Here is a 56,471-nt window from a genome sequence, read left to right on the forward strand (position 1 = left end):
CTGAACTATTAGCGCGCGCAATTCAGCACGAAACAGATCACCTAGATGGAATAGTTTTTATCGATCGACTAGATGAAGAAACAAGAAAAATTGCCATGAAAGAGATACGTGAATCTGAATGGTTTGGGCAAGCATCGAGCACGGGTATTACTCCAACAATCAAGGTATCTCCTCATAACACTCTTGGAAAAGGGTTGTAGTGATTGTTGCGGTTGCAGCTACGGCAGATGTAGCAATCCCAACTCTAGAGTGGTTAACAAAATCTAAGCATCAACTTCTTCGTGTCATAACAACACCGGATTCAAAGACTGGTCGAGGCAAAGTGATGACTCCTTCACCTGTTTCGGCATGGGCGAATGCACGAAATTTAGAAGTTGTGAAGCCAGATTCGCCAGAAGATATGATGAATGCTTTCAAAGGCGCGGATATTGTTTTAGCAATCGCTTATGGACGTATTTTGACGAATGAAGTTCTCGACATTTCGAAGCATGGTTTTCTCAATTTACATTTTTCACTTCTGCCTGCCTATAGGGGAGCAGCCCCAGTTCAAAGATCAATTCTCAATGGTGATGTAACCACAGGAATTTCTATCTTCAAAATTGATGAAAATCTGGACACAGGGCCCATTTACATACAAAAAGAATTCAAGATTCCTGAAAACTATACGAGTCAAGAGGTTTTGTTTGATCTATCAAATCTCGGTGCATCTTCATTCGAAGCGGTCTTTGAGATGATTGAACAAGGAATTAGTCCAACTGTGCAGAGCACGGAAGGAGTTAGTTTTGCACCGAAAATTACTAAGGAAGAAGCGAAAATAAATTGGATATTACCTGCCAAGAGAATTATTGATTCAGTCAGGGCGTTCACACCAAACCCCGGTGCTTGGACATCACATAAGGGATTGATTTTGAAAATTGCTGAAGTGATTCAAAATAGTACTGATCAGAAACTGCAGCCAGGTACGCTAGCTGTTGTAGACAAGAAGTTATTTGTCGGAACGGCAACAGAATCTATTGAGATTCGCAGAATTGTTCCTGCAGGTAAGAAGGAAATGAGCGCATCAGATTGGATTAATGGGGCACGTTTAGTTGAGGGTGAAGTTTTTGGATAAACCAGCTCGCAAGGGTTTTAGTGCTCCCAAGCCGGACGCATCTCGCTTGCTGGCCTATGACGTTTTACATGAAGTAAACCGAAATGGTGGTTACTCCAACTTATTGTTGCTTAAAATACTTTCAAAATCTCAGATGGATGAACGAGATAAAGGTTTTGCAACGGAGTTGGTTTACGGGACTCTACGTATGCAAGGAAGACATGATTGGATTCTTGCCCAAGCAAGTGATCGACCGTGGCAAGAGGTGGACCCTGCCCTAGTTGATGTCGCACGATTGGGTGCACATCAACTCTTTGAGATGCGCGTTCCAACCCATGCTGCTGTGTCTGCGACAGTTGAATTAGGTAGAAAAGTATTGGGTGAGTCTAAAGCGTCGTTTTTAAATGCGATTTTAAGAAAGGTGAGCCAAAAGAGTCTTGATGAGTATGTTTCTGAAATCGAGCTGATCAAAGATGATTTCAAAAGGTTATCAATACTGTATTCGCATCCTGAATGGATCATTAGTGCATATTTAGATCAACTTGGAAACTTAGATGAAGTTCGAGAACTTCTGATTGCTAATAATATTGCGCCAAGACCTACTCTTGTATCGTGGCCAGGTCTTAGTACCCAAAATGATTTAGTTGAAGTTGGTGCAACTGTGACGCCTTTTTCACCGTATGGCGCAATCTTTGATGGCTCACCTGCTTCCTTGGATTTGATAGTACAAAGAAAAGCTGGTGTTCAAGATGAAGGATCTCAACTAGTTGCTGATATTTTTTCACAAGTAGCGGCAGATCAAGGACCATGGCTTGATTTATGCGCAGGTCCAGGGGGCAAGGCAGCTTTGTTGTCATCGATTGCCAAATCTAAGAATCTTGAATTTAGTGCCAATGAAATATCTGAAGTGCGCGCAAACTTAGTCCGTCAGGTTGTGCAAGGCGCCGAGGTAAGCACAATAGATGCCCGTGAATTAGCAACGCTTGGAAAACAATATGGCGCAATCCTGGCCGATGTCCCATGCACGGGATTAGGCGCGCTACGTCGCCGGCCAGAAGTTCGATGGCGCAGAACTGTTGCAGATTTAAAGTCATTAGTTATCTTGCAGGCAGAAATTATTGATTCGGCAATCTCCTGCCTAACACCTGGTGGACTATTGGGATATGCAACGTGTAGCCCGCATCTATCAGAAACTCGTATCGGTATTTCAGAGGCTTTAAACCGCCATCCGGATATGGAGCTAGTAGACCTCACCGCTTTCATCCATCCCGAATTGCGCACGAGCGCAGTGGATCGAGGGGCACTAACTTTGTGGACTCACCGGCACAACACGGATGCCATGTTTCTAAGCGTTTTACGAAAGAAGAAATAGTATTGCGCCATGAATAAGTCAGTCCGAATACACCCGAGTATCTTAAATGCTGATCATTCAAACATATTGTCAGAAATCGAACGTGTTTCGAAAGTTTCAGATTTATTGCACTTAGATATTCTCGATGGAAAATTCGCACCAAATACATCTTTTTCGTGGGAACAGGCGCAATATATTATTTCGGGTTCAGCGATTCCTGTTGATGCCCATTTGATGGTTATTGATAGCGATGAACAAGGTCCACGCTATGCAGAAGCTGGATGCCAGAGTGTGACGATTCATGTGGAAAGCACAAGAAATATTCGCAAAGCAATTAAAGATATTAAATCCCATGGCACTCGCGCAAGCTTGGCTCTCAAACCTTCGACGCAGATTGAGGACTATAAAGAGTTCTTGGATGAAGTTGATATGTTTTTAATTATGACTGTAGAACCTGGCTTCGGTGGTCAATCTTTTATGTCTGAAATGATGCAGAAGGTTTCACGAACACGAGAGCTAATCGGGGATAGACCGATTTGGTTGCAGGTTGACGGTGGCATATCAAAGGAAACCATCGAAATCGCTAGCGCCGCTGGCGCCGATACTTTTGTTGCAGGAAGCGCTGTTTATAAGGCGCAAGATCCAGCGGCCATGGTTTCTCTATTGCGTGATTTAGCAGCAAACGCGAAATAGATCTCTCTAGTAAACTAAAGGCATGAAAACCTTTGAATCTCTGTGGAGCGAGTTGGAGAGCATTTCTGTTACTCGTCCTGAAGGTTCAGGCACGGTCAAAGCACTCGATGCGGGGCTTCACGCAATAGGAAAGAAAATTATTGAAGAAGCCGGTGAAGTGTGGATGGCTGCAGAACATGAAGATAACGAAGCACTTGCTATTGAGATCAGTCAGTTGATTTACCACCTGCAAACCTTGATGTTGGCCCGAGGTTTAACCCTTCAAGACATTTACAAGAATCTTTAGGAGATAGAAATGTTAAGAGTTGCCATCCCTAACAAGGGTTCACTCGCAGAAGATTCAATTGCCGTCCTCAAAGAGGCTGGCTATAGACAGCGAACCGATAGTCGAGATTTGGTTTTAATTGACGTTGATAATCAAGTTGAATTTTATTATCTACGCCCTCGAGATATTGCCCTCTACGTTGGTTCTGGTGAATTAGAAGCAGGAATTACCGGTCGTGATTTACTTATTGACTCCGAAGCGGCAGCAATTGAAACTCTTGCTATGGGTTTTGGTGGATCTACTTTTAGATTTGCTGCACCAACTGGAAAGAATTGGAAAATTTCAGATATTTCCGGAAAGCGAATCGCCAGTGCTTACCCAGGACTAGTCAATGCCCACCTGAAATCCTTAGGATTATCGGCAACGGTCGTTCGATTAGATGGAGCAGTAGAGAGCAGCGTGCGCTTAGGAGTTGCGGATTTGATTGCAGATGTCGTTAGTACCGGTAATACATTGCGACAAGCTGGTTTAGAGATATTTGGTGATCCAATTTTGGTCAGTGAAGCAATATTGATTACGCGCGAAAGTGAAAAAAGCAATCCATCGTTGCAGATCTTGCTACGTCGACTTCAAGGTGTTGTTACCGCACGTCAATATGTCTTAGTTGATTATGACGTTCCTAAGAGTAAATCTGAAGCGGCTTGTGCGATCACACCAGGATTAGAATCTCCAACTATCTCTCCATTGCAGAATCAAGATTGGGTGGCAGTTCGTGCCATGGTTCTTCGCAAGGACACTAATCGCGTCATGGATGAGTTGTGGGAAGTTGGGGCGCGAGGAATTTTGGTTACAGATATTCACGCTTGTCGACTTTAATTTTCTCTTTCTGATTCTTCGATATCTTCTCGGTTTATTCCTAGAATAAACAGTACGGAATCCAAGTAGGGTGCATTTAAGGCACTCTGCGCAGCATCTTGAACCGTTTGCTTCGCGTTGAAAGCAATGCCCAACCCAGCAGATGCAATCATGTCAAGATCGTTAGCGCCATCACCAATGGCTACTGTGTTTGCGGGTGAGACATTTTCCAAATTCGCAAACTCTTTTAACGCCTGAGCTTTTCCAGCACGATCAATTATTGGACCCAATAACTCTCCAGTTATTTTTCCATCGATAATTTCTAGTGTGTTTGAGCGAACATGAGTAACGCCAAGATCTTTGGCTAGTGGATTGATTACTTGAGAGAAACCACCGGAAACCAGACCTACACCGTGTCCAAGTTTTTTCAATGTGCGAATGAGTGTTCTGGCACCTGGTGTGAGAGTAATGTCTCTGCTCACCTGAGCAATAATTGTTTCTGGTTGCCCCTTAAGCAGGCTTACGCGTTTGCGTAAAGATGCTTCAAAATCTAATTCACCTCGCATTGCTGATTCCGTAATTAAGCGCACTTCTTGACCCACACCGCTAACTTCTGCGAGCAAATCGATAACTTCTTGTTGGATGAGTGTTGAATCAACATCCATGACAACTAATTTCCGAGCGAAACGATTTAAACCAGAGATTTGAACTGCGATATCAACGCCAAACTTCTTTGCAGTGGGTCCAAGAGCCTTTCGCAGGGACTCTAGGTGTGAATCTGAAACTAAGAATTCAATGGCGGTTAGAGGGAAAGAAGCACTTCTATGAATTCTTTCTATATTTCCGCCAGTGGCTGCGATGTCCGAAGCTAAGTTTGCTATTGCTCCAGGTGTTATTTTCTCTGCCAGGGCGATTACGTGAATTAAACCCGTTTTTTGCGCTATGGATTCCGTAGTTTCGCTTGAGAAGGAGGTTGCGATATCCACATTGAGTTTTATTGCGCATTCATTTAAATCTGCCTCCACAGCGGCAGCATGCGCCGGATCTAAATCAATTAAAACTGTGAGTATTAAGCGAGATCTAATAACCACTTGCTCAATATCTAAAACAGTGATGGAAAATGGCTCCAAGGTAGTAAAGAGAGCTGAAGAAATTCCAGGGGCATCAATGCCAGAGAGCAGGATCAGACCTGTGTAACGATTGGCAACTCTGTCATTTCTATCCATGGGATATAGATTATCGTCAATTACACATGCGAAATTGCATGCGGTTGACCCAATTAGGCCCCGTGAAGCACTATCTTTTTGTTCTATGGCTTCGCAATTAGTTCTCTCACTCGATGGTGTTTGTGTTGTGAGAGACGGTAAACAAATTTTGGGACCAATTTCTTTCCGCATTGCCGCAGGGGAGCGATGGGTAATTCTGGGGCCAAATGGTGCCGGAAAATCAACACTTCTGGGAGTACTTGCAGCTCGAATTTTTCCAAGTAAGGGACAGGCTCTTTTATTGGATCAACAGGTAGGCCGAGTTGATCTTTCAGAGTTACGTACACGAATAGGTTTGGCATCTCCATCGTTAGAAGCGATGGTTGAATCTAATGAAGTGGTTAGAGATGTTGTTTTAACAGCTGCATATGCCATCATCGGTCGGTGGAATGAAAATTATGATTTATGGGATGAATCTCGCGCGGTTGCATTATTGACAACCTTTGGTGTTCGAGAACTCGGTGATAGAAAGTTTTCAACTCTAAGTTCTGGTGAAAAAAAGCGAGTGCTAATTTCTCGAGCCCTGATGGCCGATCCTGAATTACTGTTACTTGATGAACCAGCGGCTGGACTAGATGTTGGTGGACGAGAAGATCTATTGCGGCGATTCACTCAATTTTCAAATGATCCAACTGCTCCAGCGAGTGTTTTAGTAACGCATCACATCGAAGAAATACCGGTTGGCACTACTCATGCGATTTTACTTAAAGATGGCAAGATCGCAGTTAGCGGTCCAGTTGCTTCGGTAATAACTAGTGAACACGTGAGTGCTGTCTTTGGTTTACCTATCGAAGTCAAACATGAAAGTGATCGATTCTTCGCCCGTGCTTAGAGATTTACTGGATGCACGTTGGCATACATTGTTGGAACCTGCTCTACATCTTCTTGATAAATTGGACCAAGATTTGGATTTCAAAACCAGCGTTCCAGCCAAGGAAGAGATATTCCGAGCTTTTGAATGTGAACCCTCATCAATCAAGGTTGTGATCATCGGACAGGATCCGTACCCAAATAAGAATCATGCAATGGGACTCTCCTTTAGCATTCCCTCCAATGTCGAGAGTATTCCAGCATCATTGAGAAATATTTACACCGAGATGCTAAGTGATGTGGGAGGCATTGCGCCAAGTAATGGCGATCTTAGATATTTGACCGAGCAGGGTGTGATGTTACTCAATCGAGGGTTAACCATTTCTTTGCCGGATAAGAAAGTGAATTCTCTTTGGTATGGATTCACAGATTTAGTCGCGCAGGTACTAGCGAATCAGGGTGTAATCGGAATTTTTTGGGGGAATCAAGCACAAAAGCTGGCGAAATATTTCCCAACAGATAAGCAGATACTTAGTGTTCACCCAAGTCCATTATCTGCATATCGGGGATTCTTTGGTAGTAAACCTTTTTCTGCGGTGAATAGAATTTTAGAGTTAGAAAAAAAGCCAATCATTAAATGGACAAAACAATAGCGCGGAACCGATAAAGGCTCCGCGCTATTGTTTTATTTCAAATTATCCAATCCAGGATTTAATTGGAGAAGATAGGAAGTAAACCATAAAGAGAACAGCGACGAGAATAAGAAGTGGATGTACTTCTTTACGACGTCCTTGTACTAAACGGATTACCACGTGTGAGACAAAACCGGCGCCGATACCTACTGAGATGTTGTAGGTAAATGGCATAAGAATGATTGTAAGGAAAGCAGGTATTCCAATACCCAAATCATCCCAAGCTATGTCTTTAACTTGTGACATCATCAAGAAACCGACGATGATCAAAGCAGGTGTAGCAGCTTCGTAAGGAATAACTGCTACTAGCGGTGATAGGAAAGTTGTTAGTAAAAAGAGTAGGCCTGTAACGATGGAAGCTAGGCCTGTTCGTGCTCCTTCGCCAACTCCGGAAGCTGATTCGATATAACTTGTATTCGAAGAAATACCGGCTGCGCCACCAGTTGCTGCAGCAATTGAATCAACAATAAGAATCTTATTGGCTCCTTCTACATTGCCCTTGGAATCAGTTAAACCAGCTTGATTACCAATTGCAGTCATGGTTCCCATTGTGTCGAAGAAATCGGCAAGCAATAAAGTGAACACAAGTAACAGAGCGGCCAAGAAGCCAGTTTTAGGATTAGTAAATGCTCCAAAAATATCTTCGAAACCTAAACCTAGAGAATCAAAGCGTGGAGTATCGGTGAAGTTCAATGTTCCATCTGCATTTTTTGGCAAGGCAGGTGTGTTTAAACCCCATCCGCGTGAATTAGATTCAGTTGGACTAATAAAGCTATTTCCAACCTTGAATTGGCTTTCAACGATGATTGCCAAGATTGTTGAAGTGATGATACCGATGAGGATAGATCCTTTGATCTTTCTCACCATCAACACGATAGTGAGCAAAAGACCCACTGTGAACACAACGATTGGCCAACCAACTAGTTGTCCACCATCTCCTAGTTCTAATGGAACTGCAGAAGGTTTCGAATTATTGCTTCCCCACACAACGTTTGGGGTGCGGCGAACAAAACCGCTATCGACTAGTCCGATCAGTGCAATGAAAAGTCCAATACCAACTGAAATTGCTACCTTAAGTGGTGTTGGAATGGCCTTGAACACAGCAATACGAAATCCTGTAAAGACTAAGACCAGGATGATTAGACCTTCTAGTACTACCAGTCCCATTGCTTGCGCCCATGTTGCATTCTTAGCTATAGATACAGCAACGAATGTGTTTAATCCAAGTCCTGTTGCAAGAGCGAGAGGGAAGTTTGCAACTGCACCCATAAGTATTGTCAGCAATCCAGCAACAAGGGCTGTACCTGCTGCAACGATAATGATTGCATTCGTTCTATCACCACCGCCTATAAAAGCTCCGGTGCTATCTGTTGTTGCCAAGATAAGGGGATTAAGTGCAACGATGTAAGCCATTGTGAAAAACGTGACAATTCCACCGCGAACTTCGCGGGCAACTGTTGATCCACGTTGTGTGATTTTGAAGTACGTATCTAACATGATCGACCTTCCTGATTTTGGTATCGGGGGTGTTTGCGACCCCGTGCGAAATCACGGCTCGCAGGCCGGAGGAAGATGATGTAACGCTATCTATTACTGTGAGGTAAAACGGGATACAACACCCAATGAGATGGCAATAGATTGGCCAATAAAGAGGGCAAATAAGGCGGTTCCGAGCCCAACAGTGCCACCAAGTATGGCTCCCAAGATTAAGACCGTAGCTTCGATTCCCAAGCGCACTCGACCCACGCGAATACCGCTTCGATGGTGAAGGGCAGTCATTAATCCATCACGAGGACCAGGTCCGAGAGCGCACGTTATATATAAAGCAGAACCAAGGCCAACCATTGCGATACCTAAAAAGTCCATCGCAACTCCAACTAAGTAATTCTGCGCTAAAGGAAAAATATTTACACCTAATTGGATGGCACTTGCGATAATCAAAATATTTGCGAGTGTTCCAAATCCTGGTTTTTCGCGTAAAGGAATCCACAGAAGAAGTACCAATGTACTTATAGCAAATGTTGAAACTCCTAATGAAATATCCAATCTTTTTGAAACTCCTTGGGCAAGGACTGTCCACGGTGCATTTCCAGTACCGCTTTGAACCAGTAGAGAATCACCTAATCCAAAGATGAATAAGCCAAAGCCCAGGATGAACAATCTCTGAAAAGAAAGGTCCCATCGATGACGAGCCGCCCAAGAAGTGTGAGGAATTGTTCTGTGTGGGCGAAGGAATTCAAGAAAAACATTCTTGGAAGCATCTGTGCTCATTCGTGAAGTGTAAGGGATAGAATGAAGCAATGAGGTTGATATCGTGATTGCAGGTTTAGGTACTCTGATCAATGTTGTTGCAATCATTGCAGGTTCTGCAATAGGAGTTGTAGCAGGCTCTCGGTTAGCGCTTAAAACTCGGGATCTAATTACTGATGTTCTGGGCTTAATAACCATTTTGGCTGCCGCTAGCGCAATCATTCCAATGTTTAGTAAAGAGTTCAGTTCGGCATTGCCAAAAGGCTGGACTCTACTGAGCATTCTTGCTTCCCTTTTAATTGGTGGCCTAATTGGTTCCGCGCTTAAATTAGAAGATCGCTTAGAACACCTCGGACAAAATTTAAGGCGCAGATTTGGTGCCCATCATGAAGGCACTTTTGTTGAGGGATTTGTCTCTTCTTCACTCCTCTTTGTTATTGGTCCTCTTGCAATTCTGGGAAGCATTAGCGATGGAATGGGTACGGGAATTGATCAGCTTTCATTAAAGTCGATACTGGACTTTTTTGCGGCAATCGCTTTTGCTGCTTCCCTTGGTTGGGGTGTTGCTGCCTCTGCAATTCCTGTCGGCATTTATCAAGGTATATGGACTTTGATTGGTTTCTTGCTCGGAAACGTGTTGGCTCAGTATCAAATAGATGCCATGACGATAGTAGGCGGTCTTTTGCTCTTATCCATCGGTCTGCGTCTACTTAAAATCAAAGAAGTAGCAGTTGGAAATTTGCTTCCGGCGCTAGCAGTTGCGCCAATATTTGTTTACGTTCTCCATGCATTTATTGGTTAGAAAGTGCTCGCGTCGATAACAAATCGATATTTTACATCGCTTGCAACAGTGCGATCGTAGGCAGTATTTGCACAGTCAGCATTAATAACCTCAACATCGCTAACAATGTCTTTTTCGCCACAGAAGTTGATCATCTCCTGAAGTTCAGAAACCCCACCAATCATTGATCCTGTAATTGATCGTCGGCCATCTAGCATCACGCCTGCATGGAGTGCAAAAGGCTTACCAGGAAGACCAATAATTACGAGAGTTCCATCAAGTTTTAGACATTGTAAGTATTCATTGATATCAATCTCGGCACTAACAGTATTTAAAATGATGTCAAATGATTTTTTCAATGGTGCGAACGCACCTGGTTCTTTTGTGTTTACGAAGTGGTGGGCACCCATTTTCTTCGCATCACCCTCTTTCGAAGCAGAGTGAGATAAAACTGTAACGTCTGCCCCCATCGCAACAGCGAATTTAACTCCCATATGACCCAATCCACCTAGTCCCATAACGGCAACTTTAGAATTTGGTCCTACCTTGAAATGTTTAATTGGAGAGTACAGAGTTATTCCTGCGCAAAGCAAAGGAGCTACGCCTTCTAGAGCCAAGTTCGCAGGAATGTGCACGGCGTAATCTTCATTAATTACGAAGTTGTTTGAGTAGCCGCCTCTAGTTTCATTCTTACCGTTTCGTTCAATGCTGTTGTATGTGCCAGTCATACCTTCCAGGCAATACTGCTGTAAACCTTTTTGACAGTTTGCACACGTGCGACAAGAATCAACGAAGACTCCTACGCCGATCAGATCGCCCACCTTGAATTTCGTAACAGCTGTTCCGATTGAAGTAACAACACCTGCAATTTCATGTCCTGGAACTAATGGATAGTAGACAGATCCCCATTCACCACGGGCTGTATGAATATCAGAGTGACAAATTCCTGTGTATTTAATATCTAAGCCAACATCATGAGATCCAATTTCACGGCGGTCAAATTCGAAAGTTTTCAAAGGCGATGTCGCGTTTTCTACTGCTAAGCCTCGTGATTTCATGTCAATCCTTTGTTATTTAGGTAAATGGAAGTGGATCTGTGGAAATGTGTGCTGCTTTTGATGAACGAGCTGTTACTTCTCTCATGTGGTGTCTGCGGCACAAAACTTCGTAGGCCACTTCTTGTCCTGGAGCCACATCGCCTACAACTACTTGTTCTCCTTGAGTAACCATTGTTCCGTCTACGGTGCGTGCATTATGTGTTGCCCTAGATCCACACCAACAGAGTGCTTCAACTTGTAATGTGTTAACGCGATCAGCCAATTCTACTAAACGCGCAGATCCTGGGAAAAGTTTTGTTCTAAAATCGGAGAGAATTCCGAAGGCAAATACATCAATGCCGAGTCCATCAACGATTTTTGCTAACTGTTCTATTTGGACAGGATTATAGAATTGGGCTTCATCACAAATTATGTAATCTATTCGTGATCCTTGTGATAATTTATCAACTACATATTTATGCAGATCCATTTCTATACTTACTTCGATAGCTGGACTTTGAAGACCTAGCCGGGAAGAAATAACACCAGAACCCGCACGATCTTGAGATGTGAAAATTAAACCTGTGCGACCTCTGCTTTGATGATTATGAGCGGTCTGCAATGCCAAAGTGGATTTACCACTATCCATTGTTCCGCAGTAATAAATTAGTTCAGCCACGGGTGCATCTTGCCACTGCGTTGGCTTTTGCGCAGGTCTAAGCCGAAACTTTACCTACAGATTTACTCCTTGATTACGCAAAGCTTGCGTTAAACGAGGGATGAGGGCTATCGCTGTATCAACTGATATGTGAGAGGCATCTCTATATGCGACCACCCCGTCTTTAACGGCCGGGCATGTTCGTGAGCAAAGCCACGCATTTGGATCAATGACATCAAAGCCTGAAATCGAGAGATTCTCGCTTCGCTCTGTTGTATTGCACTTTGAAATTGAGTTATTCGCTAAACAAGCTGGAATGTCTCTAGCAGGATGTGGTGTATCGGTTAGATAGATCAAATGCGGTGATGCGTTTTTAACCGAATTGAGCAATTTACGCTGACCATCTGTCCACCATTGATTACGATCTTGAAACTGTCGTGGTTGAGCGAAATATTGAAAACTACTCATGACCAATACATCAGGTTTTATCTTCGAAATTCTTAGAAGTGAATCCTCACGCCATTTCTCACAACGCGACATTTTAAATGCGCCCTGGTCTGAGCGAACAACATCAACGGATGGACAAGCTGACTTTGTAAGAGAAACTAACTTGTAACCAGAGCGAGATGCTATTTCAACCAATGCTGGAAACCATTGCGCAGCGTGAGAATCACCGTATAAGACGATGGTTTTTTGAGAATCTTTATCTGCATACTCGCAAGCATCTGATTTAGTCTCTGCATAGTTTGCATGACAACCATCTTCATACACTAAGGGGCGCGCTTTAATCTGAGCTAAGGAGATGGCTCCGTCAATACCGGTTACATTTATTCTGTCGCTACTGGTGAAAAAAACTGTGGTGCCTATCAACACAGAAACTAAAGTGATGACAGCAGATTGCTTGAAGACTAATGTCGACAGGATCTTCTTTTTTCTGAAGGGTTCTTCTATAAATCTGTGGGTTAGGTCAGCTAAAACGATTGTTGCAATGATTGCAAGAATTCGCTCGTAAACTTCTAATGGACGTGAGAAATAGGTGCTTGGAAGAACGAGTAAAGGCCAATGCCATAGATAGAGCGGATATGAGATTTCACCGAGCCATTGGGAGATTTTGCTATTTGCTACGTCATTGAGAAATGGGGGCCATGAGTTGATTGTTGAAATCAACATGACCGTACCAAGGACGGGAAGTACTGCATTTAGTCCTGGAAACGCGGTTGTTTCATTGAAGATAAAAGCACTAGCAATTATGAATATGAATCCCACAAGTCCAACTAATTTCTTGGTCTTAACCGGTGGAAGTAAGACCAGGAGTGCGCCGAGTCCTAATTCCCATGCTCTAGTTGGCAATGAATAGAAAGCCCATATCGGAGAAGTTTCGGTTTGATAAACCGAGAAAAGAAAAGAAAGTAAAGTAACAGCGGCGACTAATATTGTTAGCGCAATTTTTTTCTTGAGTTTTGTAGCCACCATGAAAAAGAGCAAAATGAGTAAAGGCCACAAAAGATAGAACTGTTCCTCCACGGCAAGTGACCAGTAATGAATTACGGGGGAGGGAGTGGCGTCCAAATTTTGATAGTCGGCTTGCCACCAAGCAAAGAGATAATTTGAAACATACAAACTCGCCGCGATAATGTCGCGGCCTAGTGATGAACGCATTGTCGCTGGAATGAGCAGCCACGAAAACACCGCGGTTACTGCAAGGACGAAGAAGGAAGTTGGGAGTAGTCGTTTAAAGCGACGTGCGTAGAACTCTTTAAAATTGATACTTCCGGTACGTTCTATTTCACGGATCAATAAACCAGTTATTAGAAATCCACTTATTACGTAGAAGATGTCTACGCCTATAAATCCTCCACTTACCCATTTCGCATGAAATAGGGTCACCAACAAAGCGGCAAGGGCGCGAAGACCTTGTATCTGAGTGATTTTTGGTGTTGACGATTTCATTTATTGGATTTTCTTCAGGGATTCAATATCCATATGTGGAAATTGTTGAAGAATTTTCCCGCGTCCTTTCAGCTCCTCTAACTCAAGTAGGAAAACCAATTTTTGAACTGTTGCGCCAGTTTTTTCGATTAAGCGAATAGCGGCACACGCTGTTCCACCCGTTGCAAGTACGTCATCTACTATCAATACTTGAGAGGGAGCGGCACAAGCATCTTTATGGATTTCAAGTGTGTCCGCTCCATATTCAAGGTTATAAGTTTCTGAGTGCGTTTCGGCTGGTAGTTTGCCTGATTTACGGATCGGAATGAAACCACGATTAGATTGATTTGCAATCGATGCTGCGAAAATAAATCCACGTGCTTCCATTCCAGCAACGTAATCGAATTCTGAGGAAGAATTTGCCATATGGGAGATAACTACATTGAAGGCTTGAGCATTTGAAAGCAAGGGAGTTATGTCCTGAAACAAAATTCCATTTTTTGGAAAATCAGGTATTTCGCGAATTAAGCCCATCGCATCGTTTAGTTTCACGATGCTGATAGTTCCATATTTTTGTGTCCGAGAGGGGACTTGAACCCCTAAGCCCTTGCGGGCACTAACACCTCAAGCTAGCGCGTCTGCCAATTCCGCCACCCGGACGAGTGCGTGAGCAACGATAGCAATGCCTGTAAAGGTAAGCAAAAGTGAAGTTCTTAGGGGAGGATATGCGCATGAGTCCATTGCAATTAAGTGATGCTGATCGAGAAGAGTTGCAGTTAGAAGCAATCTCCATTTGCCAAACTCTCATAAGAATTCCCAGCGTTAATTATGGTGATGGTAAAGGCGATGAATCTGCTGTAGCCAAAAAAGTTGTGGAGTTACTTAATGAATCAGGAATCGACGCAAAAATCTATGAGTCAGCACCTGGAAGATGCAATGTTATTGCTTTCATAGAAGGCGAAGATCAAAGTCGAGCAGGGTTAGTAGTTCATGGACATTTGGATGTGGTTCCCGCCAACGCAGAAGATTGGAGCGTAGATCCATTTTCAGCTCTCATTAAAGATGGAATGATCTGGGGTCGCGGGGCAGTGGATATGAAAAATATGGATGCAATGATTATTGCTATTTTCCGTATGTGGGCAAAAAAAGGAATTAAGCCTCCTCGCAATATAGTTCTGGCATTTTTCGCAGATGAAGAAGCAGGTTCACTCTTTGGTTCCCGCTGGATGGTTGCACACCATCCTGAAGTTTTTAAAGGATGTTCGGAAGCAGTCTCAGAAGTTGGTGGTTTCTCGGTAACGGTTTCGGATAACAAACGTCTTTATTTCATTGAAGCAGCGCAAAAAGGTATTCATTGGATGCGAATTAGCGCAGAAGGTCGCGCGGGCCATGGGTCAATGATGAATCCTGAGAATGCACTTACACGTTTGAGTGAAGCCGTTGCAGCCATTGGAAACTATGAATGGCCCCAGAGATATACAAAGACTGTAAAGATTTTATTTAGGAAGATCGCAGAAGTTACAGGCAAGAAATATGATGAGAAAGATTTACGTCCATTACTTGCCGAGATTGGCCCAATGGCAAGAATGATCGGTGCTACTTTGCAAAATACTGCCAATCCAACAATGCTTGAAGCGGGCTATAAAGCCAATGTCATTCCACAGAGAGCAACTGCAGTGATAGATGGTCGATTCCTGCCGGGAATGGAAGATGAATTAAATGCCACAATACGCGAGATTGTTGGAGCAGATATTTCAATTCAAACTATTACCCATGACATCGCATTGGAAGTAGATTTTGAAGGTGATCTAGTTGATGCAATGACAAGATCTATTTTGGAATTCGATCCGGAAGGTATTCCTGTTCCTTATCTCATGAGCGGTGGAACCGATAACAAAGCGTTAAGCGAGTTAGGCATCATTGGGTATGGGTTTTCGCCATTGAAATTACCTGCAAATTTAGATTTTATGGCGCTTTTTCATGGCGTGGATGAGAGAGTTCCTGTTGAAGGTTTGAAATTTGGAGTAAATGTTTTGGAAAATTTCCTACGAAATTCTTGATATTTCATTTAGAGCGCTGCGCACTACTTCAGGCAAGGTAACTTCTTCACTAGATAGTGCACCACGAAGCTGCGCTCCTGTGCGGGCTCCAAGAATCACGCTAGTGACAGCGGGTGCATCTCTGACCCAAGCTAGAGCAACTTCCAATGGGGAAAAGCCCAATCCTTCGGCAGCAACGCAGACTGCTTCAACAATCTGAGATTGTTTATCAGATAAGTAAGGCTCCACGAAGGATGCAAAGTGCGGTGTTGCAGCTCGTGAATCACTCGGTACACCTTTTCTGTATTTTCCGGTGAGCACACCACGACCAAGGGGAGACCAAGCAAGCAATCCAACGTTAAGAGTATCCACGGCATCGACAAGATCTTCTTCAATTTTGCGATTGAGCAGTGAGTACTCATTTTGAATTGTTGTTATGGGTGCTTTGTTGGCAATGATTTCTTGTCTTGTAATGGCGTGCGCACTTTGCCAACTTGAAAAATTAGAGATACCGACATACCTTGCTTTCCCACTTGCATAGGCGTAATCAAGTGCGGACAAAGTGTCATCGAGCGGTGTTTGTGAATCCCACGTATGTATTTGCCATAAATCTAAATAATCGGTGTTAAGTCGTAGCAAAGAAGCGTCTAGTTGGGCGATCAGAGATGAACGGGAATTATCAACTTTGCGAAGACCGTCGGGGAAACTGATTCCCGCCTTCGATGCGATAACCACATCATTTCTTTCAAAGAGTGTGCCAATGAGTCCACCAATAACGCGTTCACTATCGCCATCGCCATAAACAGCAGCGGTATCTAAAAAGTTTCCACCAGCATCTAGGAACGCCCGACATTGATCAGCGGCTTCATGCTCGTCTGTGTCACGGCCCCAAGTCATTGTTCCTAGGCCAATTCGCGAAAGCATGAGGCCACTTTTGCCCGCACGTCGTAATTGCATAGCGAGACCTTAGCAAGTGTGCTTTGCCAAATCCCGATAACCTTGCTCTGTGACCACAGTAATTTTGCTCCGCCATGCGCATTCGATAGCCAATGAAAAAGGGATTTTGGCAGGTCGTGCCTCTGGTGTGAATTTAAGTGCAAAAGGCACTGAACAGGCGTCGCTTCTTTCCAGTCGATTAGGCAACGCCAAGTTTAGAGATATTCGTATTAGTCCGCTCGAGCGATGTTTGGCGACATTAGAACCGTGGTTGCGATCTCAAGCTTCATCGGTTCGCAAGAAGATTGTTTTCGATCCAAATGTTTCCGAAGTTGATTATGGAGATTGGACTGGAAAGAAATTATTGGCTTTATCACTTCGAAAAGAGTGGCGAATAGTTCAAAAGTCACCAAGTCAAATGGTTTTCCCAAGGGGAGAAGGATTACTGCAGGTGCAACAAAGGGCAGAGAAAGCGCTGCACCAAAGCATTAAAAAGGCAGGAAGTGGGGTTAGTTTAATCGTCAGCCACGGCGATGTTATTAAAAGCTTGATTGCTACAGCTTTAGACCTGGAGTTAGATAAATTCCAGAAGATTGTGATTGATCCTGCTTCGATATCTGTGCTGGATTTCAATAAGGGAACCTTTCGGTTGCTGCATCTCAATGATTCAACAACAAATTTTGAATACTTGTCTCAGACCAAGCGTTCGAACAAAACTCTTGTTGGTGGAGGGTCAGGAAGTAAATGACTCCGATAATTTATGAATTTAACCCTGTTGAAAGGTTCGTCGCTGGAACTGTCGGGGCACCTGGTGAGCGCACATTTTTTATTCAAGCCCGCACGGGTGCAAGAGTTGTTTCAGTAGTGGTTGAAAAGTCCCAAGTTGTTGCCTTAGGGGAGCGGACCAAAATCATGCTTCGCGAAATTAAGAAATCAGATCCAACAATCGTTATTAAGAGCAACGATATAGATGATGCGCCTTTAGAGCAGCCAATTTTTGAGGAGTTTCGAGCTGGCGTGATTGCTATGGCATGGGATGCCCAAAATTCAATGATTGTTTATGAGTTACGTGAAACCACAGGCAATGATGATGACACCGATGATGAAGTGGTCTTTGATGAAAAAGATTTGTCTGTCGACCTTCTGCGTGTTCATTTATCTCCCACGCAAGCGGCATCATTTGCAAAACGATGCTTATCTCTAGCAAATGCTGGACGCCTTCCTTGTCCCTTCTGTGCAATTCCTATTGATCCCAACGGGCATTTATGTCCGCGATCTAATGGTTATCGAAGATGAGCAATGTAAATAAAATTCTGTCAGAGGGTGAGTTAATCGTAACTGGTCGCTTAATTGATGCTTCTAATGCGACTTTGTTAGCGCAATGCACTTTGGGCCAAGAAACAATAAAGTGCATTTACAAACCTGTCGCGGGAGAACGCCCTTTGTGGGATTTTCCGGATGGAAATTTGGCTCAACGTGAGTTTGCTGCGTACTTGGTAAGCGAATTTCTCAAGGTGCAGGTTGTCCCTTTAACTATTTTACGTGATGGACCTTTTGGCACCGGCATGGTGCAGGAGTGGATAGATATCGATTCAGAAATTGATTTAGCTGATTTTTTTAGTCAAGATGACCCGCAACTTCGCAAGATGGCACTTTTTGATGCGGTCATTAACAATACTGATAGAAAAATTGGGCACCTATTGCCACATCCTGACGGAAAACTTTACGGGTGCGATCACGGGGTAACTTTTCATCACGAATACAAATTACGAACAGTTTTGTGGCAGTGGGCTGGAGATGATTTAACTGAAGAAGAAATCAACTCGTTAGAGGCTTTGCTAGCAGTATTGAAGACTGATGAAAGTTCAATTTTGCAATCACTAATTACTGCTACGGAGTTACTTGCTCTACAGTCGCGAATCCAAGATTTAATCAAGAGCCGATGTTTTCCACTACCAAGTACTGATTGGCCAGCGATTCCGTGGCCCGCTTTTTAGAACACGAATTTTCTTTGATGCATTAGGATAGGAACATGAAGTCTTGGCCTGAGGTATACATCCCAACCATAGATTCTAAATATGCTTTCCCTGAACTTTCTTTGCTCAATACGGCAACTAAGGCAATTGAAACTCTGCCGCGCAAAAAGAAATATCGAATGTATGTATGCGGCATTACTCCCTATGACTCAACTCATTTAGGTCACGCTGCTACTTATCTGACATTTGACCTGATTAACAGATATTTACGTGCGATGGGTTCCAAGGTTGTATATGTTCAAAATATTACCGACATTGATGATCCTCTTTTGGAAAGAGCAAATCGTGATGGGGTTAATTGGCAGGACCTTGCACATGCTCAGATTGATCTGTTTAGAAGTGATATGACAACTTTGCATGTTATTCCGCCACAAGATTACATCGGTGCAGTTGAAGCTATCGATCTGGTTACAAAGAAGATCGAGGAGTTAAAAGATGCTGGTGCTATATACGGTGTTGATGAAGATCTCTATTTTCGAGTTCATAGTGATCCAGATTTCGGCTCGCGCAGTCATTTAAGTAAAGAAGAATCTCTCACAATTTTTGGAGAACGAGGGGGAGATCCGGCGCGAGAAGGAAAGGAAAACCCACTTGATTCTCTGGTGTGGTTGGCTCAACGTCCTAATGAGCCGGGTTGGTCAAGTATTCATGGACAAGGTAGACCGGGATGGCACATTGAATGTTGCGCTATCGCTCTGCATTATTTGAAACCAGAAAAAGATACAGAGTATCTGATCGATATTCAAGGTGGCGGAAGTGATCTTATTTTTCCTCATCATGAAATGAGCGCAGCACAAGCGCGAGTATCTACAGGAAGAAATTTCGCACAACTCTATGTTCACACCGGAATGATCGGTTTGAATGGGCAGAAGATGAGTAAGAGCTTAGGCAATTTGGTATTTGTTAGTACCTTGGTAAAATCTGGTGTTAATCCAATGACTATTCGCTGTGCATTGATGATGCAACCATATGCCGCTGATCGCATGTGGAATGAAGAACTTCTTCTGTCGGCGCAAGAATTCCTAGATTCGCTTACGCTACGACTATCTCAACCGCAATGCGCTCCTACTTCAGATTTGATTCAGGACATTATTCAAGCGCTAGCAAGGAATTTGGATACAGAAAGAGTTTTCTCGATGCTGCAAAAATGGATTGATGAATCCGCAAAAGGTGCGGAAGGTGGCAATCCTGGAGAACTCTCTCGGACACTTGATGCACTACTTGGAATTGCAATCTAGGATGAGTAATTTTTTTAGCGCGGTTTTTTTCGACATGGATGGGCTTTTCGTAGATTCTGAACCTTTGTGGTTAGAAGCTGAAACGGAGCTAATGGCTAATTTTGGATATCAATGGACACAAGAAGATCAGAATTTTTGTTTAGGTGGACCTTTGAGCAAAGTTGGTGAATTTATGTTTGATAGAGTTAAGAACGATCATTCACCGCAGTATTTCACCGATGAAGTTGTTTCTTTGATGACAAAGAAGTTGAGCGCAGGTGCTCCTGTTATGCCGGGTGCAATGGAGCTCTTAAGTAACTTAAAAAGCCATGAAGTCCCAACCGCACTCGTTTCGGCGAGTCCAAGAGTGTTAGTTGACGCAGTTCTAAAAAGCGTGCCTCAACATTCATTTAGTTTTTCACTGTCTGCCGATGATGTTGAAAATCCAAAACCCAATCCTGAAGCCTATTTAAAAGCAGCCAAGAAATTTGGTGTTGAGATTAGAGAGTGCTTGGTTCTTGAGGATTCACCTAATGGAGTTAAGGCCGCAACTGCCAGCGGAGCTCATACGATAGCCGTTCCGCATTTTGTAGAGATATTACCAAAAGAGCGCTTAAGGGTAATCAAGTCTTTGCAAGAACTAGATTTTATGAATTTGCAGGCTAGTTATGCGCAGGACAAATTGATTTAAAAGAACACCAGTCACATAATCTGCTTTTGCGTGGGTTCCAAGTATTTGTCTGCATTGCCTCATTAATTGAAGCGGCAACATTGAGAAGTGCTTTTTCAGTCAAAATCAATTCAATTTCTGTCGGAGTACTCTTGAGCAAGTTGCCATCGCCCAAGTAGATCAATTGCAATAATTTTGGGATGACATTGTGCTCTTTCCAATACAGTAGCGCATACACTCTTAACTGAAAAAGTGCTTTTTCTTCCCATCCAGGTTTTGGTGCTTTACCGGTTTTGTAATCAATGATGCGAACTTCACCAGTAGGGGCAACATCTAAGCGATCCACATAACCGTGTAAATAGATTTCAGAGGACAAGTCTTGTTCTAGATGAAGTTCTCGGTGCGTGGGTTCAAATGATGTTGGATTTTCTAGTTCGAAGTATGTTGTTAATAGCGCCGTCGCCCGATCAAGCCATTCTTTCTCACTGGTTATTAACTCTGCTAGCTCTGGCTTTTGTGCCAATTGTTCTTGCCATCTAGTTGGTAATAGGTCAGTTGCCTGTTTAATGGTTCGTAACTGCGCAGGAGACTCAAAGAGATCGTGTAGAACCGTATGAACTAACGTGCCGCGTTCGGCATCCAAACTGGGGGATTCAGGTAATTGGTCAATGGTGCGATATTTGTAGAGCAGCGGACAATTTGAAAAATCATTTACCCTGCTGGGAGAGAGCCGTAACTGGTTCACTTGCGCGAAGATACTCTGATATTTCACTACTTGCACCCATAAGATACATCCATGTCTAATGATGGATTTTTCTCTATAGGTGATCGAATTCAACTCACCGATCCCAAAGGGAAGATGTACACATTTACCATTACGCAGGGCAAAGAGTGGCACACGCATAAAGGGTGGATTGTTCATAATGATCTAGTTGGTTTACCAGAAGGAAGTGTTGTAAGCACCAGCGCGGGTTTGAAATTTACGGCCTTCAAACCGTTACTGGGCGATTTCGTTTTGTCCATGCCGCGTGGTGCAACAATTGTTTATCCGAAAGATGCCGCCATGATTGTAGGCGTTGCCGATATTTTTCCGGGAGCCAAAGTTATAGAAGCTGGAGTAGGAAGTGGCGCTCTTGCTATTTCACTTTTACGTGCGATTGGTCCACAAGGCCAACTCCATAGTTTCGAACGCAGGGAAGATTTTGCAGATATAGCTAGGGATAATGTTGCAACATATTTTGGGTTATTGCCGCCAAACTGGAATTTAACAGTGGGTTCAGTTCAAGAATCAAGTACTGAAGATAAATTCGATCGAGTTATTCTGGACATGTTGGCACCGTGGGAGTGCGTCGATTATGCCGCACAGATTCTTAGACCAGGTGGAGTTTTTCTAGCATATGTAGCTACTACGACGCAGTTATCTGCAACAGCTGAAGCCCTTAAGGAAGATGGACGTTTTACTGAACCACTTAGTTCAGAAACGATTGTGAGAGATTGGCATCACGAAGGGTTGGCAGTTAGGCCAATGCAACGAATGATTGGCCACACGGGTTTTCTTATTGTGAGCAGACGTATGGCTCCTGGTGTAGAAGTACTCGCGCGTCGTAGACGTCCATCAAAAGGTGCATACGGTGTCGCGGAAGAGTGAGCGTTTAGTTAATTTAGTTATTGCGTTGTTGGCAACTAAGCGTTACATAACAAAATCAGAGATATTTAGAACCATTGAGGGTTATGAAGGTTCTAATGAATCTATGGAGCGAATGTTCGAGCGAGATAAGGACGAGTTACGAAGCTTAGGTATTGATATCGAAGTTTCAGGCTTAGATCCTCTCTTTGACGATGAAGTGGGATATCGAATACGTGCGGAAGATTTCGAGATGGACCGTGCTGGATATTCCGCACAGGAAATTGCTTACATGTCATTGGCCGCACAGTTATGGAAAGACGCATCGCTCAGTGATGTTTCACAGAAAGCTATACGTAAATTATCGGCAGTCTCTGGACCAGCAGATATTTCAGAAATTCCCGCTTTCGCACCAGTGATTTTGACAGCGCCAAAGTTTCTTGGAGATCTCATTGGTGCAATGACTGATCGCAGAGTGGTTGAATTTAAGTACTTAAACAGCGAAATGAATGCTCATAATCGCAAGGTTCATGTTTACTCTTATTTCTCGCTTAAGGGTTTTTGGTATTTCACCGGTTTTGATGTGGATAAGTCTGAGACCCGAACTTTTCGAAGCGATCGAGTTTTCGGTGAGTTAAGCGTTTCAAAGAAAACAGATTGTTATCAGATTCCGACTGATTTTAAGACTGATCTATCTTTCGAGGAAAATCGTTCATTATCAGAAGCTCAATTACGGGTTAGAAACGGTAGAGGATCGCAGTTAAGAATTCTTGCTTCAAGTATCAAAACTGGTGAAGACTTCGACATCATTAGAGTTTCGTACTCCTCAGAGGAAGAGATGCTGGCACTCATCTTGTGGCATTTAGATGATGTTTTAGTTATTGGTCCCGAATCATTGAAGCGATCTGTCATTGAAGCCTTGACTCAGTTAGTTGAAGTTCATGGTTAAGCAGATCCTAGATAACCAAGTTAATCGATTGCTTGATTTGGTACCTTACTTGATCGCAAACCAAGGTGTTTCTCTCGACCAAGTTGCTAAAGATTTTCAGATTAGCAAATCAAATGTTTTGGAGGACTTAAATACCTTGTGGATGTGTGGACTACCAGGTTATACGGCTTTGGAGCTAATTGATCTATCCTTCGAATCAGGTTACGTATCAATCAGAAATGCAGAAGTACTAAGCAAGCCTCGAAAACTTACAACCATTGAAGTGGGTGCAGTAATTATTGGACTATGCATACTGCGAGAGTCGTACGCTCCGATCGATGTTCATGCGCAAGCGATTGATGATCTGATTGCACGATTGTCCAAGAAATCAAATGTCGCGGTGCCAGTCACACTGTCAAACAATGTTTCAAAGCAATTACGAACGGAAGTGAATTCAGCCATTGCTACAAAGAAGAACTTAACGATCACTTATCACTCATTTTCACGTGATGAAGTAACAAGTAGAGAAATCTCCCCTTTTTCAATCAAGCACGATGGAACTTTCGAGTATGTGGAGTCTTATTGTCATGTAGCCAAAGATTTTCGATCTTTTCGATTAGACCGAATTTTGAGTGCAGTAGTCAGCACAAGCACCACCAATCAAGTACCTAAGAATGATGGCTCAGATGATGGGCGCATTGAAGTTCACATAAAGATTGGTTCGAATTCACGTAAAGTTACTGAAACTTTTAATCTCAAAGTTCCTGAAGAACTACATCATGGAAATGAATTTAAAAGCTCGGTCTATAATCTTGAATGGATCATCCGAACTATTTCTAGTTTGAAGTCATCGGCAGTAGTTACCCAGCCGCTAGATGTTCGTTCCCAGGTAGGTTTGAGGGCGCAGAAGGCTCTAGATCTGTACGCTTAGGGGAGTTGGGTAGGTTTTACGGCCTCTTGTGGGATAAAGTTACACACAGATTCTTCTGTTGAGAAAGCGAGAAATTATGTTTTTGCGCGAACCAAGCCACATCCTCATTCTTCTTTTAGTTGTGTTAGTCCTCTTTGGCGCAAAACGTCTTCCAGATTCTGCCCGCTCTTTGGGAAAGAGTATGCGCATCTTTAAAAGCGAGATTAAAGAAATGAAGCAAGACGACAAGAAATCAGATAACGACGAGTCAACTGAGAAATAGTTCAATGACGACCTCTTCGGGTGGTCGCATGCCCCTGCTTGATCATCTCCGCGAATTGCGCAAGCGCATAATGCGTTCAGCTATCGCCATTTCACTCTTTGCAATTTTAGGTTGGTATTTTTACAACGACATAATTGTGCAATTAGCTAGTCCTGTATGTGACTTACGTGCAGCCCAAGAACAAGGCCAGCAATATTGTGGATCACTGTACATAAGCGGTGTACTTGGACCTTTAAATTTGCAGATTAAAGTCGCTCTACTCACAGGAATCATCATGGCAGCGCCGATTTGGTTATTTCAGTTGTGGTCATTTATCGCACCCGGTTTACACAAGAAGGAAAAGAGAAATTCAATCTTTTTTGCACTCGCAGCCACACCATTTTTTGCAGTGGGTGCTTATCTAGGTTACGCAATACTTCCAACTGCTGTGAAAGTACTCTTCGGCTTCACACCAGAGGCTCTAACCAACCTCGTAAAATTCGATGATTACTTAGATTTCGTATTGAGAATTATCTTGATTTTCGGTTTGGCTTTTGAACTGCCCGTATTCTTAATCAGCTTCAATCTCATTGGTTTTCTCAGAGGTTCAACAATCTTAAGACCGTGGCGTATTTGGGTTTTCTCCATAGTTTTGTTCACTGCTGCATTCACGCCAACACCTGATCCATTGACCATGGCCTTGCTCGCTCTTCCTTTAATTGCCCTCTATTTAGCCGCAGGGGTCTTTGCTCTTCTCAATGATAAGCGCAGGGATAGAAAGAATCCAGATCGTGTCTGATTGCCTTTGGGCAATAGTTATAAATCCAACGTCAGGTCGGGGTAAAGGAGCTGAAGTTGGAAAGACGGTTGCCGGTTATTTTTCTAAACACGACCTGAAATATCAAATTATTTCTGGAACATCAGCTGCAAGTGTTTTAAAAGATCTTCGTCTTTTTCTCAGTAATCATCGGCAATGTCCTGGGGTTATCTCCGTTGGAGGAGATGGGCTCAGATGATGGGCGCATTGAAGTTCACATAAAGATTGGTTCGAATTCACGTAAAGTTACTGAAACTTTTAATCTCAAAGTTCCTGAAGAACTACATCATGGAAATGAATTTAAAAGCTCGGTCTATAATCTTGAATGGATCATCCGAACTATTTCTAGTTTGAAGTCATCGGCAGTAGTTACCCAGCCGCTAGATGTTCGTTCCCAGGTAGGTTTGAGGGCGCAGAAGGCTCTAGATCTGTACGCTTAGGGGAGTTGGGTAGGTTTTACGGCCTCTTGTGGGATAAAGTTACACACAGATTCTTCTGTTGAGAAAGCGAGAAATTATGTTTTTGCGCGAACCAAGCCACATCCTCATTCTTCTTTTAGTTGTGTTAGTCCTCTTTGGCGCAAAACGTCTTCCAGATTCTGCCCGCTCTTTGGGAAAGAGTATGCGCATCTTTAAAAGCGAGATTAAAGAAATGAAGCAAGACGACAAGAAATCAGATAACGACGAGTCAACTGAGAAATAGTTCAATGACGACCTCTTCGGGTGGTCGCATGCCCCTGCTTGATCATCTCCGCGAATTGCGCAAGCGCATAATGCGTTCAGCTATCGCCATTTCACTCTTTGCAATTTTAGGTTGGTATTTTTACAACGACATAATTGTGCAATTAGCTAGTCCTGTATGTGACTTACGTGCAGCCCAAGAACAAGGCCAGCAATATTGTGGATCACTGTACATAAGCGGTGTACTTGGACCTTTAAATTTGCAGATTAAAGTCGCTCTACTCACAGGAATCATCATGGCAGCGCCGATTTGGTTATTTCAGTTGTGGTCATTTATCGCACCCGGTTTACACAAGAAGGAAAAGAGAAATTCAATCTTTTTTGCACTCGCAGCCACACCATTTTTTGCAGTGGGTGCTTATCTAGGTTACGCAATACTTCCAACTGCTGTGAAAGTACTCTTCGGCTTCACACCAGAGGCTCTAACCAACCTCGTAAAATTCGATGATTACTTAGATTTCGTATTGAGAATTATCTTGATTTTCGGTTTGGCTTTTGAACTGCCCGTATTCTTAATCAGCTTCAATCTCATTGGTTTTCTCAGAGGTTCAACAATCTTAAGACCGTGGCGTATTTGGGTTTTCTCCATAGTTTTGTTCACTGCTGCATTCACGCCAACACCTGATCCATTGACCATGGCCTTGCTCGCTCTTCCTTTAATTGCCCTCTATTTAGCCGCAGGGGTCTTTGCTCTTCTCAATGATAAGCGCAGGGATAGAAAGAATCCAGATCGTGTCTGATTGCCTTTGGGCAATAGTTATAAATCCAACGTCAGGTCGGGGTAAAGGAGCTGAAGTTGGAAAGACGGTTGCCGGTTATTTTTCTAAACACGACCTGAAATATCAAATTATTTCTGGAACATCAGCTGCAAGTGTTTTAAAAGATCTTCGTCTTTTTCTCAGTAATCATCGGCAATGTCCTGGGGTTATCTCCGTTGGAGGAGATGGGCTGGCGCATTTAATTCTGCAAGCAGTTGTTCCAAGCAAAATACCTTTTGCCGTTATTCCTGCCGGCACAGGAAATGATTTCGTCAGGGCGCTTAAATGGTCGCTTGATGATATTGAGACGCAACTAGATTTTGTAACAACGCAGGATCCTACTGCGATAGATTTAGGTTTAGTTGATGGAGAATGGTTTGGAGCAGTTCTATCGTCAGGATTTGATTCCACCGTCAATGAGAGAGCGAATAAACTTAAATGGCCCAAGGGGCCGGCTAAGTACAATGTTGCAATAGCTTTAGAGTTGCCAACATTTAAGCCTTCTGAATTCACGATTGAATTAGATGATCGCACGATAGAGACTCAAGCAATGTTGATTGCAGTTGGTAACGGATCTAGCTACGGGGGAGGCATGCAAGTGTGTCCTCAGGCATCTCTTACGGATGGATTATTTGACGTGATGATTTTGAGCCCAATTTCTAAATTGGAGTTCATCAAAGTGTTTCCAACCGTGTACTCAGGCACGCATATAAAACATCCTGAAGTCAGTATTTATAGAAGCAAGAAAGTGCGAATTCATTCAACAGCGATTGCTTATGCTGATGGTGAGAGAATCGGTGCACTACCAGTTAGCGCTGAGTGCGTTCCCAGCGCCGGGTTAACATGGAGAAGGTAATCCCTCCAGCAGAGAAATTTGCTGCGGCTAAAAAGCGATCCAAGCATCCGCTTACCCAAGAATTTATAGATTCCTTTGATTTTGCCTTTGATGATTTTCAGATTGCGGCATGTCATAGCGTTGAAGAAGGTCATGGAGTACTCGTTGCCGCTCCTACTGGTGCGGGTAAAACTGTTGTTGGAGAATTCGCAGCTTTTTCAGCGCTTAAACACTCCAAGAAGTGTTTTTACACGACGCCGATTAAGGCTCTTTCCAATCAGAAGTATCAGGAGTTTGTTGAACGTTTTGGCAGTGACAATGTTGGTTTGTTAACAGGTGATACCAACATCAATAGTGAAGCTCCTATTTTGGTTATGACTACAGAAGTTCTGCGAAACATGCTGTACCAAGGTTCAAGTACCCTGACCAATTTGGGTTCAGTTGTGATGGATGAAGTTCATTACCTTGCAGATAAGTTCCGTGGTGCGGTGTGGGAAGAAGTGCTTATTCACCTCATGGAGAGCGTTCAAGTTATTTCGCTATCGGCAACGGTTTCAAACGCAGAGGAGTTCGGGGAGTGGCTCGGGGAAGTTCGAGGAACTATTGACGTCATAGTCAGTGAAGTAAGACCTATTCCTCTGTATCAACATGTGTTAATCGGAAATAAATTAGCAGATTTGTTCACAAAACCAGGCCAGATTAATCCAGAGATTCTCAAACTAGAAAGTGAAGCACTTCGGAAAGTCCGCTCTAGGGGAGGTAGACAATCTCGCTGGATTGAAGATTCAAATAAACTTTCACGCGCTGAAATTATAGAAAAGCTTGATCGCATGTCCTTGCTTCCTGCCATTACTTTCATTTTCTCTCGAATAGGTTGTGATGCTGCAGTAAAGCAGTGTTTGCAGGCAGGAATAAAACTTACTTCAGCCGAGGAGCGTAAGGAGATTGTTGAAACTGCAAATAAATACACACAAAATTTGTCACAAGAAGATCTGGAAGTACTCAATCACTCTGACTGGCTTGCAGCGTTAGAAAGAGGAATTGCCGCCCATCATGCGGGACTTCTGCCTACTTTTAAATCAGCGGTTGAGGATCTTTTCCAGCGAGGCCTAGTTAAAGCTGTCTTTGCCACGGAAACATTGGCACTTGGAATAAACATGCCTGCTAAAACGGTAGTCCTAGAAAAACTCGTGAAATACAATGGTGAAGCACATGTGCCAATTACTCCTGGTGAATTCACACAGTTAACAGGTCGTGCGGGTCGCCGTGGAATAGATATTGAAGGAAATGCAGTTATTCAATGGTCACCAAGTATTGACTCTGGAACCGCAGCGGGATTGGCATCGACTAGAACGTATCCGCTTCGTTCATCTTTTTCTCCAACATATAACATGGCTGTAAATCTTATTTCGCGCTTTGGTCGAGAGCGGGCGCGTGGTTCTTTAGAGTCTTCTTTTGCTCAGTTCCAAGCTGATAGAGCAGTGGTTGGATTGGTGAAACAGCAAAAACGTAATCAAATCGCAATAGATGAGCTGCTAGAACAAGCGAAGTGTCATTTAGGTGATTTCGCTGACTATGCGCGCTTTCGTCGTGAAATAAAAGAGTTAGAAACTTTACTGAGTAAGCGAGATGGAAAAAGATCCTTCGACTCGAAGCAAAGAGTGCATATGGAAGGTGAAATAGATGGTCTTCGCCGGGGAATGAAAAATCATCCATGTCATTCCTGTAATGACCGAGAATCCCATGCTCGTTTTGCCGAAAGATCAGATCGATTAATTCGTGAAAATGAAGGTTTAAATAATCGCGTCATGAATCGAACACACGTCATTGCTAAAACTTTTGACAAGATTTGCAACATCCTCACATTACTTGCCTACATCGAAGGGGAGAAGTTGCTCCCACAAGGGCTTATTCTTTCGAAGATTTATGCTGAGTCTGACTTGTTATTAACTGAAAGTATTCGACGTGGGTTATTTAAAGATCTTGCCCCCGCCGAAATCCTGAGTGTGGCTTCAACGATGATCTTTGAATCCCGAAGCCAAGAAGATCTTTCTCCAAAAATACCGAATGACAATGTTGCCAATTGCTTGGCTGCGATAACACGAGTGTGGGCCGAAATTGAAGAACTAGAAATTGAATTGGGCGTTAAAACTCAAAGAGCTCCTGATCTTGGTTTCTGCTACATGATTTTCCGTTGGGCAAATGGTTCCAGCCTTAATCAAGTATTAAAAGGTTCGGACATGTCTGTCGGAGATTTTGTGCGTTCAACAAAGCAGTTAATTGATTTGTTAGGACAAATTGCGAATGCTTCACCTGAATTGAATAAGAAATGCAGAGAAGCTGTAAAATCTATTGATCGCGGTGTTGTTACCTACCTATTGGAGGAAGTATGAGCTTAATGCTCTTAGATTCCGCGTCCCTTTGGTATCGAGCCTTCTATGGAATGCCAGACTCTTTGCTTTCACCAGATGGAACACCGATAAATGCCATCCGAGGTTATTTAGATATGAGTGCTCGATTAATGACTATCTATAAACCCACAAGATTAGTCGCGTGCATTGAAGGGGATTGGAGACCTTCTTGGAGGGTTGAACTTTTTCCGGGTTACAAAGCAAATCGGTTAGATGAGGATGGTGGGGAGGAAGAACCAGATTTACTTGCTCCGCAAATTCCAATCTTGATGGATGTGTTAGATGCTTTCGGTATCCCGATAGTAGGTGTTGATGATTATGAGGCAGATGATGTCATGGCATCTTTTGCGCAAAGAGAAAATGGTCCCATCAGAATTGTTACAGGAGATCGGGACATGTTTCAGGTAGTAGATGATCAAAAAGATGTAAAAATTGTTTACCTAGCTAAGGGTATCTCTCAGCATGATCTAGTTGATAGCGCGTGGATAGGAAGAAAGTATGAAATACCGGGGGATCGCTATGCATTATTTGCGATGTTCCGAGGAGATCCTTCTGACGGTTTACCAGGTGTGAAAGGTATCGGTGAAAAAGGAGCTGCTCTCATTGCCAATCATTTTTCCTCTGTTGAAGACGTAATAGATGCTGCAAGGAACTCACATGATTGCCTAAGTCCTAATCTGATCAAGAAAATAATTGCAGGACAAGATTATTTAGAGATTGCTCCTACGCTTGTGCAGTGTGCTCGTGATGTAAGTTTGCCAAACATCGATTTAAATCTGCCTATAAAACCGACAGATTTGTCGCAGATTTACTCTCTCCAGAAGCAGCATGGATTAGGCGCCAGCATTGATCGGATGATTGCAGCGCTGGGATGGTAAGTTTTTTCCTTTCGCTGGCGTCGGGATTGCTTCTTTCGGCAGCATTCGCGCCGCTTAATTGGTGGTTTTCTTTGCCACTGTCAATTGCTCTTTTTTTATATGCCGTAACCAAAACACGTCATTCTTATTTCGTAGCATTTGTTTTCGCAATAGTTTTTAACTATTTCACCTTGTCATGGACCGGAACATTCGTCGGATTGATTCCAACAATTTTGTTGGTTTTACTGCAATCAGTTTTTTACCTACCTTTGGGTTTAATCTCTTTCAAGCGTGGCCGAGTTTCACGGGTATGGCTGGTATTGCCATTGCTGCTCGTATGCGATGAGCTTCGTTCAAATTTTCCCTTTGGAGGATTCGGATGGAATCGACTTTCATTTAGCCAGGCTGATTCGCCCTATCGGCTGATTGCATCATATTTTGGAGACTTATCTTTAAGTGCTATTGCGATTTCATTGGGAATAGCGCTGTATCTCTTCTTTGCAAGAGCACAGTTAGTTTCGGTGGCGTTGATCATGTTGTGCTCCACTATTGCAATCTTGTTACCAGCACAAGCTGCCGGGCAGGGGAGTGCTCGCATTCTGGCAATTCAGGGCAATGTGCCGCAATTGGGCTTAGATTTTAATTCTCGAGCAAAAGAAGTGTTCCAAATGCACGTAAAGCAAACCAATATCGCACTTTCAAAAATAGATTCCAAACCGGATGCAATTTTGTGGCCAGAAAATGCAGTAGATGTTGATCCATTCATCAATAGGGACGTAAATGATCAAATAGCAGACATAGCGATTCAATCAGATACTCCGATCATCGCAGGCGTTGTACTTAAGACCCCACAAGGATTACAAAATGCATCAATTATGTGGAGTGATAAAGGGGAAGTAGCTACAACGTATGTCAAGAGAGCCTTAACTCCTTTCGGTGAGTACATACCTTTGCGCTTGTTATCTGAATTTGTTTCGCCTTTGAGCAAAAATGTTACAGATTTTATCGCGGGTGACAAAGCTGTTATGCATACATTTGCGGGCGTAAAAGCATCACCGGTAATTTGCTATGAACTCATAGATGATGCGACGGTGAATTCATCAGTTTCAGGAACTAATTTGATGCTTGTGCAGACAAATAATGCAACTTTCGCTAAGAGTTCTCAAAGCATGCAGCAACTAAACATTAGTCGTATAAGAGCCATTGAGAATAACAGGTGGCTTGTAAGTGTCTCAACAACAGGTGTTTCTGCAGTTATTGACAATCAAGGTCAAGTTGTCTCAATTACAAAGCAGAACAACGCGGCGTATCTTTATGACAAAGTTGACATTATTGATGATGAGTCCATAGCCCATCGTTTCGGATCTTTGTCATCAATTGTTCTCATTCTTGGCTTCTTTGGTGTTTATTTAAGAAAAAGATCATATGACGCATAGAACTGTGGTTTTGATTCCAACATTTAATGAATCCAACTCCATTCTCGCGTTGATTCAAGAGCTGAATCAACTAAATGTTGACATTATTGTTATAGATGATGATTCACCGGATGGAACTGCTGATTTAATCGATAAATCACATTTTGATCGAGTAAGCGTCATTAATAATGGTTCAAAAAATGGTATCGGACCAGCTTATTTATCTGGGATTAATCAAGTGATATCAAGAGGTTATGAAAAGATTGTCACAATGGATGCTGATGGTTCTCATTTGGTTAGCGATGTTGAAAAATTGATCTTGAAAAGTTCTCATTTTGATGTGGTTATGGGGACAAGATGGATGCCTGGTGGCGAAGTATTTAACTGGAGCATTAACAGGCAGTTTCTATCCAAATTCGGTACTTGGTATGCCCGCAAATGCTTGGCTCTACCTTTCAAAGACCTCACTTCAGGATTACGAATCTATGATGTTGAGTTCCTTAAGAAGGTAGATTTAGAGGCAATCCGATCTAATGGTTATTGTTTTCAAATAGAGATGATTAAAGCTTTATATTCACAAGGCGCAACGATTAGTGAAGAGCCGATTCATTTCGTTGAACGGCGCACAGGAGAATCAAAGATGAGCGGCAGCATCGTTATAGAGGCGTTTTTGCGCGTGAGCTGGTGGGCGCTCAAGCGTAGGTTCAAGCCTAACGCCGATAAGTTACATTATGTTAAGTAAGTTTAAAACGAACTAAATCTGCTACCCCAGGAAGCATTACTCTGCGAAAGCAGATATCGGTGGGCAGGAACAAATGAGGTTTCTATCCCCGAATGCACCATCTATGCGTCCAGATGTAGGCCAATACTTGCCGCGCATTCCAATGATTTCACCTGGAATCAAACCATCTAGCATTTCAGGAAAAGCTGCGATCTCACGAGGATATTTTCTATCCCATTGGCTGGAAACAACATCTCCTGCCGTGTGAGGTGCATGAGCTAAAGGTGAATCTTCGTGTGCGATAACTCCATTTTGCACATCCATAATTTCGCCATGAATTGAAATCATCGCTGAAATAAATCTGTCGATCTCATTTATATCTTCACTCTCAGTTGGCTCAACCATAAACGTTCCTGCAACAGGAAAACTCATAGTTGGAGCATGAAATCCATAATCCATTAATCGTTTGGCCACATCATCATTGGTAACACCAGAGTTCTTCGTGATCTCTCGTAAATCCAAAATACATTCATGTGCAACTCGTCCATTATCGCCTGAATAGAGAACCGGGTAGTAAGGATTTAACTTCAACGCAATGTAATTGGCAGATAAAATTGCAACTTGCGTGGCATGCGTTAGTCCTTCTCCCCCCATCATCCGTATGTAAGCCCAAGAAATAGGCAAAATACTCGCTGAACCATATGGAGCAGAACTCACAGGTCCAGGACCTGTTACAGGCCCGGCTAGATGATCCATCGGATGATTAGGTAAGAAAGGAGCAAGATGTGCTCGCGTAATAACAGGGCCAACTCCGGGTCCCCCACCACCGTGCGGGATACAAAATGTTTTATGTAAATTCAAGTGAGAGACATCTGCACCGAATTTTCCGGGTTGTGCTAGACCAACTAGTGCATTCAAATTCGCACCATCAACATAAACCTGTCCACCTGCAGCATGAACTAATTCGCAAATTTCCGAAATTGCCACTTCAAAGACACCGTGTGTCGACGGATAAGTAACCATGAGAGCAGCAAGTGTTGAACCATATTCAGTGATTTTCGCTTTAATATCGTTAACACTAACATTTCCATGATCATCACAAGAAATAACAACAACCTTCATTCCTGCCATAACTGCACTAGCCGCGTTTGTTCCATGTGCACTAGATGGAATTAGACAAATAGTTCTATTGTGATCGCCGCGGCTGTCGTGATAATTACGAATCGCCAATAAACCGGCAAACTCTCCCTGACTACCGGCATTTGGTTGCAGTGAAACTGCGTCATAACCTGTAATAGCAATGAGCCAATCCGATAATTCCTGAATCAGTTGGCGAGATCCAACGCTTTGCTCTGTTGGAGCATACGGATGAAGTGCGGAAAATTCTGGCCAAGTTACCGATTGCATTTCAGTAGTTGCATTTAACTTCATTGTGCATGAGCCAAGTGGAATCATGGTGCGATCTAAAGCTAGATCACGATCGGATAAAGTTCGGATGTATCGCAGCATCGCTGTTTCAGAGTGATTAATATTAAACACCGGATGCGCAAGATAGGACGAATTTCTCTGCAGCTTCGCATCATATGCTTGAGCAGGTGAAGAGTATTTAAGGGAGATACCAAAAACAGTTGCTAAATCTTGTAGATCTTTGCCTGTAGTTGTTTCATCGAAAGAAACACCAACATGAGTATCGTCGATGCTGCGCAAGTTAATTCGAAGTTCTTTTGCGCGCTTATGCACTTCTGCGGCGCTCTTAACTTCAATTGTTAAGGTATCGAAATAAGTTTCATTTATAGTTTTTATCCCAGCACTATTTAGTGCTGATGCAAATGAGTGCGTTTGATCATGTATGCGCTGTGCGATTAGTTTCAAACCGATAGGTCCGTGCCACATTGCATAAAAGGCGCTCATGACCGCTAAGAGCACTTGAGCGGTGCAGATATTGCTTGTGGCTTTGTCTCTACGAATGTGCTGCTCGCGAGTTTGAAGCGCCAATCTAAAGGCAGGATTTCCGTGAACATCAACACTTTGACCAATTAAGCGACCTGGAAGTGAGCGTTCTAAACCATTTCTAACTGCCATGAAACCAGCATGCGGTCCACCAAACCCCATTGGAACACCAAAACGTTGGGCCGAACCAATAGCAACATCTGCGCCCCACTCCCCTGGAGGTTTAAGCAGAGTTAAAGCTAAAAGATCTGTTGCTGCGATTACATAGGCCTCGTTTTTATGCGCAACCTCACAGATTTTCGAATAATCGCAAACCGCACCTGTTGTATCAGGATATTGAACGAGAACTGCAAAATAAGGTGATTGTGTTGTAATTCCAGCAGAGGCGTCGAACTCTTCTATAACAATATTAAGAGGCTTGGCCCTAGTAGTAATTACTGCGCGAGTTTGTGGATGAACATTGTGATCAATTAGGAACACTGCATCTTCACTGCCTTTATTTGATCTACGAGCAAGTGTCATCGCTTCGGCTGCTGCCGTACCTTCATCTAACATCGATGCATTGGCAATGGGCAATCCTGTTAAATCACATACGGCCGTTTGAAAAGCAAAGAGTGCTTCAAGGCGTCCTTGCGAAATTTCTGGTTGATAAGGGGTGTATGCGGTGTACCAAGCCGGATTTTCCAAAACGTTGCGCATTACTACCGGTGGTGTAATAGTGCCGTAATAACCGCAACCTATAAAAGATGTGAAAACTTCATTTTTATCAGCTATTTCGCGCAGAGTTTGAATTGCTTGTACTTCTGTTAGCGCCTCAGGCAAGAGATCTTTTAACTTCTTCGCCATTGCAATGTTGCTTGGAACCACATCAGATATGAAAGATTGCATATCTTTATAACCAAGTGCTTTTAGAAGCTCATTTTCCTGCGAGGATGTTGGACCTATGTGGCGACGCTCGAAAGATTCGTACTGCTGATAAGACGAAAAGTGCTCATCACGCGACATTGCTAAATCCCCCAGCTTTAAATGAGTGCTAAGGGAAGAATATGCCTGTTAGGCGCCTTTGCGCTTCCTGCGAAGGGATAATTCATCGTTACTTTCGCCACCTACTGTGTGACCATCGATTTCACCAGAGAGCATCGATAGTGAACCTTCAACTTCATGCCAAACCTTGCCTACGGCTATGCCAAAGACACCCTGGCCGCCTGCAAGTAAGTCAATAATTTCATCAGGACTTGCGCACTCGTAGATGGATGCACCATCGCTCATTAAAGTAATGCGCTCTAATTCAGTTACGCCGCGATCACGTAGATGATTAACTGCTGTTCGAATGTTCTGCAGTGACACGCCAGCATCTAATAAACGCTTAACAATTTTTAAAACCAGAATGTCTCGAAAGCCATAGAGACGAGTTGAACCTGATCCCCCAGCTGGTCTAATACTTGGTTCAACTAACCCCGTGCGCGCCCAGTAATCTAATTGGCGATAACTAATACCGGCAGCCGAACAAGCGGTTGCGCCGCGATAGCCAATGAGTTCAAAATCTGGCGTTGAAGTCATGAGGGGAATCTCAATTCTCTTGGGGAGTGAGATAAGGATAGGTCGCACCATGCGTGATTACCCGCAGCGACACTCCCAAAACCTATACTTGAGGTTGAGAGTTTCATGGTTATATCTGACTACCCAGCAAAGTCTTCAGGGTTGATCTGATCCAGAAACTCTCGAAATCTCTCCACCTCAGAACTCTCCCCTGAAGCAGCGGCCGCATCTTCGGCCACATCATCGGGTATTTCAATCCCAACATTATCTAGTAGTTCAGAATCAGCCAAAATGTTGCTATGGGTTCTAAGAGCCAGTGCGATTGCATCTGATGGACGCGAAGAGACACTAATTGCTTTGCCTTCAGGGTCGCGCAATAACAGCGATGCCATGAAAACACCATCTTCTATGGCTGTAACTTGAACTGCCGTTAAAGTCGCATCCAGTGATTCCACAATATCTTGCATTAAATCGTGCGTGAGAGGTCTAGGCGGAGTTACTCCTTGTTGGGCAAAGGCGATTGCTGTGGCCTCTACCGCTCCAACCCAAATAGGCAAAAATCGAACACCATCTATTTCCTTAAGCAAAACGATTGGCTGGTTCGAAGGCATCTCGATTCGAACTCCAACAACTTGCATAGCAACCATGCTCATGAAGAACCGAAACTATCGAAGGCGATTTAATCCCCCACGCACCAACGATGCGTGAAGGCGAATTGATAAAGATGCAATCTCTTTTTGAACTTCTTGCGCGCGCGCCTTTGATTCAGCATTCTTTTGACGGTTCAAAGGAGTAATCACCTGTTCAATCAACCCGATTTCACGATCGGCAGCTGACTTAAAAGAACGCAAATGGCGGGGTTCAATTCCAAAAGTGCCCATCTCGGTAACTGCACGCGCAACAGAGAGCGCATCCCCGTCATAGTGGCGACCACGGGGTGCAATAAGTCCAAAAGATTCTAATTCAACGAGTGCGTTCTCAGTTAAACCACTTGACTTAAGTAATTCATCACGGGACAAACGCATCTCACTGGATTCACCAAATGCTGCCGGCGCCATTTCGCCATCTACTGTGGCAAGACGAGGTGTAGCAACGGCACCTGATGTGGCAGCAGGTTGTAACCCACGATCGAGTGCGTCCAAATTTTCTTTGATAACACGCAGAGGTAGATACTGATCGCGCTGTGCCTGCAATACGTAACGTAAGCGCTCTAAATCGGTACCAGTAAATTTGCGATATCCAGATGGTGTTCGCTGTGGATCAATTAATCCTTCAGATTCGAGGAATCTAATCTTTGAGATTGTTATATCTGCGAAATCTCCACGCAGCTTTGTTAGAACTTCACCGATGCTTAAGTAGGCGCGTGCTGGAACGCTCATTTCTTCTCCCCCAGAGATTTAATTTGTGAATTACCGAAAAATAATGCATGAAATTTACCAATTTGCAGTTCATCACCCATATGTAAAACCTTTTCTGTAACAGAAACGGAGTTAACATAAGTTCCGTTTAAACTCTGAGAATCAATGATCGTAAAATCCTCATGTAAACGCTCGATACGTGCGTGCTTTCGTGAAACTGTTACGTCGTCGAAGAAAACATCACTCTCGGGGGAACGTCCTATAGATGTGCTTGGCGCATCCAATAGAAAACGAGAGCCTTGTGCTGGACCGCGATGAATGACGAGCATTGCCTTACCTGAACCAGGTGCACACACTTGATCAATAATTGCGCGAATAGATGGTTCAATTTTCTGCAGATATTGCTGGGCTGGTGAAATCCCACCTGGTGTATCGATACCGCGTAATCCAAGATTGAGTGTTGTGGTTAATTCGCGTTCATTTTCTACAGCTGCCACGAATTACCCTTCTCTCTATTTCCGCGGGCTCACCTTGAACTTAAGGGTGACACTAGGGGGATGTAACCCTGTGGGTCAAGCCGTGATTGCAGCGTAATCTGCCGCAGAAAGTAGGTTATTGGGTTCAGAATCTACGGAAACTTCAAAGAGCCACCCGGTGCCATATGGATCGCTATTAATCGATTCAGGTGCTGAATTTAACTCTGAATTAATTGCAACAACGCTGCCAGTTACAGGTGAAAAAATCTCTGAAACGCTTTTAGTGGACTCAACTTCTCCGCAAACTTTATCAGCGCTCAATTTTTCGCCAACTTTTGGCAATTGAACGTAAACAATATCCCCCAGAGCGGCTTGGGCGTAATCAGTAATGCCGACTCGATAAACCAAGGCAGTGGCAGAAGATGCTACCCACTCATGTTCTTTTGTGTACTTGAGTGAATCGGGAATGTTAGACATTCATACCTCTGGTTCTAAGAATCGGGGTTTGTGGTTCTGGAGTTAACTCTAATACTCCCTAAGCCATTTTGGAAATAGATCAAACCTGTATAGAGGTATAGAGCTATCCCCCAGAGCGCAAAACCCCATCCAATAGCAAAAGCGATCTCACCAGCCACCGATTGATGCGTTGCTAATAACAGCAGAGGAAAAGCGTACAAAAGATTGAAAGTTGCTGCTTTTCCGAGATAAGTAACTTCCATCAGTTGTAAGCCTCGTACTTTAAGAACCAAAGTCATAAGCGCCAGAATGGCGTCCCTGAAAAGCAGAACTAAAATGACCCATAGATTGATTGCTTCGCGTTGATACAAAACTATAAGTGTTGCCAGAATATAAATACGATCTGCCACAGGATCTAACATCGCACCTAAATCAGATGTTTGATTCCAGGCTCTGGCTAATTTGCCATCTAGGTAATCGGTAATTCCGGCTATCGCTAAAATCGTTATAGCAATCACATCTTGTTCACGCACGAGTGCGAAATAGATGAATACTGGAATACCCAATAAACGCAGGAAACTGAGTGCGTTAGGAATATTGATGTTCTTATTCATGGCAGAACTAACTCTTGTCGCGTTCTTTCACACGGATAGCAACTTGGACCGGGGTTCCAGGGAAAGAAAATTCTTCACGTAAACGACGCTCGATAAAGCGTCTGTATGAGGCTTCAATCCATCCGCTTGAGAAAACGACAAACTTAGGTGGCGCAATACCTGCCTGAGTGGCATAAAAAATCTTGGGTTGTTTTCCACCGCGCACAGGTGGTGGCGTGGCGCCAATCAGAGCTCCCAGGAATGAATTGAGTTTCGATGTTGGCACGCGTTTTTCCCATGAATCAATAGCGGTTCGAAGCGCAGGTGCTAATCGGTCTCTATGCCACCCTGTCTTGGCAGCGACATTAACGCGTTGGGCCCATTCAATTTGATCTAGATGTCTATCAATTTCGCGATCTAATTGATCTCTACGGTCTTCATCTACTAAATCCCACTTATTCATCACGATAACCATCGCTTTTCCAGCTTCTTCAGCCATCGTAAGGATGCGTAAATCCTGTTCTGAAATAGCTTCACTTGCATCTAAGACAATTACTGCAACTTCACAGCGTTCAATAGCGGCTTGTGTGCGAAGTGATGCGTAATAATCCGTGCCACTTGCCTGATTAGAGCGCTTTCGCAATCCTGCAGTATCAATAAATCGCCAGGTTGAACCACCAAAAGTGATTAACTCATCAACTGGATCGCGAGTAGTGCCAGCAATTTCTGAAACTATAGAACGCTCTTCACCAGCTAATGCGTTGAGCAACGATGATTTCCCAACATTTGGTCGGCCAATCAATGCCACTCTGCGGTATCCATCCTGGACTTGAGCGCGTCCAACTTCGGGTAGTTGTGAAACAACTTTATCTAGAAGATCGCCGCTGCCTCTTCCATGTAGAGCAGAAACAAAATGCGGTTCACCTAATCCCAGGTTCCATAATGAGTGCGCATCTGATTCTTCGCGTTCGCCATCAACTTTGTTTGCGATTAAAACAATTGGCTTCTTGGCTTTTCGCAGTTCCTGAACTAAAACATCATCTTCATCTAATGCGCCAATTTGTGCATCAACTACGAAACATAAAACATCGGATTGCTCCATTGCGATCTCAGCTCCGGCACTGACCGCAATAGAAATGCCATCGGGTTTAGATTCCCATCCGCCGGTATCCATCACGATGAATCTGCGTCCACCCCATTCGCATTCGTATTGAACACGATCGCGAGTAACACCAGGGGTGTCTTCAACGATTGCTTCTCGTCTGCCAATAAATCGATTTATTAATGTTGACTTACCAACGTTAGGTCGTCCGAGTATTGCCACAATTGGAAGTCCGAGTAAATTGCGTTCACGCAGTAATTCCCAAACACGCTCAACGGTTTCTTCTAGGTTTAAAAGCGTTGAGTCAATAAGAACCGCATCTGATGCCATCTGCAAGGGCGAGGCTTTACGCGTTGTGTCAATGAGATCTCGCCCATCTAGAGAGTTTTTCACTGCCTCCGTTGAAACATCGGCCGTTGCGATTTCAGCTTCTCTACGCGTGGCGCGTGCTTCTAAATCAGCAGTTAAATAAAGTTTTAATGGAGATTCAGGTGCTACAACATTTCCTATGTCTCGTCCTTCGACAATAATTCCACGTGGCGCAATTTTTATATATTGACGTTGAATCGATAAGAGTTCATGTCTTATCTCAGGAATAGCTGCAATATGGCTAACGCGATCAGTCACCTCTTGAGAACGAATTGCATCATTAACATCAGTATCGCCAACAAATAGAATTGGATTTTGCGCATCACAATTGAAACGTAGAGGAAATAATTTAAGAAGTTCAATTAGTTTTCTTGGGTCTTGTTCGTTCTTTTCTAAACTTAACCACGTTACGCCACGATAAAGTGCGCCAGTATCTAGATAGTTCCAACCAGCGCGATGAGCAATTAATTTTGCGGTACTAGATTTACCTGCTCCACTGGGACCATCTATTGCTACAACGATTCCCATGGCGCAATTCTACGTCCCGTAGGAAGTATTAATTACTCGTTGAATGTACTTTCCAGCCTGCAGTTCTAAGGAATTCCTCGAGAATCTGCGCTTTACCCAGATCTAGAATCGATAATGTGACCAAGCCAGTGTTTTGTCCAGGAGTGTGTTCGATGGAAACATCTTCAATATTTACATCAGCTTTCGCGCAATCATTGAAAATCGCTGCCAACTGACCTGCTTTGTCATCTATAACAATATGTAGATAAATATATGTTCGAGCCGCACTTCCGTGTTTACCGGGAATGAGTTTTCGTCCTGCATTTCCTGACTCAATTATTGATTGCGCCAAAGAAGGATTACTTAGTTCTGACTCGATAGATTCCAACTTTTTTCTAAAAGCACTGAGTACAGGAACGATATTTTCTGCATTTTCGCTGATGATTTCTTTCCATAATTGCGGATCCGAATCAGCAATGCGGGTAACATCTTTGAAACCTTGACCTATTAAACCCAGCCACTTGGTGTTACTTCCAACCAATTGAGCCGCCAAAATACTGGCTATCAACTGAGGCGTGTGAGAAATCAGAGCCATCGCTTGATCGTGTTCATGAGGGTCCATCTGCACTGCAATTGCCCCGCACAAGCTAATCAATTCGGCTGCAAGATCTCCGCTTTTTTTGGAAACTACGTTCCCCGATGTCACTATCCAAGGGCGGCCAACAAAGAGATCTCCTCGCGCAGATTGAGCTCCCGCTACTTCACGACCAGCCATGGGATGAGTCCCGACATAACGTGGAAGAATTTCTTGAAATAATTCAACATCTAGTAAAGGTTTAGTTTTTATGCTCAAGATATCTACAAATGTGGATAATGTATTGAGTTCAATTTCCTGTGCGAGTACATCTTTGAATGCACTCGGCGGTACAGCAAGCACCACAACATCGAATGCATGGTTATTTTCAAAACGAGCATCATCATCTACGAGCGATTGCGCCAAAAGAGCCGCCGCAGGTTGCAGATCAGACATCTGAACCCTGATATCTCGCGCAGATAAGGCTAAACCGATAGATGTGCCAATGAGCCCGGAACCTACAATTTTTACTGAGGAAATTGCCATATCAAGTAGCCTTATTGCGCTAAATCTTTGCGCAGAACACTGGCCCCGTGCAGATACACATGCTCAATTTCTTGAACTGAGCGTGAGGAGTTGCAGTGCAACATAACTCGAATTGTGCGTGGCAGAGCACCTGGAACATCAATCTCTTGAGCGCACAACAACGGTACAGATTGGAAACCGATTTCGCGTGCCGCACTGGCAGGGAAAGCAGCGTTGAGATCAGGGGATGCAGTTAGAAGCACAGATATAACATCAGAAATTTCAAGGTTATTGGCCTTCAAAATAGAGCTCAATAGCTCTTTTGACCCCTCCCCGATAGAAGATGGGTCGTTGGCTTGGACCTGAGTGGCTCCACGAATAGCTCGTACATTCATGGGTAAAGAGTAACGCTTGGCATCGATTGAATGACGGATTGAATTATTGATTAAATGATTTATTAATATCTTGATTTAATGCCTATCTAATTTGTGTATCTTTTGGATCAACTTCCTAAGCTTCATTAACTTTACTGAGAATTATCGATTTATCCGCAATCTAGCGCTCAGAAGACATCTGAATAATCGATAAATAGATATTTCAGCACATGTTATCGATAAATAGATTTAACCATAATAACCGCAAATACCGATATAAAGGCAAGTGGTTAAATGTTTAAAGCCTTTTGTATATTTAACAATTCTCCGGAGTTCAAATCTCTCCACCTTCCTTCAGCTGTTTCTCCCAGCGAGATAGGTCCGAACTTCGTACGTATCAAACGAAGAACGTCGATCCCGACGGCAGCCATCAATCGGCGGATGATGTGGTAACGACCTTCATGGATACTCACTTCAACCCATGTGGGTGAGAGCTCTTTGAAAGTCAGAACTCGTCCTATTCCGTCTTCGAGCTCGACACCTTTAAGGAGAGTTTTTTCCACCCCTACCGGCAACTTGCCTTCGTATTCAATTATGTAAGTTTTTTCCAAACCATAAGAAGGATGGGTCGCTCGAAAGGTTAATTCGCCATCATTAGTCAGAAGAATTAGACCTTCAGAATCCTTATCCAGACGCCCTACATGAAAAAGTCGTTCTGTTCGTAGGTCAATAAAGTCACTTAAACAAGGTCGGCCTTCTGGATCAAACATGGTGGACAAGACACCTTTAGGCTTATGAAGTGCTAGGTAAGTTTTGGTCAAAGATTGCGTAATTGTCTCACCATCAACCATGACTTCAGATTTTGCTGGATCAAATTTGGCACCGAGTTCTCTGGTGACCAATCCATCAACACTGACACGACCGGAAGCGATTAAATCATCGGCTCCCCTGCGGCTCGTGATACCCGCATCAGCGATAATTTTATTCAAGCGTTTTTCACTCATATGTGGCTATCCATTCCCGACAGTCAACGTATCGCCTTCTGATTCAGCGATGCAGATAGAACTCTACAGCAGAAGTTAAGAGTTTTTTACGTCAAGCGCGCTAGCAGAATTAATCGACTAGCGAATCAAGAATCTCATCTAAATGCTCGAGATCAGGCAGATACGGAGCCAGGGCTGGCAGATCTTCGAGGGAGTTCAGCCCTAAACGCTCCAGGAAGTAATTTGTGGTCTTATATAAAATAGCCCCAGTTTCAGGCTCCAGGCCGTACTCCTCGACCAATCCGCGCGTGACCAAGGTCTTCATTACAGCCTCAACATTTACGCCTCTAATGGCTGATACTCGCGCTCGAGATACCGGCTGGCGATAGGCAATGACCGCTAAAGTCTCAAGTGCGGCTTGAGTCAACCGAGATTGCTGGCCGTCTAATACGAACTTTTCAACCACTGAAGCGCTATCTGGGTGACTATAGAAACGCCACCCTCCAGCCACGCTTTTCAGCGCAAAACCACGCTCGCCATAACTCTGCGTCAGCTCAGATAACGCCTGTGAAATCTCGTCTTGAGTTACTTCCAGGACGGTAGCCAACGTCAGCTCGCTTACAGGCTCATCTACCACCATCAAAATGGCTTCAATATGCCTATGGATGTCTTTGATTTCCACGTTACTCCCCGTCGACCTTTGAATCAGCCTTTTCGTCTTCTAAAACTACTGGAACATCGAACTCGTCGGTGGTCTCTATCTCGCCTGTTTCAGCGCCGGTCCAACTGATCTGCAGATCACCTAAAGCAACCACTTGGTTAAATCGCAAAGCGCCTTGTCGATAAAGATCTAATAGAGCTAAAAAACGAGCAACCACAACGAGTGTGGAAGAAGCATCAGAGATAAGTGAACGAAAACTCATGGTTCGACCCTTGCGTAAAGCCTCAACCACGAGTTTAGACTCTTCGCTCACACTTACTAGTGCGGAGTGCAAGTGCTCGATAGCCACAACAGGTGCACTCTTAGGCGTGAGAACTCGTTCCGCGATAGCAGCGAAGCGGGAGGCCCCAACACCGATTAAAACTTCAGGTAAAAGCGAAGCAAGGGCTGGGTCTAAAGAGACAACACGAGCGAATGTCTTATCGAAAGCTTCTATACGCTGGTTAAAGGTCGCCGCAATCTCCTTAAACGCCCGGTACTGCAGTAATCGGGCGAAGAGAAGATCGCGAGCTTCAAGTAGCGCCAAATCTTCTTCATCTTCAACTTCACCACTTGGCAATAATTTCGCTGCCTTGAGATCTAGCAGCGTTGCGGCAATAACAAGGAACTCAGTAGCTTGATCCAAGCGCCAGCCTTCTCCAGATATTTCCAGGGCACGGATAAAAGCAATAAATTCATCGGTAACCGCACTCAGGGCAACTTCAGTAATGTCCATTTTGTGCCTTGAAATCAATTGAAGCAACAGATCAAAAGGCCCATCAAAATTAGTGAGGTGAACGGAGAACCCAGGGTTTTCAGGCGTAATTACTTCATCGCCATTGCTCAATTGGGTGTCCATCTGCGAACCGTACTTCACTTTGCCGGACAAATAAGTCAGGGAGCCCACTTGCCTCGGAGGTGGCTAATGCGTAGAGTCCCCGAAAAAGGAAGAAAGAGGTTTCTCGCTTGAACGCTAAATCGACATTCGAAGAAGATGTGGCAACCACCTCGGCTCTTCTAAACAAAACACCTAAGAGTTTTCCTACGCCAAAGCCTTTAACAGAACATGGCGGCGCCAAAGTTATTGCGATCTTCAATCAAAAAGGTGGAGTTGGAAAAACAACTTCAACAATAAATCTAGGTGCCAGCCTTGCTGAATTAGGTCGTCGCGTATTACTCGTTGACTTTGACCCTCAAGGTGGTTTATCCCTGGGACTAGGTGTCAATGCTCATTCGCTGCCTTTAGAGCAAACCGTTTATTACGCTTTGATGACTCCCACCGCCGACATTGATCAGATTGTTTTGAAATCAAGTGTCGCTGGTTTGGACTTTCTGCCTGCAAATAGAGATTTAGGAACTGCCGAAACAACACTTGGCGCTGAAATAGGCGGTCAACAGTATCTAAAGCGCGCACTTACTCCACTTAAAGAGTTCTATGACGTAATTTTAATTGATTGCCAACCAACTATGGGTCAATTAACTATTAACGCCCTCGTTGCATCTGATGAAGTAATTGTTCCTTTGCAATGTGAATATTTTGCACTCCACGGATTTATTGAACTAAAGGGCAACTTAGACAAGGTAAAGAGCTTCTTAAATCCTGATCTCAAGTTGATTGGCATTCTTGCCACGATGTATGAGCGCAAAACTCTTCATAATCGCGAAGTTCTGGGTGCAATCCTTGAGAAATATCCCGAAGATGTATTTGAAACAATAATCGCTAAAACAATTCGTTTTCCAGAAACGACAGTTGTTGGCGAACCAATCACTTCATATGCTTCATCCTCCGGTGGAGCAGCTTCATACCGTCGTTTAGCACGTGAATTAATTGCCAGAGGGGGCGCAAAATGACACGCAGAGCTAGTCTTCCCGGAGCAGATGAACTATTCCGTTCTACTTCCCCATCTCTCACTTCAGTTAAACAACCTGATGTTGAACCTGCCAAACCTCTTGTTGCACCAGCTATTGCAGCGCCTACAACGTCACCATCGAAAAAAGGCGTGCGCGCAATTCAACGTCGACGTGTCACCACAGTTGATCGTTCACCTTCGGGTCGCGAAAGACATGATGAAAAAATAACTGTCTACCTATCCCCTGATGAACTCTACGATTTAGATCAAGCACGTTTACAACTACGTGGTGATTTAGGATTAGCAGTAGATCGCGGTCGTATTGTTCGTGAATCTATTGCAGTTATCATCGCCGATCTTGAAGCAAAGGGTGATCAAAGTATTCTTGCTAGACGATTGCGCGGACAGTAATTAATTAAGCGCTCTCGGATGAGCCATTGCATATGACTCTCTGATTTTATCGATTGTTATCAACGTGTATATCTGCGTTGTAGTAACGGATGCATGTCCTAGCAACTCCTGAACAACTCGTATGTCCGCGCCACCATCTAATAAATGCGTGGCAAATGAATGTCTGAAAACATGCGGAGAAATACCTTCGGTTAACCCAACCCGATTGGCAGCATCGACAACTAGCTGCCAGGCACTTTGACGTGAAATTCTGGAACCTCGTTGATTTAGAAATAACGCTTCATTCTTACCTTTCGCGTTTTTTGAAACTAGAGAGGGACGAACTCTGACCAAATAATCATCTAGCGCCTTTACAGAATAGCTACCCATGGGGACTATTCGTTCTTTGCCGCCTTTGCCCCGTAATTTAATTATTCGTACATCCGCATCTTCAGATTTCATATCCAAAACATCACCCAGGTTTAACCCAACTACCTCGGACACTCGAGCTCCAGAACTGTATAGAAGTTCAAGAATTGCTTTGTTTCTCAAACTAACAATGTCATCGGAGACAACTGTGGCTTCAATTAATTGAGTAATCTGTGAAATCGTTAACGCTTTGGGTAAACGCAAAGGAATCTTTCGTGAGAGAACATCCTTCATTGGGTTGTACGCACCATGATCGCGCTCTAAGTATGCGTAGAAGGAGCGAAGCGTAGATAAAATTCGATTAGATGTACTTAAAGCGAGTTTCTCTGAATGTAAGTACGAGATGAATTTCTCTGCCTGTGTTTCATCAAAGCTTAGGGCGTCAATATTTTCTTTGGATAAAAATGTGCTGAATCGCTCTAGATCTCGGGTATAGGCTGCTAATGAGTTCTTTGATAATCCGCGTTCTATACGCTGGAAATTCAGGAACTGATCAAAAAACTGGTGCGAATTCATAACCGTGTGCCTCGGCTACGGCTTTATAAGTAACTTTGCCATCATGAGTATTTAAACCTTTAGCTAGATCTGGGTTATTTTTCATTGCTTCTTTCCAACCGAGATTGGCAATTTGCAAAGCAAATGGCAATGTTACATTCGTTAAAGCATACGTTGATGTGACCGGCACAGCTCCCGGCATATTCGCTACACAATAGAAAATTGAGTTATGGACTGCATACGTGGGATTCTCATGAGTTGTTGCTCTTGAATCTTCAAAACAGCCACCTTGATCAATTGCGATATCTACTAATACGGAACCAGGCTTCATTTTAGAAACATCAGAGTTCATCACTAGTTTGGGTGCCTTCGCCCCCGGAATCAATACTGCCCCGATAACTAAATCTGCTTCATACACAGATTTTTGAATACTTGAAGTGCTAGACATCAACGTCTTGATTCGTCCGCTATAGACCTGATCAATCTGTGCCAATCTCTTCGCGGAGCGATCAAGTACAACAACGTCAGCGCCCATTCCGCTAGCGATAACGGCTGCGTTAAGGCCAGCTATTCCGCCTCCGATAACAACAACTTTGCCAGGTGATACTCCAGGAACACCGGCCAATAGAACTCCGCGACCACCATGAGGTTTTAATAAAACATCTGCGCCAACCTGCGCTGCCATACGTCCGGCAACTTCGCTCATAGGAATAAGTAATGGAAGCGCTCCATCTACTTCAACAGTTTCATAAGCGATGGATGTGACTTTGGAATTAACAAGTGCATCTGTACAAGATTTGGAAGCTGCTAGATGTAAATAGGTAAAGAGCACTTGGCCTGGACGCATTCGAATATATTCGGCTTCGATTGGTTCTTTCACTTTCATAATCATCTCCGACTGAGCCCACACTTCATCTGCCGTCTTAAGAATCTGGGCACCTGCATCAAGGTAATTCTGTTCAGTAATACTCGAACCCACTCCTGCGTCCTTCTCAACAAATACTGTGTGACCGTTTTTTACAAACTCAGCTACACCTTCTGGAGTAAGGGCGACGCGAAATTCTTGGAGCTTTATTTCTCGTGGAACGCCAATAATCATTTGGAGTTCTTTATAGCAAGTGCTGCTGCGATCAATCCAACAAATAATGGATGTGGATTCGTTGGTCTTGAACGCAATTCAGGATGTGCCTGTGTTCCAACATAAAATGGGTGCATCTGCGCTGGCAATTCAACGAATTCAACAAGATTTTCTTTGGTGTAGATGCCTGAGAAAACCACACCGGCAGCCTCGATTTGCTCTCTGTATTTATTATTCACTTCATAACGATGGCGGTGTCGCTCTGAAATCTCTTTACTGCCATAGGTCTGAGCAACAATTGAACCTGGCAACAAATCTGCTTTATATAGTCCCAATCTCATGGTCGCTCCCATATCTCCATCACCGGCAACGATTATTTTCTGATCTTCCATCGTAGCGATCACATGGGTTCCAGAATCAGGTGAAAATTCAGAGGAGTTAGCATCTTTTATTCCAGCCATATTACGAGCAGCTTCTATGACCATGCACTGCAGTCCTAAACAAAGACCAAGGGTTGGAATCTTATTTTCGCGCGCATACGTCAATGCACCAAGTTTTCCTTCAATGCCTCGCACACCGAATCCACCAGGAACACAGATGGCATCAACATCAGATAAGGCGTTCTTTGCTCCTTCAGGTGTTGCGCAATCATCACTTGCAATCCATTTCAACTCAACTTTTGCATTATTTGCAAAGCCACCAGCACGTAGTGCTTCAGATACCGAAAGATAGGCATCTGGTAAATCTATGTACTTGCCCACTAATGCAACTTTTATGTGATGCTTCGGATTATGAACAATCTTGAGAAGTGCATCCCAATCTCCCCACTTAACATCGTGGGACTTAAGACCTAATCTGCGAACTACGTAGGCATCCAAACCTTCTGCGTATAACACCTTAGGAATGTCATAAATTGATGGAGCATCAACGGCTGCAACTACTGCTTCGAGATCAACATCGCACATCAGCGAAATTTTCCGCTTAATTGCATCGGGAATAGGTCGATCAGAGCGCAACACAACCGCATCCGGTGCAATACCAATACTACGAAGAGCGGCGACACTATGTTGAGTTGGTTTTGTTTTTAATTCTCCAGAAGGCCCAATATATGGAACAAGTGAAATGTGAAGGTAAAAGACATTATCTCGACCTACTTCTTGACGAATCTGCCTTGCAGCCTCTAAAAATGGTTGCGATTCAATATCTCCAACTGTGCCGCCAATTTCAGTTATAACAACATCGATATCAGGCGCCGCCATTGCGCGAATTCTCTCTTTGATTTCATTTGTAATATGAGGAATTACTTGAACGGTTTCACCTAAATACTCTCCACGACGTTCGCGACTAATAACACGCGAATAAACCTGACCGGTAGTCACATTGGCAGATCCGTGGAGATTTCTATCGAGAAAACGCTCGTAATGACCAATATCTAAATCTGTTTCAGAGCCATCATCTGTAACGAAGACTTCACCGTGCTGAAAAGGATTCATTGTGCCAGGATCAACGTTTAAATACGGATCTAGTTTCTGCATTGTTACGCGCAAACCACGCGAAATCAATAATCTTCCGAGACTTGAGGCTGTGAGTCCTTTGCCCAGACTTGAGGCGACCCCACCGGTGACAAACAAATGCTTGGTTACATGAGGTTGGCCCATGGAAGAACAACCTATCACCTATTGAGGAAATTATCCTCTTAATCGCATTTCGAGCAATTCGCTCGCGTGTTCCTTAGCGCTAGAGGATTCCTGAAGACCGGCCAACATTCGCGCAATCTCACTCACGCGATCATCGCCTTCAACGCGATTAACACCACTTGATACAACTGTTCCATCAATACTTTTCTCAACTACATAATGCGAATCACCCCAAGCAGCTACTTGAGGCAAGTGTGTAACAACAATGACTTGTGCATTTTTTGAAAGTGCATGCAATCTGCGACCTACTTCAATTGCAGCTGCTCCCCCGACACCTGCATCAACTTCGTCAAATATATATGTGCCCACTGGATTTGAAGCAGCAATTACAACTTCAAGAGCAAGCATTACACGCGACATTTCACCACCTGATGCGCCCTTAGCGAGAGAGACAAGAGGTCCGTCACGATGCGTTTGCAAAAACATACTTACCGAATCACACCCGAAAGCAGTGAAATCACTCTCTTTAAGCGCTGCTTCATAATCTGGTGATGCCACTTCGATGCGAAGATTTGTTTGAGGCATAGATAAAGAATGCATTTCAGTTGAAACCTGATCGGCTAATTTCAAAGCTACTTGATTGCGAATTTTTGATAGGGCCTTGGCCTCAGTTAAAAGATTTTTCTTAATCTGATTTAACTCTTTTTCTAAAGCGTCGATGCGCTCTTCGCCTCCGCTTAAATCCTCTAGTTGAGCACTTATTGTCTTGCCTCTTTGAATGAGGGCTGCCAAAGATTGATCTAAGTCAGGTAAATCGCCCCATTTTTTTACAAAGGCGGATAATTCAGATTTGCGCTCTTGTAACTGATCTAACCTCTGCGGATCTGCTTCTAGTGACTCTAAGTACGAAGTTAGATTTGGCATTAAATCTGCGAGGATAAAGAATGCTTCGTTGAACTCATCAGAGAACTTCTCAACCTGGGAATCCTTAGCTTTAACGTTATCTAATGATTTCTTGGCTTGTCCTAAAGAATTAATAGCGCCAGAGTCCTCATTTTCTAGCGCTGCTAGAGCAAAAGTGATTGCTACTCTCAACTCCTCAACGGATGAAAGTTTAGATACTTCATCATCTATAGATTTGAACTCGTTGGCTTTCGGGGAAAGCTTGGAGATGGTTTTACTAAATAACTCAAGTGATGCCAAGGCTTCTTCCCTGGTCGCTGCGTTCTTCTTTAGTTCATTAATGCGGGATTTAATACTTGTGTATTCATTCAAATTCTCTTGGTAAACAAGCAAGTTTTTACTTAAAGTTTCACCAGCAAATCTATCTAATAACTCTCGTTGACGAGAACCTTTAGTTATGGATAAACCCGAACTTTGTCCATGTATTTCAATGAGGTGCGCACTAGCTTCTGAAAGAGTGCTAGCGCTAACAGCAACACCGCTTGCCACAGCTTTGCTCTTTCCATCTTTAGTTACATTCCTAGAAATTGCTAGGGTGCCATCTTCAACTTCCAAACCCAGATCTTCAAAATTGCTCACTCTTGTTTTAGGAATACTAAAAAGAGCGCTAGCCGATAATCTGTCTTCACCACTTCTGACCAGAGTACTTTCGGACTTGCCGCCCAAAACAAGATTGAGCGCTGTAAGGACCATTGTTTTACCAGCGCCAGTTTCACCGGTAAGTACGGTCAAACCTTTGTTGAATTCAAGTGCTGCGCCAGTTATAACACCAATATTTTTTATATGTATCTCTTCTAAAAAAGTTCGTTCACTCACCGCGCCAACCTTCAATTGGCAATTTGAATTTAGCTACGAGTCGATCGGTGAAGATGGTTGATTTAAGGTGTGCCAGGGTAACTTTGGCATCACTTTTTGTTAATGAGATTTGATCATCTTTCTGTAAATCCATTTTTCGCAGAGCATCGGCAGATAACGATGCATCCGATGACTCAATAGTTACGATTATTGTTGATGTTGGTGCAATCACCATAGGACGTGCGAATAACGCGTGAGCTGCGATCGGCAGCAAAACCAACGCTTGAACTTCAGGCCAAAGAACTGGACCACCTGCTGAGAAAGCGTATGCCGTAGATCCCGTAGGAGTAGCGCAGATGATTCCATCACAACCCCATCTAGATAATGGTCGTTGATCGATTTGCACAAATAATTCAAGCATCGTTGTACTTTTACGTTCGATACTCACTTCGTTTAGTGACCATCCGTTTTCAATCACTGCGTTATCTCGTTTTACTTGAAAACTTAAAAGCATACGTTGATCTAGAACGTAATCTTTTTCAACAATTGCCTTGGCTACATCTTGAAAAGTGAATGAATCTACTTCTGCCATAAAACCAACATGGCCAAGATTTATACCTAGTAAAGGAACATTGAGATCTAACGCAATTTCAGCGCCTCTTAAAATTGTGCCATCGCCGCCAAGAACTAGAACAACCTCAACACCTGATTGAGTAGCATCCTTCGACGATAAAACTTCAATACCGGCTTGCGAAAGTACTTTGGTGATTTCTTGCGCAGCCCCTTGAGCTTCTGTGCGTGATGAATTGATCAACATCACAATTGAACGTTTACTCATTATTGGGGCCCAATCTCTATGGCTTTATCAAGATCTGTTTCTGAAATTTCACCTGCACCTCTTTTAAGCCAGAGGAAGTATTCAACATTTCCGGCTGGCCCAGGAAGTGGACTAGCAACAACACCGTTGGTGCCTAAGCCAACGTCATAGGCACTTGTTGCAACATCCATCACTGCAGATTTACGCAAAACAGGATCTCGCACAACACCACCTGCACCTAATTTCTCGCGACCTACTTCGAATTGCGGTTTAACCATAAGTAAGAAATCAGCATCTGACTTTGAAACTGCTGAAAGAGCAGGTAATACCAAAGTAAGAGAAATAAAGGATAAATCAGCAACAACTAATCCCGTTGGTTCTCCAACAACATCGCCTGTCAGGTGACGGATGTTAGTTCTATCTAAAATACACACTCTCGGATCTTGACGAAGCTCCCATGCTAATTGTCCATAACCAACATCGACGGCAACTACTTCTCGTGCGCCTCTACGAAGCAACACATCTGTAAATCCCCCCGTTGAAGCGCCAGCATCTAGCGCTCTCACGCCTTCGACAACAATTTGCGGGAATGCATCTAGTGCGCCGGCTAACTTATGTCCCCCTCTAGAAACAAAATCATCTCGGTCTCCTTGCAAAGTAATAGATGTCTGCGCATCAACCTGTGTTGCAGGCTTTGTTGCTGGAATACCGTTTACTAAAACGCTACGCGATTCAATCAAATCGGCTGCGGCTTCTCGTGAACGAGCGAGTTCTCGCCGCACAAGTTCAGCATCTAATCTAGTTTTCATAAGAAGAGTTATAAACCGTCAATACCTGACAAAGTTTCCTGCAACTTCGTATGCAAAGCCTCGTAACGTTGCGCGTGCTCTGAAACATCGGTTCCATCGATTTCGCTGAGTTCAGATTTAACTGCATCTACAATCGTAGGTTCAGATGCAAGATCTTCATTTTCTTGATTCATCGATTACCTTTCTTCTGGATCGCAGCCTTCGTCTTTACAGGAGTTGATTTTTTTGCAGGTGCTTTCTTCGTGGAAACCTTCTTTAACGCTTCCAATTCAGCCTTTAGTTCGTCAAACTCTTCACGCTTAATAAATCCCATTCGAGAAACAGTGTTGTGAACCTCTTCATCAATTTTGGTCTTTAGAACATCACCACTTTGCTTAACCCAAGTATTTAGGGCATTAGCTAATTCAGCAGGGGTGCGCTCTCCTTCACTCACCTTGTTCAGGTATGTGCGCAAAGATGAGAACAAATCATTAGTCATTGTTACCGCTTTCATAAATGAACTTCGAGCAAGGCTAAAGAGTACCTAAATTCGTGAAATCTCGACTGCTTCAACCTGCCAGCGGCTGGCTAAGCCATTAGGTCCTTTCCAAAATCTTCTGTGAATGGACCCTGAGATCTCGATCCATTCATCCGGTTTAAGAGATAGCGCACTGCGTCGGGCTTTAGCGCTCCACGCGCCGATATCTAATGTGTCCACTCCTGATAATTCAAGGCGAGAGACAACCAATCGAAACTCAACGACCTTATCTCCGCTTGGAAGCGTTTTTTCTAGCGCTGCAGCCGAAACTCTTCCACGCAACATCACATCATTGAGCGAGTAATCCGGCTCTTCGTGTTCGATTTTGTTCTTCGGGTTTTTACTCTTTTTTACCGTTGCCACTATCGCTCCTCATCAGCATGAAACTGAACTCGTCAGATTAAACCCATGATGAATTAGAAGTGTGACAAAAAAAGTTACAACGATTTACTCTGTGGATAATGTATTTAAGCTTGCGAACGCTCCATCGCATCGGTCTCTTCGTCATGATCTATTCCCGCACATTGACTAAACCAATGTGTAGATTCTTCTTTTCGCCCAACCTTTTCTAGCGCATCTGCATATGCATAGCGCAGTCGAACAGCCCATGGTTCATTATCAATTTTTAATTCTTTACAAGTTAGCGTGAGAACGGCAGCATCGAATTCGCCCAAATCACTTCTTGCACCAGATGCCACGATGCGCATTTCAATTTCTTCTGCCTTTTCTAAACGTGAAACTTCTGGCGAACCTGCCAAAGCTATTGCTTTTAAGGGTTTTCCGAGGCCTCTTTCGCAATCGGCCATAACAGGCCACATAGAAACATCACCAGAGATTCGATGAGCTGCTCGCAATTCTTTAAGAGCAATTTCATAATGCCCAGCGCGATATGCGGCATACCCAGCACTCTCTCGGACCACCGCTAATCGACCAGCATGGTGAGCTGCGGCTGTACCGTGCTTATGTGCTAACTCTGGATCTGAATCCATGTTGAGATTTATGCAGACTAAATGTCTTGCTACAACTTTTGCATTTTCAGCCGACAAACTTAATAACTCTGCACGAACAGATTTTTCTAACTCTTCTCCAGTAACTTCCTCAGGAATATCTGGTTCAAAAATTCGTGGACGCAATCGACTCATGTCGCGATCTACAGGCGCTGGTCTTGCACCTCGGCTATCTTGTCGCGGGGCACCAGGTCGTGAAGAAGAACCTGCTCGTTTGGTAGAGGGCGCAGAATTTCTGGAAGGCTTATCTGAAAATGATTTCTTGCCACGATCATTCATATAAACCTCCTTTGGTGTAATCAGAAATGTTTCTCTAGTTTTTAACTTACATTAAAAATCTTCTAGAAATTAAAAAAGGGGCACTAATTAAAGTGCCCCTTTTTTTAAAAGAAGTCCGGCGACGTTCTACTCTCCCACAAGGTCACCCCTGCAGTACCATCGACGCTGAGAGGCTTAACTTCCGGGTTCGGAATGGGACCGGGTGTTTCCCTCTCGCTATGGTCGCCGAAACGCTATTGAGTTTTCGGTTCGATATAACGAAAATGAAAAAAGATCTCTCTTCTTTCTTGTTCGTGGTTCTCGACCGTATCTCGAGAACCACACAGTGGACGCGTAGCAACTTTGTAGTTAAATCCTCGGCCTATTAGTACCGGTCAGCTCCAAGTCTTGCGACTCTTCCACTTCCGGCCTATCAACCCAGTCGTCTAGCTGGGGGCCTTACCTGGTAAACCAGTGGGAAACCTAATCTCGAAGCGAGCTTCCCGCTTAGATGCTTTCAGCGGTTATCCCTTCCGAACGTAGCTAATCGGCGGTGCTCCTGGCGGAACAACCGACACACCAGAGGTTCGTCCAACCCGGTCCTCTCGTACTAGGGTTAGGCCTTCTCAAGTTTCCTGCGCGCACAGAAGATAGGGACCGAACTGTCTCACGACGTTCTGAACCCAGCTCGCGTGCCTCTTTAATGGGCGAACAGCCCAACCCTTGGGACCTACTCCAGCCCCAGGATGAGACGAGCCGACATCGAGGTGCCAAACCTTGCCGTCGATATGGACTCTTGGGCAAGATCAGCCTGTTATCCCCGGGGTACCTTTTATCCGTTGAGCGACGGCGCTTCCACAAGCCACCGCCGGATCACTAGTTCCTGCTTTCGCACCTGCTCGACATGTCTGTCTCACAGTTAAGCTCCCTTGTGCACTTACACTCGACACCTGATTACCAACCAGGTTGAGGGAACCTTTGAGCGCCTCCGTTACTTTTTAGGAGGCGACCGCCCCAGTCAAACTACCCACCAGACACTGTCCCTGATCCGGATTACGGACCGAGGTT

63 protein-coding genes, 1 tRNA gene and 2 rRNA genes (2 of these 66 only partly in view) are annotated in these 56,471 nt (G+C 43.7%); 31 read left to right on the top strand and 35 right to left on the bottom strand.

The genetic code is table 11. The features are described 5' to 3' along the window. The 6 genes in view from def to hisG are tightly spaced (at most 22 nt apart) and all read left to right on the top strand, a layout consistent with a single transcriptional unit that may run on beyond the window. On the top strand, positions 1 to 200 hold the final stretch of the coding sequence (gene def / locus PHILAsVB114_RS03375) for a peptide deformylase (protein WP_095697988.1). 361 nt of this gene lie to the left of the window's left edge; only the last 200 of its 561 coding nucleotides appear in the window; its start codon lies off the left edge, out of view; it ends in the stop codon at positions 198 to 200. Beyond that, positions 200 to 1,111, top strand: coding sequence for a methionyl-tRNA formyltransferase (gene fmt / locus PHILAsVB114_RS03380; protein WP_095697989.1), 912 nt, complete (start codon positions 200 to 202; stop codon positions 1,109 to 1,111). The genes def and fmt overlap by 1 nt, the downstream gene beginning before the upstream one ends. Then, positions 1,095 to 2,462, top strand: coding sequence for an RsmB/NOP family class I SAM-dependent RNA methyltransferase (locus tag PHILAsVB114_RS03385; protein WP_420021985.1), 1,368 nt, complete (start codon positions 1,095 to 1,097; stop codon positions 2,460 to 2,462). The genes fmt and PHILAsVB114_RS03385 overlap by 17 nt, the downstream gene beginning before the upstream one ends. Before the next feature lie 9 nt (positions 2,463 to 2,471). Continuing rightward, complete coding sequence (locus PHILAsVB114_RS03390; RefSeq protein WP_095697990.1) at positions 2,472 to 3,134, top strand: ribulose-phosphate 3-epimerase; 663 nt, start codon at positions 2,472 to 2,474, stop codon at positions 3,132 to 3,134. 22 nt (positions 3,135 to 3,156) lie between these two features. After that, complete coding sequence (locus PHILAsVB114_RS03395) at positions 3,157 to 3,420, top strand: phosphoribosyl-ATP diphosphatase (protein WP_095697991.1); 264 nt, start codon at positions 3,157 to 3,159, stop codon at positions 3,418 to 3,420. Positions 3,421 to 3,429: 9 nt separating this feature from the next. Continuing rightward, complete coding sequence (gene hisG, locus PHILAsVB114_RS03400) at positions 3,430 to 4,275, top strand: ATP phosphoribosyltransferase (RefSeq protein WP_095697992.1); 846 nt, start codon at positions 3,430 to 3,432, stop codon at positions 4,273 to 4,275. Here hisG and serB read toward each other — a convergent pair. Beyond that, positions 4,272 to 5,480 carry a phosphoserine phosphatase SerB gene (gene serB / locus PHILAsVB114_RS03405; protein WP_095697993.1) on the bottom strand — a complete coding sequence of 403 codons (1,209 nt, stop codon included), beginning with the start codon at positions 5,478 to 5,480 and terminating at the stop codon, positions 4,272 to 4,274. The two genes, hisG and serB, sit on opposite strands and share 4 nt — an antisense overlap. An 85-nt stretch (positions 5,481 to 5,565) precedes the next feature. Here serB and PHILAsVB114_RS03410 point away from each other — a divergent pair, with 85 nt between their 5' ends. Together PHILAsVB114_RS03410 and PHILAsVB114_RS03415 are read left to right on the top strand one after the other, a co-directional pair. Then, positions 5,566 to 6,351: an ABC transporter ATP-binding protein gene (locus PHILAsVB114_RS03410; RefSeq protein ID WP_095697994.1), complete on the top strand. Its 786-nt coding sequence runs from the start codon at positions 5,566 to 5,568 to the stop codon at positions 6,349 to 6,351. Next, entirely contained in the window at positions 6,320 to 6,982 is a 663-nt protein-coding gene (locus PHILAsVB114_RS03415) for a uracil-DNA glycosylase (protein WP_095697995.1), read from the top strand. Before PHILAsVB114_RS03410 ends, PHILAsVB114_RS03415 begins: the two co-directional genes overlap by 32 nt. Positions 6,983 to 7,024: 42 nt before the next feature. Here PHILAsVB114_RS03415 and PHILAsVB114_RS03420 read toward each other — a convergent pair whose 3' ends face one another. Both PHILAsVB114_RS03420 and yczE read right to left on the bottom strand, forming a co-directional pair. Next, positions 7,025 to 8,518, bottom strand: a complete 1,494-nt coding sequence (locus PHILAsVB114_RS03420) for an NCS2 family permease (protein ID WP_095697996.1) — start codon at positions 8,516 to 8,518, stop codon at positions 7,025 to 7,027. A 93-nt stretch (positions 8,519 to 8,611) separates the two neighbouring features. Further along, the gene (yczE, locus tag PHILAsVB114_RS03425) at positions 8,612 to 9,292 is read right to left on the bottom strand and encodes a membrane protein YczE (RefSeq protein WP_095697997.1); all 681 of its coding nucleotides are present in this window, start codon (positions 9,290 to 9,292) and stop codon (positions 8,612 to 8,614) included. Positions 9,293 to 9,335: 43 nt separating this feature from the next. Between yczE and PHILAsVB114_RS03430 the strand changes: the two genes are divergently transcribed. Next, a complete protein-coding gene (locus tag PHILAsVB114_RS03430; protein ID WP_095697998.1) occupies positions 9,336 to 10,073 on the top strand; it encodes a DUF554 domain-containing protein in 738 nt (245 codons plus the stop codon). Here the strand turns inward: PHILAsVB114_RS03430 and PHILAsVB114_RS03435 are convergent. The 5 genes from PHILAsVB114_RS03435 to PHILAsVB114_RS03455 form a co-directional block, all read right to left on the bottom strand. Then, on the bottom strand, positions 10,070 to 11,110 hold the full coding sequence (locus PHILAsVB114_RS03435; RefSeq protein WP_095697999.1) for an NAD(P)-dependent alcohol dehydrogenase: 1,041 nt from the start codon (positions 11,108 to 11,110) through the stop codon (positions 10,070 to 10,072). The genes PHILAsVB114_RS03430 and PHILAsVB114_RS03435 overlap by 4 nt on opposite strands. Positions 11,111 to 11,126: 16 nt before the next feature. Continuing rightward, positions 11,127 to 11,768 (bottom strand): thymidine kinase, encoded by a 642-nt coding sequence (locus tag PHILAsVB114_RS03440; RefSeq protein ID WP_095698000.1) that lies wholly within the window; start codon positions 11,766 to 11,768, stop codon positions 11,127 to 11,129. A 54-nt stretch (positions 11,769 to 11,822) separates the two neighbouring features. Beyond that, on the bottom strand, positions 11,823 to 13,697 hold the full coding sequence (locus PHILAsVB114_RS03445) for an acyltransferase family protein (RefSeq protein WP_095698001.1): 1,875 nt from the start codon (positions 13,695 to 13,697) through the stop codon (positions 11,823 to 11,825). Then, positions 13,698 to 14,228: an adenine phosphoribosyltransferase gene (locus PHILAsVB114_RS03450; RefSeq protein WP_320410414.1), complete on the bottom strand. Its 531-nt coding sequence runs from the start codon at positions 14,226 to 14,228 to the stop codon at positions 13,698 to 13,700. Positions 14,229 to 14,252: 24 nt separating this feature from the next. Continuing rightward, a tRNA-Leu gene (locus PHILAsVB114_RS03455) sits at positions 14,253 to 14,336 on the bottom strand. 71 nt (positions 14,337 to 14,407) lie between these two features. Here PHILAsVB114_RS03455 and PHILAsVB114_RS03460 point away from each other — a divergent pair. After that, positions 14,408 to 15,736, top strand: a complete 1,329-nt coding sequence (locus PHILAsVB114_RS03460; protein WP_095698665.1) for a M20/M25/M40 family metallo-hydrolase — start codon at positions 14,408 to 14,410, stop codon at positions 15,734 to 15,736. On the opposite strand, the gene PHILAsVB114_RS03465 is transcribed toward PHILAsVB114_RS03460, so the two are convergent. Further along, positions 15,722 to 16,672, bottom strand: a complete 951-nt coding sequence (locus PHILAsVB114_RS03465; RefSeq protein WP_095698002.1) for an aldo/keto reductase — start codon at positions 16,670 to 16,672, stop codon at positions 15,722 to 15,724. The genes PHILAsVB114_RS03460 and PHILAsVB114_RS03465 overlap by 15 nt on opposite strands. 49 nt (positions 16,673 to 16,721) lie before the next feature. Here PHILAsVB114_RS03465 and PHILAsVB114_RS03470 point away from each other — a divergent pair, with 49 nt between their 5' ends. The 5 genes from PHILAsVB114_RS03470 to PHILAsVB114_RS03490 are packed head-to-tail and all read left to right on the top strand — an operon-like array spanning position 16,722 to position 20,595. Beyond that, a complete protein-coding gene (locus tag PHILAsVB114_RS03470; protein ID WP_095698003.1) occupies positions 16,722 to 17,399 on the top strand; it encodes a histidine phosphatase family protein in 678 nt (225 codons plus the stop codon). Beyond that, positions 17,396 to 17,947: an Rv2134c family protein gene (locus tag PHILAsVB114_RS03475; RefSeq protein ID WP_095698004.1), complete on the top strand. Its 552-nt coding sequence runs from the start codon at positions 17,396 to 17,398 to the stop codon at positions 17,945 to 17,947. The genes PHILAsVB114_RS03470 and PHILAsVB114_RS03475 overlap by 4 nt, the downstream gene beginning before the upstream one ends. Continuing rightward, positions 17,944 to 18,648, top strand: a complete 705-nt coding sequence (locus PHILAsVB114_RS03480) for an SCO1664 family protein (RefSeq protein WP_095698005.1) — start codon at positions 17,944 to 17,946, stop codon at positions 18,646 to 18,648. Before PHILAsVB114_RS03475 ends, PHILAsVB114_RS03480 begins: the two co-directional genes overlap by 4 nt. Before the next feature lie 35 nt (positions 18,649 to 18,683). Beyond that, positions 18,684 to 19,925, top strand: coding sequence for a cysteine--1-D-myo-inosityl 2-amino-2-deoxy-alpha-D-glucopyranoside ligase (gene mshC / locus PHILAsVB114_RS03485; RefSeq protein ID WP_095698006.1), 1,242 nt, complete (start codon positions 18,684 to 18,686; stop codon positions 19,923 to 19,925). 1 nt (position 19,926) lies between these two features. After that, complete coding sequence (locus PHILAsVB114_RS03490) at positions 19,927 to 20,595, top strand: HAD family hydrolase (protein WP_157906144.1); 669 nt, start codon at positions 19,927 to 19,929, stop codon at positions 20,593 to 20,595. On the opposite strand, the gene PHILAsVB114_RS03495 is transcribed toward PHILAsVB114_RS03490, so the two are convergent. Then, positions 20,567 to 21,319, bottom strand: a complete 753-nt coding sequence (locus PHILAsVB114_RS03495; RefSeq protein ID WP_204246841.1) for a RecB family exonuclease — start codon at positions 21,317 to 21,319, stop codon at positions 20,567 to 20,569. The genes PHILAsVB114_RS03490 and PHILAsVB114_RS03495 overlap by 29 nt on opposite strands. A gap of 51 nt (positions 21,320 to 21,370) precedes the next feature. Here PHILAsVB114_RS03495 and PHILAsVB114_RS03500 point away from each other — a divergent pair, with 51 nt between their 5' ends. The 14 genes from PHILAsVB114_RS03500 (at position 21,371) to PHILAsVB114_RS03565 (ending at position 32,873) form a co-directional block, all read left to right on the top strand. Continuing rightward, complete coding sequence (locus PHILAsVB114_RS03500; RefSeq protein ID WP_095698008.1) at positions 21,371 to 22,222, top strand: tRNA (adenine-N1)-methyltransferase; 852 nt, start codon at positions 21,371 to 21,373, stop codon at positions 22,220 to 22,222. After that, positions 22,206 to 23,147, top strand: coding sequence for a helix-turn-helix transcriptional regulator (locus PHILAsVB114_RS03505; RefSeq protein WP_095698009.1), 942 nt, complete (start codon positions 22,206 to 22,208; stop codon positions 23,145 to 23,147). The genes PHILAsVB114_RS03500 and PHILAsVB114_RS03505 overlap by 17 nt, the downstream gene beginning before the upstream one ends. Further along, entirely contained in the window at positions 23,140 to 24,057 is a 918-nt protein-coding gene (locus PHILAsVB114_RS03510; RefSeq protein WP_095698010.1) for a WYL domain-containing protein, read from the top strand. Before PHILAsVB114_RS03505 ends, PHILAsVB114_RS03510 begins: the two co-directional genes overlap by 8 nt. Positions 24,058 to 24,133: 76 nt before the next feature. After that, on the top strand, positions 24,134 to 24,319 hold the full coding sequence (gene tatA / locus PHILAsVB114_RS03515) for a Sec-independent protein translocase subunit TatA (protein ID WP_095698011.1): 186 nt from the start codon (positions 24,134 to 24,136) through the stop codon (positions 24,317 to 24,319). 4 nt (positions 24,320 to 24,323) lie between these two features. Continuing rightward, complete coding sequence (gene tatC / locus PHILAsVB114_RS03520) at positions 24,324 to 25,097, top strand: twin-arginine translocase subunit TatC (RefSeq protein ID WP_095698012.1); 774 nt, start codon at positions 24,324 to 24,326, stop codon at positions 25,095 to 25,097. Continuing rightward, positions 25,090 to 25,314, top strand: coding sequence for a diacylglycerol kinase family protein (locus tag PHILAsVB114_RS03525; protein WP_157906145.1), 225 nt, complete (start codon positions 25,090 to 25,092; stop codon positions 25,312 to 25,314). The genes tatC (PHILAsVB114_RS03520) and PHILAsVB114_RS03525 overlap by 8 nt, the downstream gene beginning before the upstream one ends. Continuing rightward, positions 25,301 to 25,555, top strand: a complete 255-nt coding sequence (locus tag PHILAsVB114_RS03530) for a hypothetical protein (protein WP_095698014.1) — start codon at positions 25,301 to 25,303, stop codon at positions 25,553 to 25,555. The genes PHILAsVB114_RS03525 and PHILAsVB114_RS03530 overlap by 14 nt, the downstream gene beginning before the upstream one ends. 76 nt (positions 25,556 to 25,631) lie before the next feature. Then, positions 25,632 to 25,817 (top strand): Sec-independent protein translocase subunit TatA, encoded by a 186-nt coding sequence (tatA, locus tag PHILAsVB114_RS03535; RefSeq protein ID WP_095698011.1) that lies wholly within the window; start codon positions 25,632 to 25,634, stop codon positions 25,815 to 25,817. Positions 25,818 to 25,821: 4 nt separating this feature from the next. Further along, complete coding sequence (tatC, locus tag PHILAsVB114_RS03540; RefSeq protein ID WP_095698012.1) at positions 25,822 to 26,595, top strand: twin-arginine translocase subunit TatC; 774 nt, start codon at positions 25,822 to 25,824, stop codon at positions 26,593 to 26,595. After that, a complete protein-coding gene (locus PHILAsVB114_RS03545; RefSeq protein ID WP_204246842.1) occupies positions 26,588 to 27,469 on the top strand; it encodes a diacylglycerol/lipid kinase family protein in 882 nt (293 codons plus the stop codon). The genes tatC (PHILAsVB114_RS03540) and PHILAsVB114_RS03545 overlap by 8 nt, the downstream gene beginning before the upstream one ends. After that, complete coding sequence (locus PHILAsVB114_RS03550) at positions 27,457 to 29,841, top strand: DEAD/DEAH box helicase (protein WP_095698016.1); 2,385 nt, start codon at positions 27,457 to 27,459, stop codon at positions 29,839 to 29,841. Before PHILAsVB114_RS03545 ends, PHILAsVB114_RS03550 begins: the two co-directional genes overlap by 13 nt. 5 nt (positions 29,842 to 29,846) lie before the next feature. Next, on the top strand, positions 29,847 to 30,737 hold the full coding sequence (locus PHILAsVB114_RS03555) for a 5'-3' exonuclease (RefSeq protein WP_204246843.1): 891 nt from the start codon (positions 29,847 to 29,849) through the stop codon (positions 30,735 to 30,737). Continuing rightward, on the top strand, positions 30,731 to 32,152 hold the full coding sequence (lnt, locus tag PHILAsVB114_RS03560) for an apolipoprotein N-acyltransferase (protein WP_095698018.1): 1,422 nt from the start codon (positions 30,731 to 30,733) through the stop codon (positions 32,150 to 32,152). Before PHILAsVB114_RS03555 ends, lnt begins: the two co-directional genes overlap by 7 nt. Beyond that, positions 32,142 to 32,873, top strand: coding sequence for a polyprenol monophosphomannose synthase (locus tag PHILAsVB114_RS03565; protein WP_095698019.1), 732 nt, complete (start codon positions 32,142 to 32,144; stop codon positions 32,871 to 32,873). The genes lnt and PHILAsVB114_RS03565 overlap by 11 nt, the downstream gene beginning before the upstream one ends. 36 nt (positions 32,874 to 32,909) lie before the next feature. Here PHILAsVB114_RS03565 and gcvP read toward each other — a convergent pair whose 3' ends face one another. From gcvP to PHILAsVB114_RS03630, 13 genes are all read right to left on the bottom strand, one after another. Further along, positions 32,910 to 35,807 (bottom strand): aminomethyl-transferring glycine dehydrogenase, encoded by a 2,898-nt coding sequence (gene gcvP, locus PHILAsVB114_RS03570; protein WP_095698020.1) that lies wholly within the window; start codon positions 35,805 to 35,807, stop codon positions 32,910 to 32,912. Positions 35,808 to 35,855: 48 nt separating this feature from the next. After that, a complete protein-coding gene (locus PHILAsVB114_RS03575; RefSeq protein ID WP_095698021.1) occupies positions 35,856 to 36,362 on the bottom strand; it encodes a MerR family transcriptional regulator in 507 nt (168 codons plus the stop codon). 119 nt (positions 36,363 to 36,481) lie between these two features. Beyond that, complete coding sequence (locus tag PHILAsVB114_RS03580) at positions 36,482 to 36,988, bottom strand: bifunctional nuclease family protein (protein ID WP_095698022.1); 507 nt, start codon at positions 36,986 to 36,988, stop codon at positions 36,482 to 36,484. A gap of 18 nt (positions 36,989 to 37,006) precedes the next feature. Next, positions 37,007 to 37,720, bottom strand: coding sequence for a transcriptional regulator FtsR (gene ftsR, locus PHILAsVB114_RS03585; RefSeq protein WP_095698023.1), 714 nt, complete (start codon positions 37,718 to 37,720; stop codon positions 37,007 to 37,009). After that, positions 37,717 to 38,196: an FHA domain-containing protein gene (locus PHILAsVB114_RS03590; protein ID WP_095698024.1), complete on the bottom strand. Its 480-nt coding sequence runs from the start codon at positions 38,194 to 38,196 to the stop codon at positions 37,717 to 37,719. The genes ftsR and PHILAsVB114_RS03590 overlap by 4 nt, the downstream gene beginning before the upstream one ends. Before the next feature lie 75 nt (positions 38,197 to 38,271). Continuing rightward, positions 38,272 to 38,652, bottom strand: a complete 381-nt coding sequence (gene gcvH, locus PHILAsVB114_RS03595) for a glycine cleavage system protein GcvH (protein WP_095698025.1) — start codon at positions 38,650 to 38,652, stop codon at positions 38,272 to 38,274. A 14-nt stretch (positions 38,653 to 38,666) separates the two neighbouring features. Continuing rightward, positions 38,667 to 39,245, bottom strand: coding sequence for a CDP-alcohol phosphatidyltransferase family protein (locus tag PHILAsVB114_RS03600; RefSeq protein WP_095698026.1), 579 nt, complete (start codon positions 39,243 to 39,245; stop codon positions 38,667 to 38,669). A 7-nt stretch (positions 39,246 to 39,252) separates the two neighbouring features. Beyond that, complete coding sequence (der, locus tag PHILAsVB114_RS03605) at positions 39,253 to 41,223, bottom strand: ribosome biogenesis GTPase Der (RefSeq protein ID WP_095698027.1); 1,971 nt, start codon at positions 41,221 to 41,223, stop codon at positions 39,253 to 39,255. A 28-nt stretch (positions 41,224 to 41,251) separates the two neighbouring features. After that, positions 41,252 to 42,322, bottom strand: coding sequence for a prephenate dehydrogenase (locus tag PHILAsVB114_RS03610; protein WP_095698028.1), 1,071 nt, complete (start codon positions 42,320 to 42,322; stop codon positions 41,252 to 41,254). Positions 42,323 to 42,333: 11 nt separating this feature from the next. Next, the gene (gene aroH / locus PHILAsVB114_RS03615; protein ID WP_095698029.1) at positions 42,334 to 42,696 is read right to left on the bottom strand and encodes a chorismate mutase; all 363 of its coding nucleotides are present in this window, start codon (positions 42,694 to 42,696) and stop codon (positions 42,334 to 42,336) included. A gap of 269 nt (positions 42,697 to 42,965) precedes the next feature. Then, on the bottom strand, positions 42,966 to 43,679 hold the full coding sequence (locus tag PHILAsVB114_RS03620) for a pseudouridine synthase (protein WP_095698030.1): 714 nt from the start codon (positions 43,677 to 43,679) through the stop codon (positions 42,966 to 42,968). Positions 43,680 to 43,788: 109 nt separating this feature from the next. Continuing rightward, a complete protein-coding gene (scpB, locus tag PHILAsVB114_RS03625; RefSeq protein ID WP_420021989.1) occupies positions 43,789 to 44,334 on the bottom strand; it encodes an SMC-Scp complex subunit ScpB in 546 nt (181 codons plus the stop codon). 7 nt (positions 44,335 to 44,341) lie between these two features. Further along, positions 44,342 to 45,217: a segregation and condensation protein A gene (locus PHILAsVB114_RS03630; protein WP_095698032.1), complete on the bottom strand. Its 876-nt coding sequence runs from the start codon at positions 45,215 to 45,217 to the stop codon at positions 44,342 to 44,344. Positions 45,218 to 45,324: 107 nt separating this feature from the next. Between PHILAsVB114_RS03630 and PHILAsVB114_RS03635 the strand changes: the two genes are divergently transcribed. Both PHILAsVB114_RS03635 and PHILAsVB114_RS03640 read left to right on the top strand, forming a co-directional pair. Beyond that, positions 45,325 to 46,209 (top strand): ParA family protein, encoded by an 885-nt coding sequence (locus tag PHILAsVB114_RS03635; protein ID WP_095698033.1) that lies wholly within the window; start codon positions 45,325 to 45,327, stop codon positions 46,207 to 46,209. Further along, positions 46,206 to 46,619: a hypothetical protein gene (locus PHILAsVB114_RS03640; RefSeq protein WP_095698034.1), complete on the top strand. Its 414-nt coding sequence runs from the start codon at positions 46,206 to 46,208 to the stop codon at positions 46,617 to 46,619. Before PHILAsVB114_RS03635 ends, PHILAsVB114_RS03640 begins: the two co-directional genes overlap by 4 nt. Here PHILAsVB114_RS03640 and PHILAsVB114_RS03645 read toward each other — a convergent pair whose 3' ends face one another. The 12 genes from PHILAsVB114_RS03645 to PHILAsVB114_RS03695 form a co-directional block, all read right to left on the bottom strand. Continuing rightward, a complete protein-coding gene (locus tag PHILAsVB114_RS03645; protein WP_095698035.1) occupies positions 46,620 to 47,543 on the bottom strand; it encodes a site-specific tyrosine recombinase in 924 nt (307 codons plus the stop codon). Next, complete coding sequence (gene ald / locus PHILAsVB114_RS03650) at positions 47,521 to 48,621, bottom strand: alanine dehydrogenase (RefSeq protein ID WP_095698036.1); 1,101 nt, start codon at positions 48,619 to 48,621, stop codon at positions 47,521 to 47,523. Before ald ends, PHILAsVB114_RS03645 begins: the two co-directional genes overlap by 23 nt. Then, positions 48,618 to 50,258 (bottom strand): CTP synthase, encoded by a 1,641-nt coding sequence (locus PHILAsVB114_RS03655; RefSeq protein ID WP_095698037.1) that lies wholly within the window; start codon positions 50,256 to 50,258, stop codon positions 48,618 to 48,620. The genes ald and PHILAsVB114_RS03655 overlap by 4 nt, the downstream gene beginning before the upstream one ends. A 30-nt stretch (positions 50,259 to 50,288) precedes the next feature. Continuing rightward, positions 50,289 to 52,016, bottom strand: a complete 1,728-nt coding sequence (gene recN, locus PHILAsVB114_RS03660) for a DNA repair protein RecN (RefSeq protein WP_095698038.1) — start codon at positions 52,014 to 52,016, stop codon at positions 50,289 to 50,291. Beyond that, entirely contained in the window at positions 52,009 to 52,833 is an 825-nt protein-coding gene (locus PHILAsVB114_RS03665) for an NAD kinase (protein WP_095698039.1), read from the bottom strand. The genes recN and PHILAsVB114_RS03665 overlap by 8 nt, the downstream gene beginning before the upstream one ends. Continuing rightward, positions 52,833 to 53,621, bottom strand: coding sequence for a TlyA family RNA methyltransferase (locus tag PHILAsVB114_RS03670; RefSeq protein WP_095698040.1), 789 nt, complete (start codon positions 53,619 to 53,621; stop codon positions 52,833 to 52,835). Before PHILAsVB114_RS03670 ends, PHILAsVB114_RS03665 begins: the two co-directional genes overlap by 1 nt. Positions 53,622 to 53,629: 8 nt before the next feature. Beyond that, positions 53,630 to 53,794 carry a hypothetical protein gene (locus tag PHILAsVB114_RS06980; RefSeq protein ID WP_204246751.1) on the bottom strand — a complete coding sequence of 55 codons (165 nt, stop codon included), beginning with the start codon at positions 53,792 to 53,794 and terminating at the stop codon, positions 53,630 to 53,632. Next, positions 53,791 to 54,114, bottom strand: a complete 324-nt coding sequence (locus tag PHILAsVB114_RS03675; protein WP_157906146.1) for a hypothetical protein — start codon at positions 54,112 to 54,114, stop codon at positions 53,791 to 53,793. The genes PHILAsVB114_RS06980 and PHILAsVB114_RS03675 overlap by 4 nt, the downstream gene beginning before the upstream one ends. Positions 54,115 to 54,144: 30 nt before the next feature. Next, positions 54,145 to 54,501, bottom strand: coding sequence for a single-stranded DNA-binding protein (locus tag PHILAsVB114_RS03680; protein WP_204246752.1), 357 nt, complete (start codon positions 54,499 to 54,501; stop codon positions 54,145 to 54,147). A 104-nt stretch (positions 54,502 to 54,605) separates the two neighbouring features. After that, positions 54,606 to 55,424, bottom strand: coding sequence for a hypothetical protein (locus tag PHILAsVB114_RS03685; protein ID WP_095698042.1), 819 nt, complete (start codon positions 55,422 to 55,424; stop codon positions 54,606 to 54,608). A 113-nt stretch (positions 55,425 to 55,537) separates the two neighbouring features. Beyond that, a 5S ribosomal RNA gene (gene rrf, locus PHILAsVB114_RS03690) occupies positions 55,538 to 55,654 on the bottom strand. Positions 55,655 to 55,768: 114 nt separating this feature from the next. Continuing rightward, positions 55,769 to 56,471, bottom strand: a 23S ribosomal RNA gene (locus tag PHILAsVB114_RS03695); it runs 2,392 nt beyond the window's last position.

The organism is Candidatus Planktophila limnetica, assembly GCF_002288365.1.
GTDB lineage: Bacteria > Actinomycetota > Actinomycetes > Nanopelagicales > Nanopelagicaceae > Planktophila > Planktophila limnetica.

Bases quoted from the DNA above. Each gene is read 5' to 3' on its own strand.
- PHILAsVB114_RS03490 (WP_157906144.1), top strand. From the start codon at position 19,927: ATGAGTAATTTTTTTAGCGCGGTTTTTTTCGACATGGATGGGCTTTTC.
- lnt (WP_095698018.1), top strand. From the start codon at position 30,731: ATGGTAAGTTTTTTCCTTTCGCTGGCGTCGGGATTGCTTCTTTCGGCA.
- PHILAsVB114_RS03575 (WP_095698021.1), bottom strand. From the start codon at position 36,362: ATGACTTCAACGCCAGATTTTGAACTCATTGGCTATCGCGGCGCAACC.
- PHILAsVB114_RS03555 (WP_204246843.1), top strand. From the start codon at position 29,847: ATGCTCTTAGATTCCGCGTCCCTTTGGTATCGAGCCTTCTATGGAATG.
- PHILAsVB114_RS03640 (WP_095698034.1), top strand. From the start codon at position 46,206: ATGACACGCAGAGCTAGTCTTCCCGGAGCAGATGAACTATTCCGTTCT.
- PHILAsVB114_RS03655 (WP_095698037.1), bottom strand. From the start codon at position 50,258: ATGGGCCAACCTCATGTAACCAAGCATTTGTTTGTCACCGGTGGGGTC.
- PHILAsVB114_RS03530 (WP_095698014.1), top strand. From the start codon at position 25,301: ATGGGCTCAGATGATGGGCGCATTGAAGTTCACATAAAGATTGGTTCG.
- der (WP_095698027.1), bottom strand. From the start codon at position 41,223: ATGGGAATCGTTGTAGCAATAGATGGTCCCAGTGGAGCAGGTAAATCT.
- PHILAsVB114_RS03610 (WP_095698028.1), bottom strand. From the start codon at position 42,322: ATGGCAATTTCCTCAGTAAAAATTGTAGGTTCCGGGCTCATTGGCACA.
- serB (WP_095697993.1), bottom strand. From the start codon at position 5,480: ATGGATAGAAATGACAGAGTTGCCAATCGTTACACAGGTCTGATCCTG.
- PHILAsVB114_RS03685 (WP_095698042.1), bottom strand. From the start codon at position 55,424: ATGAATGATCGTGGCAAGAAATCATTTTCAGATAAGCCTTCCAGAAAT.
- PHILAsVB114_RS03580 (WP_095698022.1), bottom strand. From the start codon at position 36,988: ATGGTTGCTATGCAAGTTGTTGGAGTTCGAATCGAGATGCCTTCGAAC.
- mshC (WP_095698006.1), top strand. From the start codon at position 18,684: ATGAAGTCTTGGCCTGAGGTATACATCCCAACCATAGATTCTAAATAT.
- PHILAsVB114_RS03500 (WP_095698008.1), top strand. From the start codon at position 21,371: ATGTCTAATGATGGATTTTTCTCTATAGGTGATCGAATTCAACTCACC.
- PHILAsVB114_RS03415 (WP_095697995.1), top strand. From the start codon at position 6,320: ATGAAAGTGATCGATTCTTCGCCCGTGCTTAGAGATTTACTGGATGCA.
- ald (WP_095698036.1), bottom strand. From the start codon at position 48,621: ATGATTATTGGCGTTCCACGAGAAATAAAGCTCCAAGAATTTCGCGTC.
- hisG (WP_095697992.1), top strand. From the start codon at position 3,430: ATGTTAAGAGTTGCCATCCCTAACAAGGGTTCACTCGCAGAAGATTCA.
- PHILAsVB114_RS03475 (WP_095698004.1), top strand. From the start codon at position 17,396: ATGACTCCGATAATTTATGAATTTAACCCTGTTGAAAGGTTCGTCGCT.
- PHILAsVB114_RS03460 (WP_095698665.1), top strand. From the start codon at position 14,408: ATGAGTCCATTGCAATTAAGTGATGCTGATCGAGAAGAGTTGCAGTTA.
- PHILAsVB114_RS03395 (WP_095697991.1), top strand. From the start codon at position 3,157: ATGAAAACCTTTGAATCTCTGTGGAGCGAGTTGGAGAGCATTTCTGTT.
- aroH (WP_095698029.1), bottom strand. From the start codon at position 42,696: ATGAATGTACGAGCTATTCGTGGAGCCACTCAGGTCCAAGCCAACGAC.
- PHILAsVB114_RS03510 (WP_095698010.1), top strand. From the start codon at position 23,140: ATGGTTAAGCAGATCCTAGATAACCAAGTTAATCGATTGCTTGATTTG.
- PHILAsVB114_RS03435 (WP_095697999.1), bottom strand. From the start codon at position 11,110: ATGAAATCACGAGGCTTAGCAGTAGAAAACGCGACATCGCCTTTGAAA.
- PHILAsVB114_RS03665 (WP_095698039.1), bottom strand. From the start codon at position 52,833: ATGAGTAAACGTTCAATTGTGATGTTGATCAATTCATCACGCACAGAA.
- PHILAsVB114_RS06980 (WP_204246751.1), bottom strand. From the start codon at position 53,794: ATGAATCAAGAAAATGAAGATCTTGCATCTGAACCTACGATTGTAGAT.
- PHILAsVB114_RS03670 (WP_095698040.1), bottom strand. From the start codon at position 53,621: ATGAAAACTAGATTAGATGCTGAACTTGTGCGGCGAGAACTCGCTCGT.
- PHILAsVB114_RS03465 (WP_095698002.1), bottom strand. From the start codon at position 16,672: ATGCAATTACGACGTGCGGGCAAAAGTGGCCTCATGCTTTCGCGAATT.
- PHILAsVB114_RS03480 (WP_095698005.1), top strand. From the start codon at position 17,944: ATGAGCAATGTAAATAAAATTCTGTCAGAGGGTGAGTTAATCGTAACT.
- PHILAsVB114_RS03550 (WP_095698016.1), top strand. From the start codon at position 27,457: ATGGAGAAGGTAATCCCTCCAGCAGAGAAATTTGCTGCGGCTAAAAAG.
- PHILAsVB114_RS03420 (WP_095697996.1), bottom strand. From the start codon at position 8,518: ATGTTAGATACGTACTTCAAAATCACACAACGTGGATCAACAGTTGCC.
- PHILAsVB114_RS03630 (WP_095698032.1), bottom strand. From the start codon at position 45,217: ATGGACACCCAATTGAGCAATGGCGATGAAGTAATTACGCCTGAAAAC.
- PHILAsVB114_RS03565 (WP_095698019.1), top strand. From the start codon at position 32,142: ATGACGCATAGAACTGTGGTTTTGATTCCAACATTTAATGAATCCAAC.
- tatA (WP_095698011.1), top strand. From the start codon at position 24,134: ATGTTTTTGCGCGAACCAAGCCACATCCTCATTCTTCTTTTAGTTGTG.
- yczE (WP_095697997.1), bottom strand. From the start codon at position 9,292: ATGAGCACAGATGCTTCCAAGAATGTTTTTCTTGAATTCCTTCGCCCA.
- tatC (WP_095698012.1), top strand. From the start codon at position 24,324: ATGACGACCTCTTCGGGTGGTCGCATGCCCCTGCTTGATCATCTCCGC.
- ftsR (WP_095698023.1), bottom strand. From the start codon at position 37,720: ATGAGCGTTCCAGCACGCGCCTACTTAAGCATCGGTGAAGTTCTAACA.
- PHILAsVB114_RS03600 (WP_095698026.1), bottom strand. From the start codon at position 39,245: ATGAATAAGAACATCAATATTCCTAACGCACTCAGTTTCCTGCGTTTA.
- tatA (WP_095698011.1), top strand. From the start codon at position 25,632: ATGTTTTTGCGCGAACCAAGCCACATCCTCATTCTTCTTTTAGTTGTG.
- gcvH (WP_095698025.1), bottom strand. From the start codon at position 38,652: ATGTCTAACATTCCCGATTCACTCAAGTACACAAAAGAACATGAGTGG.
- PHILAsVB114_RS03410 (WP_095697994.1), top strand. From the start codon at position 5,566: ATGGCTTCGCAATTAGTTCTCTCACTCGATGGTGTTTGTGTTGTGAGA.
- PHILAsVB114_RS03620 (WP_095698030.1), bottom strand. From the start codon at position 43,679: ATGAGTGAAAAACGCTTGAATAAAATTATCGCTGATGCGGGTATCACG.
- PHILAsVB114_RS03390 (WP_095697990.1), top strand. From the start codon at position 2,472: ATGAATAAGTCAGTCCGAATACACCCGAGTATCTTAAATGCTGATCAT.
- tatC (WP_095698012.1), top strand. From the start codon at position 25,822: ATGACGACCTCTTCGGGTGGTCGCATGCCCCTGCTTGATCATCTCCGC.
- PHILAsVB114_RS03675 (WP_157906146.1), bottom strand. From the start codon at position 54,114: ATGAAAGCGGTAACAATGACTAATGATTTGTTCTCATCTTTGCGCACA.
- gcvP (WP_095698020.1), bottom strand. From the start codon at position 35,807: ATGTCGCGTGATGAGCACTTTTCGTCTTATCAGCAGTACGAATCTTTC.
- PHILAsVB114_RS03645 (WP_095698035.1), bottom strand. From the start codon at position 47,543: ATGAATTCGCACCAGTTTTTTGATCAGTTCCTGAATTTCCAGCGTATA.
- PHILAsVB114_RS03445 (WP_095698001.1), bottom strand. From the start codon at position 13,697: ATGAAATCGTCAACACCAAAAATCACTCAGATACAAGGTCTTCGCGCC.